The sequence below is a fragment of the Acinetobacter sp. SFD genome (assembly GCF_001647575.1).
In the GTDB taxonomy this organism is placed as follows: Bacteria; Pseudomonadota; Gammaproteobacteria; order Pseudomonadales; family Moraxellaceae; genus Acinetobacter; species Acinetobacter pecorum.
The window spans coordinates 1-57671 of sequence record NZ_LSZJ01000018.1 but is presented as its reverse complement, the minus strand read 5'-3'; the positions used below and the strand labels follow the sequence as shown (position 1 = coordinate 57671).

Annotated in this window: 61 protein-coding genes; 31 read left to right on the top strand and 30 right to left on the bottom strand. The window is 43.2% G+C overall.

Annotated features, from left to right (window positions below; translation table 11 throughout):
• Positions 1-101: 101 nt before the first annotated feature.
• The 12 genes from AY605_RS14635 to acnD all read right to left on the bottom strand — a co-directional run bounded on the left by AY605_RS14635 (position 102) and on the right by acnD (position 10297).
• A complete protein-coding gene (locus AY605_RS14635; RefSeq protein WP_064097104.1) occupies positions 102-548 on the bottom strand; it encodes an SRPBCC domain-containing protein in 447 nt (148 codons plus the stop codon).
• A 245-nt stretch (positions 549-793) separates the two neighbouring features.
• Positions 794-1183: a ribonuclease E inhibitor RraB gene (locus tag AY605_RS14630; RefSeq protein ID WP_064097103.1), complete on the bottom strand. Its 390-nt coding sequence runs from the start codon at positions 1181-1183 to the stop codon at positions 794-796.
• Positions 1184-1429: 246 nt separating this feature from the next.
• A complete protein-coding gene (locus tag AY605_RS14625) occupies positions 1430-2362 on the bottom strand; it encodes a DUF4041 domain-containing protein (RefSeq protein ID WP_064097102.1) in 933 nt (310 codons plus the stop codon).
• A 584-nt stretch (positions 2363-2946) separates the two neighbouring features.
• Positions 2947-3612 (bottom strand): pseudouridine synthase, encoded by a 666-nt coding sequence (locus AY605_RS14620; protein ID WP_064097129.1) that lies wholly within the window; start codon positions 3610-3612, stop codon positions 2947-2949.
• Between the two features lie 82 nt (positions 3613-3694).
• Positions 3695-4408, bottom strand: a complete 714-nt coding sequence (locus AY605_RS14615) for an SIMPL domain-containing protein (RefSeq protein WP_064097101.1) — start codon at positions 4406-4408, stop codon at positions 3695-3697.
• A 121-nt stretch (positions 4409-4529) separates the two neighbouring features.
• A complete protein-coding gene (locus AY605_RS14610; RefSeq protein WP_064097100.1) occupies positions 4530-4778 on the bottom strand; it encodes a DUF6868 family protein in 249 nt (82 codons plus the stop codon).
• Positions 4779-5304: 526 nt separating this feature from the next.
• Positions 5305-5568 (bottom strand): hypothetical protein, encoded by a 264-nt coding sequence (locus AY605_RS14605; protein ID WP_064097099.1) that lies wholly within the window; start codon positions 5566-5568, stop codon positions 5305-5307.
• Between the two features lie 111 nt (positions 5569-5679).
• Entirely contained in the window at positions 5680-5901 is a 222-nt protein-coding gene (locus AY605_RS14600; protein WP_064097128.1) for a hypothetical protein, read from the bottom strand.
• Positions 5902-6065: 164 nt separating this feature from the next.
• Complete coding sequence (locus tag AY605_RS14975) at positions 6066-6209, bottom strand: zinc ribbon-containing protein (protein WP_004645925.1); 144 nt, start codon at positions 6207-6209, stop codon at positions 6066-6068.
• 107 nt (positions 6210-6316) lie between these two features.
• Positions 6317-7285, bottom strand: coding sequence for a DUF4062 domain-containing protein (locus AY605_RS14595; RefSeq protein ID WP_064097098.1), 969 nt, complete (start codon positions 7283-7285; stop codon positions 6317-6319).
• Positions 7286-7313: 28 nt separating this feature from the next.
• Positions 7314-7535 (bottom strand): hypothetical protein, encoded by a 222-nt coding sequence (locus tag AY605_RS14590; RefSeq protein WP_064097097.1) that lies wholly within the window; start codon positions 7533-7535, stop codon positions 7314-7316.
• Between the two features lie 146 nt (positions 7536-7681).
• Entirely contained in the window at positions 7682-10297 is a 2616-nt protein-coding gene (gene acnD, locus AY605_RS14585; protein ID WP_064097096.1) for a Fe/S-dependent 2-methylisocitrate dehydratase AcnD, read from the bottom strand.
• A 505-nt stretch (positions 10298-10802) separates the two neighbouring features.
• Between acnD and AY605_RS14580 the strand changes: the two genes are divergently transcribed.
• Positions 10803-11528, top strand: a complete 726-nt coding sequence (locus AY605_RS14580) for a YgfZ/GcvT domain-containing protein (RefSeq protein ID WP_064097095.1) — start codon at positions 10803-10805, stop codon at positions 11526-11528.
• Between the two features lie 61 nt (positions 11529-11589).
• On the opposite strand, the gene AY605_RS14575 is transcribed toward AY605_RS14580, so the two are convergent.
• The gene (locus tag AY605_RS14575) at positions 11590-11835 is read right to left on the bottom strand and encodes a hypothetical protein (RefSeq protein ID WP_064097127.1); all 246 of its coding nucleotides are present in this window, start codon (positions 11833-11835) and stop codon (positions 11590-11592) included.
• Positions 11836-12101: 266 nt separating this feature from the next.
• Here AY605_RS14575 and AY605_RS14570 point away from each other — a divergent pair, with 266 nt between their 5' ends.
• Positions 12102-12899 (top strand): tetratricopeptide repeat protein, encoded by a 798-nt coding sequence (locus tag AY605_RS14570; protein ID WP_064097094.1) that lies wholly within the window; start codon positions 12102-12104, stop codon positions 12897-12899.
• Positions 12900-12979: 80 nt separating this feature from the next.
• Here the strand turns inward: AY605_RS14570 and AY605_RS14565 are convergent, their stop codons facing one another.
• The 3 genes from AY605_RS14565 to AY605_RS14555 form a co-directional block, all read right to left on the bottom strand.
• The gene (locus AY605_RS14565) at positions 12980-13906 is read right to left on the bottom strand and encodes an AEC family transporter (RefSeq protein WP_064097093.1); all 927 of its coding nucleotides are present in this window, start codon (positions 13904-13906) and stop codon (positions 12980-12982) included.
• A gap of 60 nt (positions 13907-13966) precedes the next feature.
• Positions 13967-15076 carry an NADH:flavin oxidoreductase/NADH oxidase gene (locus tag AY605_RS14560; protein ID WP_064097092.1) on the bottom strand — a complete coding sequence of 370 codons (1110 nt, stop codon included), beginning with the start codon at positions 15074-15076 and terminating at the stop codon, positions 13967-13969.
• A gap of 93 nt (positions 15077-15169) precedes the next feature.
• Positions 15170-16438, bottom strand: a complete 1269-nt coding sequence (locus tag AY605_RS14555) for a carbohydrate porin (protein ID WP_064097091.1) — start codon at positions 16436-16438, stop codon at positions 15170-15172.
• 406 nt (positions 16439-16844) lie between these two features.
• Here AY605_RS14555 and mutM point away from each other — a divergent pair, with 406 nt between their 5' ends.
• Positions 16845-17705: a bifunctional DNA-formamidopyrimidine glycosylase/DNA-(apurinic or apyrimidinic site) lyase gene (gene mutM, locus AY605_RS14550; RefSeq protein ID WP_064097090.1), complete on the top strand. Its 861-nt coding sequence runs from the start codon at positions 16845-16847 to the stop codon at positions 17703-17705.
• On the top strand, positions 17702-17986 hold the full coding sequence (locus tag AY605_RS14545; RefSeq protein WP_064097089.1) for a peptidylprolyl isomerase: 285 nt from the start codon (positions 17702-17704) through the stop codon (positions 17984-17986). The genes mutM and AY605_RS14545 overlap by 4 nt, the downstream gene beginning before the upstream one ends.
• Before the next feature lie 180 nt (positions 17987-18166).
• On the opposite strand, the gene mscL is transcribed toward AY605_RS14545, so the two are convergent.
• Both mscL and typA read right to left on the bottom strand, forming a co-directional pair.
• Complete coding sequence (gene mscL / locus AY605_RS14540; protein WP_064097088.1) at positions 18167-18610, bottom strand: large conductance mechanosensitive channel protein MscL; 444 nt, start codon at positions 18608-18610, stop codon at positions 18167-18169.
• Positions 18611-18789: 179 nt separating this feature from the next.
• Positions 18790-20628: a translational GTPase TypA gene (typA, locus tag AY605_RS14535; RefSeq protein ID WP_064097087.1), complete on the bottom strand. Its 1839-nt coding sequence runs from the start codon at positions 20626-20628 to the stop codon at positions 18790-18792.
• A gap of 174 nt (positions 20629-20802) precedes the next feature.
• On the opposite strand from typA, the gene AY605_RS14530 reads away from it, so the two are divergent.
• From AY605_RS14530 to AY605_RS14520, 3 genes are all read left to right on the top strand, one after another.
• Positions 20803-22173, top strand: coding sequence for a uracil-xanthine permease family protein (locus tag AY605_RS14530; protein ID WP_064097086.1), 1371 nt, complete (start codon positions 20803-20805; stop codon positions 22171-22173).
• A 66-nt stretch (positions 22174-22239) separates the two neighbouring features.
• Positions 22240-23274 (top strand): methyltransferase, encoded by a 1035-nt coding sequence (locus AY605_RS14525; protein ID WP_064097085.1) that lies wholly within the window; start codon positions 22240-22242, stop codon positions 23272-23274.
• A complete protein-coding gene (locus tag AY605_RS14520; protein WP_064097084.1) occupies positions 23274-24737 on the top strand; it encodes an amino acid permease in 1464 nt (487 codons plus the stop codon). The genes AY605_RS14525 and AY605_RS14520 overlap by 1 nt, the downstream gene beginning before the upstream one ends.
• 53 nt (positions 24738-24790) lie before the next feature.
• Here the strand turns inward: AY605_RS14520 and AY605_RS14515 are convergent, their stop codons facing one another.
• Both AY605_RS14515 and omp38 read right to left on the bottom strand, forming a co-directional pair.
• Positions 24791-25324, bottom strand: coding sequence for a hypothetical protein (locus AY605_RS14515; protein WP_064097126.1), 534 nt, complete (start codon positions 25322-25324; stop codon positions 24791-24793).
• Positions 25325-25427: 103 nt separating this feature from the next.
• On the bottom strand, positions 25428-26555 hold the full coding sequence (gene omp38 / locus AY605_RS14510; protein ID WP_064097083.1) for an outer membrane protein Omp38: 1128 nt from the start codon (positions 26553-26555) through the stop codon (positions 25428-25430).
• A gap of 376 nt (positions 26556-26931) precedes the next feature.
• On the opposite strand from omp38, the gene AY605_RS14505 reads away from it, so the two are divergent.
• The 3 genes from AY605_RS14505 (at position 26932) to AY605_RS14495 (ending at position 29350) form a co-directional block, all read left to right on the top strand.
• Positions 26932-27453, top strand: a complete 522-nt coding sequence (locus tag AY605_RS14505; RefSeq protein WP_064097082.1) for a GspH/FimT family pseudopilin — start codon at positions 26932-26934, stop codon at positions 27451-27453.
• A 112-nt stretch (positions 27454-27565) separates the two neighbouring features.
• Positions 27566-28741: a thiolase family protein gene (locus AY605_RS14500; protein WP_064097081.1), complete on the top strand. Its 1176-nt coding sequence runs from the start codon at positions 27566-27568 to the stop codon at positions 28739-28741.
• A 159-nt stretch (positions 28742-28900) separates the two neighbouring features.
• Positions 28901-29350 (top strand): VOC family protein, encoded by a 450-nt coding sequence (locus AY605_RS14495; protein WP_064097080.1) that lies wholly within the window; start codon positions 28901-28903, stop codon positions 29348-29350.
• A 64-nt stretch (positions 29351-29414) separates the two neighbouring features.
• Here AY605_RS14495 and AY605_RS14490 read toward each other — a convergent pair whose 3' ends face one another.
• The 3 genes from AY605_RS14490 to AY605_RS14480 form a co-directional block, all read right to left on the bottom strand.
• A complete protein-coding gene (locus AY605_RS14490; RefSeq protein ID WP_004645942.1) occupies positions 29415-29900 on the bottom strand; it encodes a DUF934 domain-containing protein in 486 nt (161 codons plus the stop codon).
• Positions 29893-31536, bottom strand: a complete 1644-nt coding sequence (locus tag AY605_RS14485; protein ID WP_064097079.1) for a nitrite/sulfite reductase — start codon at positions 31534-31536, stop codon at positions 29893-29895. The genes AY605_RS14490 and AY605_RS14485 overlap by 8 nt, the downstream gene beginning before the upstream one ends.
• A 254-nt stretch (positions 31537-31790) precedes the next feature.
• On the bottom strand, positions 31791-32912 hold the full coding sequence (locus AY605_RS14480; protein WP_064097125.1) for a CaiB/BaiF CoA transferase family protein: 1122 nt from the start codon (positions 32910-32912) through the stop codon (positions 31791-31793).
• 213 nt (positions 32913-33125) lie between these two features.
• On the opposite strand from AY605_RS14480, the gene AY605_RS14475 reads away from it, so the two are divergent.
• The 4 genes from AY605_RS14475 to AY605_RS14460 all read left to right on the top strand — a co-directional run bounded on the left by AY605_RS14475 (position 33126) and on the right by AY605_RS14460 (position 38194).
• On the top strand, positions 33126-34136 hold the full coding sequence (locus tag AY605_RS14475; RefSeq protein WP_064097078.1) for an AraC family transcriptional regulator: 1011 nt from the start codon (positions 33126-33128) through the stop codon (positions 34134-34136).
• A 195-nt stretch (positions 34137-34331) separates the two neighbouring features.
• Positions 34332-35537 carry an acetyl-CoA C-acetyltransferase gene (locus AY605_RS14470; protein WP_064097077.1) on the top strand — a complete coding sequence of 402 codons (1206 nt, stop codon included), beginning with the start codon at positions 34332-34334 and terminating at the stop codon, positions 35535-35537.
• A gap of 11 nt (positions 35538-35548) precedes the next feature.
• Positions 35549-37684 (top strand): 3-hydroxyacyl-CoA dehydrogenase NAD-binding domain-containing protein, encoded by a 2136-nt coding sequence (locus AY605_RS14465; protein ID WP_064097076.1) that lies wholly within the window; start codon positions 35549-35551, stop codon positions 37682-37684.
• Between the two features lie 162 nt (positions 37685-37846).
• Entirely contained in the window at positions 37847-38194 is a 348-nt protein-coding gene (locus tag AY605_RS14460; RefSeq protein WP_064097075.1) for a hypothetical protein, read from the top strand.
• A gap of 69 nt (positions 38195-38263) precedes the next feature.
• Here the strand turns inward: AY605_RS14460 and AY605_RS14455 are convergent, their stop codons facing one another.
• Positions 38264-38695 (bottom strand): GNAT family N-acetyltransferase, encoded by a 432-nt coding sequence (locus tag AY605_RS14455; RefSeq protein ID WP_064097074.1) that lies wholly within the window; start codon positions 38693-38695, stop codon positions 38264-38266.
• Positions 38689-39912 carry a class I SAM-dependent methyltransferase gene (locus AY605_RS14450; RefSeq protein ID WP_064097073.1) on the bottom strand — a complete coding sequence of 408 codons (1224 nt, stop codon included), beginning with the start codon at positions 39910-39912 and terminating at the stop codon, positions 38689-38691. Before AY605_RS14450 ends, AY605_RS14455 begins: the two co-directional genes overlap by 7 nt.
• Before the next feature lie 103 nt (positions 39913-40015).
• On the opposite strand from AY605_RS14450, the gene trhA reads away from it, so the two are divergent.
• From trhA to AY605_RS14435, 3 genes are all read left to right on the top strand, one after another.
• On the top strand, positions 40016-40660 hold the full coding sequence (gene trhA, locus AY605_RS14445) for a PAQR family membrane homeostasis protein TrhA (protein ID WP_081406389.1): 645 nt from the start codon (positions 40016-40018) through the stop codon (positions 40658-40660).
• 142 nt (positions 40661-40802) lie between these two features.
• Positions 40803-42110 (top strand): MFS transporter, encoded by a 1308-nt coding sequence (locus tag AY605_RS14440; protein WP_064097071.1) that lies wholly within the window; start codon positions 40803-40805, stop codon positions 42108-42110.
• A gap of 130 nt (positions 42111-42240) precedes the next feature.
• Complete coding sequence (locus tag AY605_RS14435) at positions 42241-42642, top strand: hypothetical protein (protein ID WP_064097070.1); 402 nt, start codon at positions 42241-42243, stop codon at positions 42640-42642.
• 24 nt (positions 42643-42666) lie between these two features.
• Here the strand turns inward: AY605_RS14435 and AY605_RS14430 are convergent, their stop codons facing one another.
• Entirely contained in the window at positions 42667-43677 is a 1011-nt protein-coding gene (locus AY605_RS14430) for a metallophosphoesterase (RefSeq protein ID WP_064097069.1), read from the bottom strand.
• 102 nt (positions 43678-43779) lie between these two features.
• Between AY605_RS14430 and AY605_RS14425 the strand changes: the two genes are divergently transcribed.
• On the top strand, positions 43780-45414 hold the full coding sequence (locus AY605_RS14425) for a phospholipase D family protein (RefSeq protein WP_081406388.1): 1635 nt from the start codon (positions 43780-43782) through the stop codon (positions 45412-45414).
• A gap of 36 nt (positions 45415-45450) precedes the next feature.
• On the opposite strand, the gene AY605_RS14420 is transcribed toward AY605_RS14425, so the two are convergent.
• Positions 45451-46260 (bottom strand): lysophospholipid acyltransferase family protein, encoded by an 810-nt coding sequence (locus AY605_RS14420; protein ID WP_064097068.1) that lies wholly within the window; start codon positions 46258-46260, stop codon positions 45451-45453.
• Between the two features lie 189 nt (positions 46261-46449).
• On the opposite strand from AY605_RS14420, the gene AY605_RS15355 reads away from it, so the two are divergent.
• The 8 genes from AY605_RS15355 to AY605_RS14385 all read left to right on the top strand — a co-directional run bounded on the left by AY605_RS15355 (position 46450) and on the right by AY605_RS14385 (position 51368).
• Complete coding sequence (locus AY605_RS15355) at positions 46450-46581, top strand: hypothetical protein (protein ID WP_265732888.1); 132 nt, start codon at positions 46450-46452, stop codon at positions 46579-46581.
• Positions 46582-46658: 77 nt separating this feature from the next.
• A complete protein-coding gene (hflX, locus tag AY605_RS14415; protein ID WP_064097067.1) occupies positions 46659-47999 on the top strand; it encodes a ribosome rescue GTPase HflX in 1341 nt (446 codons plus the stop codon).
• A gap of 34 nt (positions 48000-48033) precedes the next feature.
• On the top strand, positions 48034-48405 hold the full coding sequence (locus tag AY605_RS14410) for a hypothetical protein (RefSeq protein WP_064097123.1): 372 nt from the start codon (positions 48034-48036) through the stop codon (positions 48403-48405).
• A 9-nt stretch (positions 48406-48414) separates the two neighbouring features.
• Complete coding sequence (locus AY605_RS14405; RefSeq protein ID WP_064097066.1) at positions 48415-49089, top strand: LrgB family protein; 675 nt, start codon at positions 48415-48417, stop codon at positions 49087-49089.
• A gap of 86 nt (positions 49090-49175) precedes the next feature.
• The gene (locus AY605_RS14400) at positions 49176-49622 is read left to right on the top strand and encodes a DUF2147 domain-containing protein (RefSeq protein ID WP_064097065.1); all 447 of its coding nucleotides are present in this window, start codon (positions 49176-49178) and stop codon (positions 49620-49622) included.
• 198 nt (positions 49623-49820) lie between these two features.
• On the top strand, positions 49821-50270 hold the full coding sequence (locus tag AY605_RS14395; protein ID WP_064097064.1) for a DUF2147 domain-containing protein: 450 nt from the start codon (positions 49821-49823) through the stop codon (positions 50268-50270).
• A 61-nt stretch (positions 50271-50331) separates the two neighbouring features.
• On the top strand, positions 50332-50781 hold the full coding sequence (locus AY605_RS14390) for a DUF2147 domain-containing protein (protein WP_064097063.1): 450 nt from the start codon (positions 50332-50334) through the stop codon (positions 50779-50781).
• A gap of 140 nt (positions 50782-50921) precedes the next feature.
• The gene (locus tag AY605_RS14385) at positions 50922-51368 is read left to right on the top strand and encodes a DUF2147 domain-containing protein (RefSeq protein ID WP_064097062.1); all 447 of its coding nucleotides are present in this window, start codon (positions 50922-50924) and stop codon (positions 51366-51368) included.
• A gap of 53 nt (positions 51369-51421) precedes the next feature.
• Here the strand turns inward: AY605_RS14385 and AY605_RS14380 are convergent, their stop codons facing one another.
• The 3 genes from AY605_RS14380 to pdxA are packed head-to-tail and all read right to left on the bottom strand — an operon-like array spanning position 51422 to position 54088.
• Positions 51422-52267, bottom strand: a complete 846-nt coding sequence (locus tag AY605_RS14380; RefSeq protein ID WP_064097061.1) for a symmetrical bis(5'-nucleosyl)-tetraphosphatase — start codon at positions 52265-52267, stop codon at positions 51422-51424.
• A gap of 6 nt (positions 52268-52273) precedes the next feature.
• Positions 52274-53086 (bottom strand): 16S rRNA (adenine(1518)-N(6)/adenine(1519)-N(6))-dimethyltransferase RsmA, encoded by an 813-nt coding sequence (rsmA, locus tag AY605_RS14375; RefSeq protein WP_064097060.1) that lies wholly within the window; start codon positions 53084-53086, stop codon positions 52274-52276.
• A gap of 33 nt (positions 53087-53119) precedes the next feature.
• Positions 53120-54088, bottom strand: coding sequence for a 4-hydroxythreonine-4-phosphate dehydrogenase PdxA (gene pdxA, locus AY605_RS14370; RefSeq protein WP_064097059.1), 969 nt, complete (start codon positions 54086-54088; stop codon positions 53120-53122).
• 305 nt (positions 54089-54393) lie between these two features.
• On the opposite strand from pdxA, the gene rplM reads away from it, so the two are divergent.
• The 5 genes from rplM to AY605_RS14345 all read left to right on the top strand — a co-directional run bounded on the left by rplM (position 54394) and on the right by AY605_RS14345 (position 57313).
• Positions 54394-54822 (top strand): 50S ribosomal protein L13, encoded by a 429-nt coding sequence (gene rplM / locus AY605_RS14365; protein WP_004281682.1) that lies wholly within the window; start codon positions 54394-54396, stop codon positions 54820-54822.
• Between the two features lie 13 nt (positions 54823-54835).
• Complete coding sequence (rpsI, locus tag AY605_RS14360; protein ID WP_064097058.1) at positions 54836-55222, top strand: 30S ribosomal protein S9; 387 nt, start codon at positions 54836-54838, stop codon at positions 55220-55222.
• Positions 55223-55555: 333 nt separating this feature from the next.
• Positions 55556-56209, top strand: coding sequence for a glutathione S-transferase N-terminal domain-containing protein (locus AY605_RS14355; RefSeq protein WP_064097057.1), 654 nt, complete (start codon positions 55556-55558; stop codon positions 56207-56209).
• A gap of 9 nt (positions 56210-56218) precedes the next feature.
• Positions 56219-56647, top strand: a complete 429-nt coding sequence (locus AY605_RS14350; protein WP_064097056.1) for a ClpXP protease specificity-enhancing factor — start codon at positions 56219-56221, stop codon at positions 56645-56647.
• Positions 56648-56665: 18 nt separating this feature from the next.
• Positions 56666-57313, top strand: a complete 648-nt coding sequence (locus AY605_RS14345; RefSeq protein ID WP_064097055.1) for a hypothetical protein — start codon at positions 56666-56668, stop codon at positions 57311-57313.
• The last annotated feature ends 358 nt before the right edge of the window (positions 57314-57671 follow it).

The window sequence follows — 57671 nt, the reverse complement described above, 5'->3', positions numbered from 1 at the left end:
AATTAAATAAACAAACAAATAAGCGTACAGTATAGCATCTTTGCAGGCAGCGCTAATTACCAGAAAAGCTGGAATGCAACCAGCACCTGAGCTTGAAGAAATCAATGATCTGATATCTGTGGATTAACCAGTAAAGATAAGAGTTGCAGTGATTCCTGCCAGCTCAAATGACACACCGCCGGTGGTACCACATCCGGATAACCTACCTGAATAATATGTAAACTGGTGCCGATTGATACTTTTTCAAAGATGACGGTGACTTCTATTCCACCCTCTAGGTCCGGGGTAGAAAACTGATCGGTGTAACGCAATAACTGGTTAGGAACAACTTCATGATAAATGCCGTGAAAATGATGCTGGGTACCGGTAGAGAAATTGGTAAAAGTGGTTTTATAGCGGCCACCGGGTTTGATTTCCGCATGTTCAACCTTGGCAATGAAGCCATGCGGTGCCAACCATTTCGCCAATGCATCCGGATGCACAAAGGCACGATACACCCGCTCCGGTGGTGCACTGAACACACGATGCATTTTTAAGGTGTAACTCATTTGGTCCTGTCCTTTATTTATTCTTATTATTTTTATATTGAGGGATAGTCCCTGCATTTATAGTAAATGATCAGCTTGAGTTGAAAACTCATCTCGGTCATTTTATCCAGTTTTTATCTGGCCATATATAATGAGTATGTATCTATGTGCGAATTCAAGTTTTTTGCATAAAAATTGTATTGAACAGACAAAAAAAACCGGTAATCCCGGTTTTTTTTATTTAAATCATTTAAGTATAGGTTGGATCAGCTGCTGCGCAGGCTACTTTCTTCTTCATCCAGCTCATCGTCATAGACGTAGGCCATACAACCCCAGCCATCATATTCGCCCTGAAATTGTGCAGCGATTTTACTGAACCATTGCTCCAGATCCACAATATCTTCGTAAGCTGGCTCCATATACACATAAATCGTGATGATCCATTCCAAGGTATCGCTTTCTTCATCCTGAAACAGGCTGATTTTCTGTTCTTCTTTTAATAGATGCAGAGCACAACGATCCGCCTGTGCTTCATCAGCAAAGGCAATCGAAAATTCAATCTCATGTGCTTCCTGCAGATCGTCGCCATCCTGATGCATTTGCCACAGTACATTGCCATTTTCATCGTCAGGAAATTGATTGTAATCACGTGACATAGAAGTATCCTTATTATGATGCTGTTTTATTCTGCATTTAAGATTAGCTGATTTTTGTACAATTATCGAGAACAAGACAAAAAATATTATCTTTTAACCATAAATAAACACATGATTTTTATACATATAGAATGAATAACTGATCCACTCCTTCAAACTAAAAATCCTCAAAATATCAGGGTTTAAAGCAATATGTGGCCATCAGAATGTTCCAGAAAAATCGTTTAGACCTGTAGCCTTCATCATCTAGGCAATCTGTGGATGCGGGTGATTTTGTCGCAGTTGCAACAGCATTGCAGCAAACTTGAGCTCCTCTAAACGCAGGTTAAGATAGGACTCCTGAATCATGGCCTGACTCAGTGCCTGCCCAGTATAATTCAGTAATACATAATCATTCTTTAAGGCCTGCAGCATCTCGGCGAGATTGTCTGGGCTTAATTGGGAGAGGTATAAATCTGCTTTACTATTGAAAGCCAGACTGAGGATCTCTATCGTACTTCGACGGCGGTTATCATCGACATAATTACAGTTCGCCACCTGCTGTGTTTCTATGGCTTGCTGAATACTTTCACGGACATGACGCAGATGCCGAGCCGCATCTATTTCGCCATAATCCTCAAGCAACTGCTTTAAAAGGTGGGAAGCTGAAAACTGTAAACCAAAGCGCTTCTCCTGTATTTTATGCTCTAAAGCACTCAATACTTCCTGCAGGCGATGCTGCTGCCTGGCCTGTTCATAATAGCCTTGTAAACTTTCTCGGGCTTGCTGCTCAATCTCGGCTATGGCCTGCGCCTGAAACTGGACAAGATAGTCTTTGACTCTTGCAATATAAGCCTTCAGATCATCGATCATGATCGAGGCATCCAGCTTGGTCACCTCAACAAAGTTTTCGGCCTGCAAGGTCCGGTTAACAATGTATTGCTCGATATTCCAGATATCCTGATATTTTCTGTATTTATTCAGCGCAATGTTTAAACTGCCATTCTGTACCCGTAATTGGGTGATTTCATAATTCAATTCATCGACTTGAGTTTCATAATCTGTCAGCTTGCTACGTGAATGATCCAGATTCTCCTGTAAAAACTGGATATTGTTACGTAGTGAAGTCTGTCCCTTCAAACTCCATAACAAAGCAAATAGCAGAACACTCGCGAGAACGAAGAGAGCTATATTGAGCATCGTTCTTTCCTTTAACCCCGGGCATTGCCCTAAATTATTAATTTAAAAAAATTATTATAAAGTATTGGTTGATTTTGCATCATTTTTGGCAGGTAATCAAAGCCATTGGTCATCACTAAGTCATTCACTCATTTTATTTTTCTTTAATTATTATTAGGGATATGTCATGGACTAATAATTAGTCCAAACTACCTCCTTTCTAAAACAACTGAAATTTTTTTTATATCAAAGGATATATTCTTAAAGTTTAAAAATAATGATGGAAAAATTAACAACCAGTGAAATAAAGGCATCAGGCCTATAGCAGGAGATAAAAGAATAAAAATTCTCTAGGCTCATCATCAAGAGATAAACCGAACATTAAAAATTTATATGATTCATCATCAGCCAGAAAGGCAACTGATCAATACACGAATTTCACTGAAACAGGCTTGCCTAGATACTTTTTTGTAGCTGTTGCGGAAACAAATTCTCACATTTTTCTCTTCGGCCAACTCATGTTAATGGCATGATCATCATCATTTTTATGAGTTTAAAACCCGGATATATGACGAGATAACTATTTAATAAATCAATAAAATAAATCAGAATGGAATGTCTGCCTTGATTTCAACCGGAATACCACTCAAAGGCTGAGTAAAGGCCAAATAACTGGCATGCAGGGCCATACGATTTAAAGGACTGCGCTGAGGTTCGGGATGATAAATTTTATCACCAGTAATGGGATGTCCGATATGCAGCATATGCACTCGCAACTGATGGGAACGGCCAGTAATTGGGGTCAGTAGTACCCGGCTAATGTCTTGCTGGGGTAGATATTCCAAGACTTGATACAAGGTTTTGGCGGCCTTACCCAGTTCATAATGCACCATCTGACGCGGCCGGTTTTCCCAGTCGGTAATTAAGGGTACGTCGACGCTGCCCTCACCTTCAAGTTTACCTTGTACCAGTGCAACATAGTTTTTCAGTACGCTACGTGCCTGAAACATTTTACTCACCGCCACTTCTGCATCGCGGTGTTTGGCGAACATCAAAATACCAGAGGTGGCCATATCCAGACGATGGGTAATTTTGGCTTGCGGATATTTATCCAGCACACGTAAATAGGCACTGTCATGATGTTCAGGTAAACGCCCCGGAACCGACAATAATCCGGCCGGCTTTTCAATTACCACCAGATCATCATCTTCATAAACAATACGCAATGGTTCTTGCGGTGGACAATAGACAAAGTCATGGTTAATGGGCATTTTAGGTACAGCGTCGGGAATAATGCGCGCAAAATAACAAGCTGCTTTCAGGCTGTCAATTACAGTCCCTGACCAGCTCAGCTTAATCTGCCAGATAATAATCGACCGTTGAGACCACACGTACTTTCTTCAAATATGGCGTATTGCTGTCACGATCTTCAATACTAAACAGCCCCTGGTTGGCGGACTTGATTTTACCCAGACGACTTTTTGAATCTTCAGCGAATTTTTCTGCCACACTGCGGGCATTTTGTGTGGCTTGTTCAATCATCGCCGGTTTAATGTCATTCAGCTTGGTAAATAAATATTCTGTTCTTTGTCCAGAATCATCTCCCGCAAAGGCAATACCTTTTCTGCCCAAAGCCACCAGTCGAGTTTGTGCTACACGCACTTTATCTATTTTGTGGGTATAGACGGTGATGGTCTGGCTGGCAGTATAACGTAGCGCCACATTGGCATCACCACCATATTGCTGCGCGTATTTGTCGGTGATACTCGGGGACGCACTAGTAATTTCTTCCGCGCTAAACCCTTCATTTTTTAAAAAGGTCTGAATTTCCTGGGTATTGGTTTGCATGATATCGTACAGTTCGGCCAGATCCTGACTACCGGCATTAAAACGGATTGGCCATACCGCCACATTGGCTTTGACTTCGCGTTCTGCCAATCCTTTAACTGAAACTATGCGCTCATACTCTTTAATTTTCAGTGCACTATGACCCAGAATCCATCCTGCTATAATCATCCCCAAGCCGATCAAGGCACCTAAAATCAGTGCTGATTTGAATTGATTCATGCTTCAACTCCTTTGAAATATTATTAGTTTTTATTGATCCTGCCACGCAATACATTCACGATAAACTCATGCTGAACCAGTCTTATTCTTATCGTTCGAAGATTCAATCGCAGTTGAGTACCTAGCCTTGATTCATCAGATAAATTGCGACTAAGGGCGTCAAATTAAATAGCAGAATTCCAATTTTATAGAGTGCCATACCTGAATAATGAATCACATCGAAACTGGTATCTGACAGCCGAAACCATTTGCCATGCACTTGTCTTATCCAGCTTCGGGCAAATACAAACAGCATGAACCAGATCATGAGAATGACATAATTGATCAGTGTGCAAAACAGTAAAAACTGAAACCAGATATCGAGATTCATGCTGATTCCCCTGCGGGGCAACTCATGATTTTAAAATAACAGATCATCTTGAAAAATGAAGAATTGATTTGTATCTTATTGGAATGAAGATGAATTATAAGATAATGATTTATATATTTTAATTTTTATGATTTAAATTGAGCAGAGAATTTTTTAGGGTGTTAGGAAAACTCGCGATGGTTTACTTCAACTATCATTCTTGGTAAGACCTGATCTTATAGCCTATAAACTTTTGGTCTATAGCGTCCTAAGCCGAATCGAGACCTTTTGGGTTCGTACTGCACTCGCGTTTTGCGCCGCTCACAGCATGCTACTCTTTCCGATCCCATCACACCCTTGAGAGTTATATTAGGCAAAGATGGACGGAATTAATTTCCTATGTTTTTTTAATTTCGATTAAATCTGAAAATTTATTTCAATATCTACCCAAATAAAGAGAAATAAATTCTATTTTCATTTTTTTACGCTTTTTTATTCGATAAAAATGATCTTTGTTGCAATTTATATTCAGTAGAGAATTTCTATTTTATTGAAAGAAATTGCTCTGAATCCATTGTGCACTAAACCACCAGGCACTGATGGCTGACATCCCACAAAGGAGATTAGCCAAAACCTTGTTGAGTCTGGTCAGTTCAGAACTATAGATTTTCAGATTAAGCAGATAGGCGATCACACCATATAGTGAGCCAATCACCCCTCCGAAAAGAATCAAGATAAGCGGCCATGCGGAATAAAAATGGGCTTTTTGATCTAATTTTCCTGATTCTGGTGCATGCCCGTTAATGTCCATAGGTGACTGTCCTCTCTTTTATATGCACGGGTACTATTTCAAGGCAGCTATTTATTCTTTAAAAATATTTACCTTGATGGCACTATTAACAAAGCAAGAAGCAGACCAGTTTTAGCGTACAAACAGGTGACGAGTATGGTGATTAATATAGGCATTTAGTCCATCGCCATATTGAGCAAGCTGTTTCATGTTTTCGACATGCTGATAACCGGCACTGCTATAGCTATACGTATAGATTTTAGAGGTTTTCTTGAATTGCACACGAATAAATTCATTACCAATCTCATAGTTGGCAATACCTGAGTCGTGATTCAGATCAAGATAATGTTGCAATTGAGCTGCCTTAAACACTGTGAATCTAGAGTTTAAGATGAGGTTTTATTGATCAATTTTCAATCAAGTTTAAACTCTTAATAAAGATATATAGATAGCAAAAAGCCCTATTGAGTAATAGGGCTTTCATTCAAAACAGAGGGTAACTGTTTGAGTTTTTTTGCTTAGGCATTCTTATTGTTAAATTGATTGCCTTGGCATTTGGTACACGGTGGTAAACGATCAGTACCAATTTCTAAGTAGGTGCGGTGACCGCATTGAACACAAAAATAGAAGCCTGTTCCGGGTTTTTCGCCAGCAGTAACCATCTTTGTTCTCCATGGTTTTAGAAATGGTCTGTCTAGTATAACCCTCCAGTGATGAATGTCTATTGTCCATTTTTGTAAATGATGGTGGCATTTGGGCGAAGAATAATCTAGTTATTCTCCAAACCGATATCTTCTAAAACCTTCTTTTTTTCTATATAAGCTAAAAATTGAATGCCTTTTTTGGTAATCGCAAATCTACGATACTGTACACTTGCAACTTTTTCATTCTCAACTAGACCATGAATTTGTAATTTAGGACAAACATTAAAATATAAAAATGAATCTGTATCACTGATATTAATTCTATTTGTGACACCAGTAACTAATTTATCCTTACAATTATTAAATAATTCAAAAAGAGTCATTTCAAATTCTTTATCCTGAGCTGAAACAGAATCAGGAACTTTTACTTTAATATTATCTAAGACTCTAAATAATTCTTCAAAATCACTTGTGGAACTTGTGCTTTTCAAACTCCTTAGTTGACTATTTTCTTTTTCCAAATCTTTAATTTTTCTTCGTAAGTCATCTATTTCCGTAATCAATCCTTGAACATCCGGTATTTCATCTCCTGAAACCCATCCTGATAAATTATTCATTTGTGCTATTTCAGGTAGACTTTCCATTACAGTTAAACGGATATCTTTTAGATCGCTAAAAAAAGAACTCATGTTTTGTAAAACTTTTTCGCGAAAGAGTTTTAATTCAGCAGGTCTTTCTCTTTCTATAAAATCCAATCCATTAATCTTAATCTTTTGCTCAAGGGCATCATCTTCAATAACTACAGCAAATAAAGGTTTATTCGTCTGTACAGCATAATCATATTCTAGCTCTGTATAACTTATACCTTTACCAGAATCGATGCTGCCATAGCGACCACCAAGAATTAACATATAAACATCTGATTCATCAATCCAACGCTTGATGATCTCCCATTGGCTCTTATCCCCAGCTTTAAATAATTCCATTCCAGCAGGTATGTGGCCTGCTTTTAAAATTGAACTCACAGCGGCTTGTCGTTCATCTTTTAAGTCAATAAACGTAGATGAAATAAATACTTGTAATTTTTTATTCATATATTTCCCTTTCTAAATCTTCATCTTTCTATTTTACGTAAAGATTATTTGCATATAATTTAATATATGAATTAAGACCATCGCCAACTTGAGCCAATTTTTTCATGCGCTCCACTTTTTCAATGCCTGCACTACTATAGCTATAAGTATAAATTTTAAATGTCTTATTAAATTGGACTCTTATAAATGTATCCCCAAGTTCATATCCAACTACACCTGAATCTCCATCAATATCTGAATATTTTTGCATCACTCTAATCACCTATAAATAAAAAAACGCTCCAATCCACATTAGAGCGTTTTTTAAGCAATATCAACAACTTTAATCCACCCCTCCCTCCTTTAAAAAAGGAGGGAGTTCCCCCCTCTTTATCAAAGAGGGGTTAGCGGAGATTCTTAAACATTCCCTTCCAAAAAGTCCTGTGCAAAGCGCTGCAATACCCCACCCGCTTCATACACAGATACTTCTTCTTCGGTATCCAGACGACAGGTCACAGGCACTTCAATGGTCTGTTCCTTACCATCTTCCGTGGCACGTTCAATCACCAGAGTTAAAGTCGAACGTGGTGCAATATTCCCAATCACGCTATACAGTTCAGTACCATCCAGTTTTAATGTTTTACGGTCTGTACCCGGCTTAAACTCAAGCGGCAACACGCCCATACCGACCAGATTGGTACGGTGAATACGTTCAAAACCTTCAGCCACAATCGCTTCTACACCTGCCAGACGCACACCTTTCGCTGCCCAGTCACGGCTTGAACCCTGACCATAATCCTTACCGGCAATAATGATCAACGGCTGCTTGCGGTTCATGTAGGTTTCAATCGCCTCCCACATGCGCATCACTTCGCCTTCAGGCTCCACACGCGCTTTTGAACCCTGCTTGATGGTACCGTCAGAACGTACCACCATTTCGTTATACAGCTTCGGATTCGCCAAGGTTGCACGCTGTGCAGTCAGGTGATCACCCCGATGCGTTGCATAAGAGTTAAAGTCTTCCTCAGGTACACCCATTTTCCCCAGATATTCACCTGCTGCCGAGTCACGCACAATCGCATTTGATGGGGATAAATGATCGGTAGTGATGTTATCGCCAAGAATAGCCAATGGACGCATGTTGGTGAGGGTACGCGGTGCAGCCAGTGCACCTTCCCAATACGGCGGACGGCGAATATAGGTGCTTTGCGGACGCCAGTCATATAGCGGACTTGCTGCCTTTTTACGCTCACCCAGATCAAACATCGGAATATACACTTTCTTGAACTGTTCCGGTTTAACTGACTCTTTTACCAAGGCATCAATTTCCTCATCCGAAGGCCAGATATCTTTTAAGTAAATCGGATTACCGTCTTTGTCTGTGCCTAGGGCATCTTTTTCGATGTCAAAACGGATGGTTCCGGCAATCGCATAAGCGACTACTAGCGGTGGAGATGCCAGGAAAGCCTGTTTCGCATACGGATGGATACGGCCATCGAAATTACGGTTACCTGACAATACTGCGGTCGTGTATAGATCACGGTCAATAATTTCTTGCTGGATTTTTGGATCTAATGCACCAGACATACCGTTACAGGTGGTGCATGCATAAGCCACGATACCAAAACCAAGCTTTTCTAAATCTTTTAACACCCCGGCTTCTTCCAGGTACAGGGCAGCCGCTTTAGAACCTGGCGCGAAAGATGATTTTACCCAAGGTTTACGGGTCAGACCAAGTTCATTGGCTTTACGTGCCAGCAAACCGGCTGCTACGGTATTACGCGGGTTGGAGGTATTGGTACATGAGGTAATCGCCGCGATAATCACCGCACCATCCGGCATCAGACCTTCTGCTTCCTGTGCGCGAGCAGCTTCCAGATTACCGGCAATGCCTTTTTCTTTTAGGTCTGCCGTAGATACACGCGCATGCGGATTGGATGGGCCGGCAATGTTACGTGTTACGGTGGATAAATCGAAACGCAGCACACGCGGATATTCAGCCTGAGTCATCTCCGATGCCCAAAGTCCGATCTCTTTGGCATAAGTTTCAACCAGTTTCACCTGCTCAGGCTCACGGCCGGTCAAAGTCAGATAATCAATGGTGTTCTGGTCGATATAGAACATGGCTGCCGTTGCACCATATTCCGGGGTCATATTGGAAATCGTGGCACGATCACCGACTGACATGCTGTCTGCCCCTTCACCGAAGAATTCTAAATATGCGCCAACCACACGTTCCTTACGCAGGAATTCGGTTAAAGCGAGAACGATATCCGTTGCAGTAATGCCCGGCTGACGTTGCCCGACCAGCTCTACCCCAATGATATCTGGTAGACGCATCCACGAGGCACGGCCCAGCATCACATTTTCAGCTTCCAAACCACCGACACCAATCGAGATTACGCCCAAGGCATCGGTATGTGGTGTATGCGAATCTGTACCGATACAGGTATCAGGAAATGCCACACCATCACGATTCTGAATCACCGGTGACATTTTTTCCAGATTGATCTGGTGCATGATGCCGTTACCTGCCGGAATCACATCGACATTTTCAAATGCCGTTTTGGTCCATTCAATAAAATGGAAACGGTCTTCATTACGGCGGTCTTCAATGGCACGGTTTTTCTCAAAAGCATCCGGATCAAAACCGCCATACTCTACAGCTAAAGAGTGATCGACAATGAGCTGGGTCGGCACCACCGGATTGACTTTAGAAGGATCACCACCCTGGTCGGCAATGGCATCACGCAGGCCTGCAAGGTCAACCAGTGCAGTTTGACCCAAGATGTCATGACAGACCACACGTGCCGGATACCAGGGAAAATCATGGTCCTGTTTACGTTCGATGAGCTGACGTAAAGACTGTTCTAAAATGGCAGGATCACAACGACGGACCAGCTGTTCAGCCAGCACTTTGGAGGTATAGGGGAGTTTGGCATATGCGCCTGGCTGGATATCTTCAACGGCCTGACGCACGTCATAGTATTCTAACTGGGTGCCTTGTAGTGGTTTACGGTAGTTGTTATTCATAGCTTACCTGCCCTCATTCATTACTCTTTTTATTCATCAAATTTTCTTGATGACTTGTTTTTTAATCAAGGCATTGTACGCTGTCGAAAGTCCATTTCCCAAATCTTATAATTTTCAAAGCTTTAAATATGAAATATAGCCTTTTTACAGTAATTTACGCTTCACACTTTAGAATTTTGACTCTAAATTGTGATTTTTCTTAAAAATTGACCTGAATTTTTCTCATTCTTTAGTATGAGAAATTAATGAAAGCATAAAAAACCATCAAATTTCAGGCAGAATCTTTGTTCTATCCCCGCCCCCAAAAATTAGCGCTTGAGAAAAACAGTAAGTATTTTTGAAGGTAAGCTCATTGTCATTGATCTGCATTAGAAACATATCATCTCTACCTCCCAATTACCCCAAAAACCTCTTGATTTAGATTGTGGGCTTTTTTGTTTGCCTCTGTCTGATGCATGCTGCACAATAACTGCATTGATTTATAGTATTCAAACTGGGGCTTATTATGGCAACGTCTCCTGCTTTCACATTGTTTAGTCTAAATGGTGTCGATGCACAAAAATTCCTTCAAGGTCAGGTGACTTTGAATACTGAAACTTTGGCAGAAAACCAGACCCGCTATACTGCGATCTGTAGCCTGAAAGGACGGATTCAATTTGGCTTATGGCTTAAAAAGATCAGTCCGGAAAGCTTTGAAATCGTAAGCACTGAAGATCAGGCAACAGAACTGGCGAATCACATTAAGAAGTTTGGTGCTTTTTCAAAAATGAAACTGGAACTGGTCGGTCCGGTATATCCGGTCATCAATGGTATTTATACTGACTTCGTTGCGACTGAAACCAATGTCACCCTGTGGGAGCAGCAAGCCATTGAATCAGGTCAGGCCTGGATTCAGGCAGCTACCGCCAATCTGTTTCAACCTCAGGAATTGCGTTTGCATCAACGCGAAGGCATTCACTATGACAAAGGCTGCTATCTGGGTCAGGAAGTGATTGCGCGCTTATGGTTTAAAGCCAAGCCAAAACACTGGTTACATCTGGTTCAAGGTACAGGTGCCACACCTGCTGTGGCAACAAAACTGAATAATGATGTAGAAGTCATCAATAGCATCACGACTGATGCCGGTTATAAAGCGCTGGTGGTCGCAAAGCCTGAGGCATTAACCGAATTGGGCCTAGAAGTGCTGGAGCTTCCGGAAGCATTGAGTGGGGATGTCGCGCGTCCGCAATAATTCAGGTTCCGCCCATAAAAAAAGCCAAGATGAGATTCTTGGCTTTTTTTATTTTGGAATTTTAGAAACCGTGGAACAGTTTGTTCATGTCTTTCACGACATAGTCTTTAAAATGATAGGCTCGCGCATGTTTGGCATCAAACTTTGCCGTGAGTTCACCTTTTTGAAAGATATATACCCGGTCTTCCTGGCTAATCAAAAACTCTGCCCCAAGTTTCATCAATAACGCATCAATCTTGTCCTCATCGGCAATCGAGTCATCTGCGTTGATTCTGTCATAGTGACGTCTAATAGTTTTGACAAACATGCTGAAATCCTGGGAGTCTGATGCAAAGCGAGATTTAATCAGAGAAAATAGCTGAATTAAAGTAATCCTTTCAATATCTTTGGAATTGAGCGAAAACCTGTCCCTATCATGCATCGATTAAACCAGTGAATTATGTCCTGATGATTTGTATTTAGTGACAAATTACATATTTACAAAGCATAAAATCCTTTTATGATGATGTAAGTAAAAATGATTAAAACCGCACCAAGGAATAGGGTGCCAGCAATAATAAGGTTATAGGAACCATGAAAAAGTTAATCCTCGCGGTAGTTCTCGCAGCTTCTGCATCATTCGCTCTGGCAAATACCGCACAAGATCAAATCGATCCGCAATTTGAAAAAATTGAAGCTATGGTGAAAGCCAATAATTTTAAAGGCGCCTATGAAGCTTTAAGCAAGCTAGCCAGCCAAGGCAATGCCCAGGCTTTATATAACTTAGGTTATTTAACCCAGACTGGCCAAGGTACCGTCAAAGACGAGAAAAAAGCCATTCAACTCTATGAGCAGTCTGCCAGCAAAGGCTATCCGGTAGCCAATTATGTATTGGGTAAAAACTATGCAGCTGGCACACTCGGTCTCAAACAGGATTTGACCAAAGCCAAACAGCATCTGGAACGTGCCTCGGCAGCCAATTTTGAAGATGCCAGCGTAGATCTGGCGGTACTGCTATTTTCTGAAAATACGCCAGCCTCCAATAAAGCCGGTCTGCAAAAACTGCAACCGCTAATCAGCAAAGGCAATATGCAGGCCATTCATGCAAAAGCCTTATATGACATCAGCAGCGGTTTCAAAAACAAAGATGAAAAACCGATTCAGCAAGGCCTAAGCAGCATTCAGGAACTGGCAAAAAAAGGCTATATTCCGGCGCTGATGGCAGTAGGGAATATGTTTGCCAATGGCAGTATTGTTCCGCAAAACCTGCCAGAAGCGAAAAAAATCTTTGCTGCACTGGCGCAGCAAAATATTCCGCAGGCGAAAGAATCTTTGGCAGCAGTAGACAAAATGCTGGCTGAGCAGAAAAAAGCACCTGCGAAAAAAAGTTAAGTTGAATCAATAAATTTAAATAAAAAAGCCCCACACATCGGGGGCTTTTTTTAATGACAGAGCATTCATCTTCTAAAAGATTATCCCCACCATAAAGCAATCAAACCACTGGTCACCATAAAACCGGCAATAGTACTCATCAACAATGGGGTTAAGGCTCGATCATTCAGCCCATACGCCTGCCCCAACATGCCAAAAATCGTGGGCATTGGCAAAGCTGCAATCAATGTACCGGCACGAACCATTTCCTGATTTAAGTCCGTCAACTGGCTTAGCCCCAGATACATCAAGAGTGGCATGATAATATTGCTGGAAAATACCAGATAAAAACTTTGCAGGTTGACATATCTCAGGCTCATTCCCACGATACCACCGCCAATTGCGAACAGGGCCAGCGGTGAGGCAGTCTGACCAATCAAGGCAAACATCTGATCGAGATAGACCGGAATTCTAATCTGGAATACAGCACAGGCCATCCCGAGCATCACCCCCATAAACAGGGGATTTTTTAGCAAGGTGAGCAATGCACTTTTTAAAATGGAACCTGGATTCGCCTGATGTTGTGTCCCCATTGCCGCGAGTACCAGCACCAGCGGAATCAGCAATACACTTTCAATGATCACCACCAGAGAGGTATAGGTCATTGCCTGCTGTCCCATCAATAAACTCAGCACAGCCGTACCAATCAGACCGGTATTTGACATTGCGGCACCTAGAGACAGGACAGCACTTTGCGAATGCGTATTCTGAAAATACTGGCGCATGATCCAGAAGCCACTGCCATAGAGCACTAAGGTCACGCTGCTATACACTGCAAAGTATTCAAAATACCAGATTTCATGCAGGTCTTTGGAGGCAAGGGATTGAAAGAACAGCAAGGGTAAGGCCACTTTAATGACAAAAGCACCGACCGTACCTACCTGTTCCTTGCTTAATACTTGACTCTTTACAGTCAGATAACCCAGTGCCAATAATAAAAATATGGGCACAATGACCGCAAAAATCATAATGCACTATCCTCTTGCCAGCGATTTCCTATTATAAGAATTTCTGACACTAAAGCAGTGTTAAAAAGGCTCAAATAAATGATTCAACCCATGCGGGGCACTGCGCAGATATTGCGGTGAAATCTTGATTTTCTCTTCAAGCGCTGCGGCTGCATGCCAAGGCCAATGTGGATCGTACAGAATGGCACGGGCAATGGCGATGGCATCGGCCTGGCCTTTTTGCAGAATATCTTCTGCCTGCTCTGCTTCAGTGATCAATCCCACAGCAATCACAGGAATACTCACCACTTTCTTGATCGCATCTGCAAAAGGCACCTGATAATTCGGTTTCACATCAATGTGCTGTTTGACATGCAGACCGGCACTGGAAATATGAATATAGGCAGCCCCAGCAGCTTCCAGTGCTTTAGACAATTCAATTGAAGAATCAATGGTCCAGCTGTCTGGCTGATCCATCCAGTCGCTGGCCGAAATACGTACCCCGATCGGATAGCCTTCCGGAACTGCGGCCATCATGGCTTGCAATACTTCCAGTGTCAGACGAATCCGGTTTTCCAGTGAACCACCATACTGATCATCGCGTTTATTTGAAAGCGGTGACATAAACTGATGCAATAAATAACCATGTGCTGCATGCAACTCAATCATGTCAAAGCCGGCATCCACTGCACGTTCGGCACTTTTTGCAAAGTCAGCAATGACTTGCTCAATTTCTGAATGGCTTAGGGCTTTGGGTGGATGTTCGTCTGCCTGAAACGGCAGATTGCTTGCAGAAACGGTTTGCCAGCCATGGAGCTGATCTGGCGCGATCTGCCCTTTTCCTGACCAGGGTTTATCTGTAGAAGCCTTACGTCCGGCATGTGCGAGCTGAATCGCAAATGGCATTGGCGATATAGATTTGACCTTGGCCAGTAATGCTTTTATTTGGGCAGCTTGCTGATCATTCCATAAGCCTAAGTCGGCATAACTGATCCGGCCTTCTGGCTGTACCGCAGTCGCTTCCACAATACACAGACCCGCACCAGAGAGCGCATAACTTGCCCATTGCTGCTCATGCCAATAGGTGATTTCACCCTGATCTGTGGCTGAATATTGACACATCGGTGCAATAATAATCTTATTGCTGAGTGATAATGAACCAAACTGTAGCGGTTGAAATAATAATGTCACGTGGCATTCCCTCTTTCTTCATGTCAAGTATGATCGGGCAATAAAAAACAGGCTTTAATAAGCCTGTTTAGTTATAACGTGAAGCATCACTTTTTAGAAGATCAGGCGACTGGTTAAACCGAGCACGAGCGCATTATTTACGTTATTGCTTGACCCTGGATTCACCACATATTGCAGGTTTGGACGTAACATCAGCCACTTTGTTGCATTATAGCTATAGTTGAGTTCGATATTGTATTCTGCATCTGCATTCAAAGCTGGACGCGAATCTGCGAAGCGATGATTGACATGCACACGGTTAACCGCCAAGCCCAAAATATCGTTTGGCTGGCTGTCCGCAAGACCGATATATTTCACTCCGAGCTGTTGTGAATTATCGACCTTGTTGGTATCGCGGTCATGCCAGGTAAAGTTGGCAAATGAATGCAGACCCTGGCGGCCCTGACCTGTAGACGTTATCTGTTGTTCCACTGCTAACCAGCCTGCAAAGGTACGGTTTTTGGCATCTGCAGGATGGGCAATATCTTTCTGGTTGGCAACCTCATCAGCAGTATTGTACATCCCGCCAATACGGTAACTGCCTGGCAAGCCATTCACCAATGATTTCGGTGTCCATACGATTTCTGCAGGAATGGTGACGCCATCGGCATGGTCGGTATCCAGACTCCAGCCTTGACCTTCTTTGGCACCATTACCATTGTCTGGATTAAACTCGTAGACACCAACTTGTATCATAAGTTCAGGGGCCACTTGCTGCTTCACCTGTGCACCCCATTGTGCAACTGGCGTATTCATCCAGATATTGCCCTGCCATTTGCCCATTTGCGCTGCACAGAATGCCGTACTGGCAAAATCACAGGCCATGACATTAAAATCCATGCCCAGTCCAAGACGGCCTGCCTTAATACTGAGCCCCTGGTCTTTAAAATTCTTTTCAATAGACAGCTCGCTCAGGCGGCTATCCTGATTACCGCGTCCAAAAGTGCCTTGTACATTCGCCAACTGTGGGGCATTAGGATCCTGCAGATCATGAATAGAGGTACTTTGCCCCTGACGTGCAGTCATCGCGGCACGTATAGTGATACCTTCCCATCCTGCCAGTTTTTCCATGTCCAGTTGAGTACCCAGCCATAATTGGGCAGAAGTTAATGGATCTGCACCCTCATTACGGCCACCATCAGCAATATATGCCGTATCGGTTAACAGATTGGCTTCAAACTTGATCCCCTGTTGAGCCAGTTTTGTACGTTGACCATTCCAGTCCCCCAGTAAATACTGACCTTGTGGGTCAAATGCAGTTTCCGCTTGTGCGGTTGTCATGGCAGCCAACAAAGGCAATAGTGCTAGACCTAAATATTTCATGTAAAACCCGAACATAAGGAGAAAAACAAGCAAGGTTTTAAAAATTGCTTTCAGGCACATGAAGTTACATAAATTTTCATATAAATTCTCAGCATTTTTTTTATTATTGATTAAACTTTTAGTTATGCTTTAAATATAAAAATATAATTTTTATTTTAATATTTTAATATTTTAAATTATTTATCTATTTTTCAAATTCTTATAATTTAACCAATTTTCTCGTTAGGTTTATTCAACTAAAATTCTGCTAGAGAGACCTAAAAATAAAGTTCATTTTTCAAATAAAATACAGCTTAAATAAATATGGGGTATCCAGTCATTTTCCAATTATTTCCTTTAGATTAATGCTTGCAATCCTGGCCGATTCACCCAATATTAGCTGCATCTCCCTCGCCAGCGATGTGTTATGCCTGAATTACCAGAAGTTGAAACCACTAAAATCAGTTTATTACCCTTATTGGAACAACGCGTGAAACGTGTTGAAGTGCGCCAGTCAAGTTTACGCTGGCCTATTCCGGAAAATATAGACAGGCTGGTGGGACAGAAATTGCTCAAGCTTAGTCGCCGTTCCAAATATATTCTGGCAGAGTTTGAACATGAGACGATGCTCTGGCATTTGGGCATGTCTGGGAGTTTCCGTCTATGCGAGAGCACGGAAGAATTACGCAAACATGACCATCTGATTATCCAGTTTGAAGATATCGAACTGCGTTATCACGACCCGCGCCGTTTTGGCTGTATTCTTTGGCTAGATGCCCAATCCCAAAGCAAACTGATTGATACCTTGGGACCAGAACCCTTAAGTGAGAGCTTTAATGCCGAGTATTTGTTTGAAAAACTGAAGAATAAAAATGTTGGCACCAAAGTTGCAATTATGGATAACCATGTGGTGGTGGGCGTAGGCAATATTTATGCGACTGAGAGTCTGTTTAATCTGGGTATTCACCCTGCACAACCAGCCTCGACTTTAAGTTTAATGCAGGTTGAAAAGTTGGTGCTGGAAATTAAACGTATCTTGAAGCAGGCGATTGATCTGGGTGGTTCAACCTTAAGAGACTACACCAATGCCATGGGCGAAAATGGCTATTTCCAGCAAACCTTGCTGGCTTATGGCCGCGCTGGTGAAATGTGCGTGAACTGTGAAACTACGCTTGAAAATATTAAATTGGGGCAACGGGCTTCTGTTTTTTGTCCTGAATGCCAACCTTTGAAAAAGCTCCAGCTCCCTGTCAAAAAAATGGCAACTGTACGAGGGAAAAAGTCATGAAAACAGCCATTGTGCGTCATATTCTGGTCAAAGACAAAGAAACTGCAGAACAGCTTAAAAAGAAGATTTTAAGTGGTGCAGATTTTAATAAAATTGCCAAACAGTATTCGACCTGTAATTCTGCCAAACGTGGTGGTGAGCTGGGTGAAATCAAAAAAGGTCAGTTGGTTCCAGTGATTGATAAACTGGTTTTTACTGCAGCAGAACGGGTATTGCATGGCCCGGTCAAAAGCCAGTTTGGTTTCCATTTAGTCGAAATTAAGTTTCGGGCAGATTTCTAAATATTTTTCCTTTCTTCCTTTTGGAGGTGAGGAATATAGTCAGCAGCAAGGCTAACGAGATATTTAAATAAATTAGATTATATTTAAGCTCTCCTCTTGCAAAACAATGTGTCTCATCTCTTGGCCGCAGAGGAAAATTAAAAAACGGCGCAATAGGCGCCGTTTTTTAATCCCTGGAACTTAAGCTTCAGGATCAGGACGTTTTTTTAACTCGTCACGAATTTCACGTAACAATGCGACATCTTCCGGAGTCTCTTCCGTAGTAGGTTCTGCTTCCTGCTTACGGCGCAACTTGTTCATCGCTTTAACTAACAGGAATACCACCCAAGCCAATAACAAGAAATTGATCAGAATAGTCAAAAAGTTACCATAAGCAAAAACGTTTAGGCCAGCCGCTTGGGCCTGAGCGAGAGTCGTGACATTATTCGGATTATCCCCCAGTACCAGGAACCAGTTGGAATAGTCAACATCTCCGCCTAAAATCCAGCTGATTACCGGCATAACAATGTCTTTGACCATCGAGTCGATGATTTTATTGAATGCACCGCCAATGATGACACCAATCGCCAGATCCATCACGTTGCCTTTGATGGCGAACTCTTTAAATTCTTGAATAATACTCATGTCTGCTCCCATATTTTATTTTCAAGTTTTGGGCTAAATTATACCTGACTAGAAACTTCTAATTTTGACTTAGTTTAATACGATTTAATAAATTACGATGTGAGCATAGCGTAAATATAAAAAAACCGTAATCTTCGAAAAGATTACGGTTTTTAGTAAGCGGGCCAATAATCTACAGATTATTTACCAGAACGGTTACGTTTACGTTCGTTTTCAGTCAAGAAACGCTTACGGATACGGATTGACTTCGGTGTTACTTCTACTAACTCATCATCTTCAATGAATTCAAGCGCTTGTTCAAGCGTATATTCAATTGCAGGAACAAGTGTTAACGCTTCATCTGTACCAGATGCACGTACGTTCGTTAACTGTTTCGCTTTAGTCGGGTTAACTGTCATGTCGTCTGAACGAGAGTTAATACCGATGATCATACCTTCGTAAACTTCTAACTGAGGTTTAGCGAATAGACGACCGCGGTCTTGAAGCGTAAACAATGCATAGCCCAAGCAAGTACCTTGAACCATAGAAATCAATACACCGTTTTGACGTTTCGCAACAGTACCTTGTTTCATTGGACCGTAATGCGAGAAGCTTGATGTCATGATCCCTGTACCAGAAGTCATGGTCAGGAATTCAGAACGGAAACCAATCAAGCCACGTGAAGGAACAGTTGCTTCAATACGGATACGGCCTTTACCGTCAACTTCCATATTGGTCATTTCACCTTTACGGAAACCCATTTGTTCCATTACAGCACCTTGATGCTGTTCTTCAACGTCAAACGTTACGTTCTCGTATGGCTCTTGTTTTTCACCATCAATTTCTTTGATGATTACTTGCGGACGGGATACACCCATCTCGAAGCCTTCACGGCGCATGTTTTCAATCAGAACTGAAAGGTGAAGTTCACCACGGCCTGACACTTTAAAACGGTCCGGACTGTCAGTATCTTCAACGCGAAGTGCTACGTTGTGAATCAATTCGCGGTCTAGACGTTCACGGATATTACGTGAAGTCACGAATTTACCTTCTTTACCAGCAAACGGTGAGTTGTTTACCTGGAAGGTCATCGATACTGTAGGTTCATCTACAGATAATGGAGGTAAAGCTTCAACATTTTTCGGATCACAAATAGTGTCAGAAATGTTGAGTGCATCGATACCCGTTACACAAACGATATCGCCTGCAGAAGCTTCTTCAACGTCAACGCGATCTAGACCATGATAACCCATGATTTTTAAGATACGGCCGTTACGTGTTTTGCCATCTTTATCGACTACAGTGACTTGCGTATTCAATTTTACTGAACCACGTTGAATACGACCAATACCGATAACACCAACGAAGCTGTTATAGTCAAGTGAAGACACTTGCATTTGGAATGGACCATCAACGTCAACTTTTGGTGGTTCAACGATATCTACAATCGTTTGGAACAACGGAGTCATGTCTTCAGCAAGTTCTTCTGGAGAAGGACCAGCAACACCACGAAGGCCTGAAGCATAAACAACCGGGAAGTCTAACTGTTCGTCAGAAGCACCCAAGTTATCAAACAAATCAAATACTTGGTCAATTACCCAGTCTGGACGCGCGCTTGGCTTGTCAACTTTGTTAATAATTACGATTGGTTTTAAACCACGTGCGAATGCTTTTTGCGTTACGAAACGTGTTTGTGGCATCGGGCCTTCTTGTGAATCTACAAGAAGAAGTACGCAGTCAACCATCGACATTACACGTTCAACTTCACCACCGAAGTCGGCGTGTCCCGGGGTGTCCACGATGTTAATGCGGTATTCAGTATTGGTACGTTCATCTAACCATTTGATTGCAGTATTTTTTGCAAGAATGGTAATACCACGTTCACTTTCAATAGCACCGGAATCCATGACACGCTCGATCTCACCCGCGCGATCACCGAGAGCACCTGATTGTTGCAAAAGTTTGTCTACAAGAGTGGTTTTACCATGATCGACGTGCGCAATAATGGCGATGTTACGGAGAGTTTTAATATCTGACATGTAAATTCAATGCGTGTGTAATTTGAGGGCAAATTATACAGAAAAATACAAAACTTTTATAGTCACTGTAGCCCTACTCCTCAACTTTTTTTGTCTGGTCGAGGCTTTTTTGATTTTGTAAAGACGTGTAACTCGATTAGAATAGCGCCATCCAGCCTTATTTTGCATTGACACATGTCTGATTTTAATCAATCTCCTCCTTCTAAAGATCAACTTGACCTGGTATATGGTCTGGATGATCGTCCAAAACCCCTGATTGCTTTTCTAGCTGCTTTCCAGCATTTATTAGCGATTATTGTCCCGATTGTGACCCCTGGCCTACTGATTTGTCTGGCGCTTGGTGTTTCCAAAGAAGACACCAACATGATTTTATCCATGTCTCTGGTGATCTCGGGTATCGCGACTTTTTTACAGTCTAAAAAAGTAGGGCCATTTGGTGCCGGTCTGCTAATCGTTCAGGGAACCAGTTTCAACTTCATCGGTCCAATTATTGGTATTGGGTCAGCTATGGTGGCTGCGGGTACACCTGTAGAAGCAGTAATGGCGTCTATCTTTGGTGTAGTGATTGCAGGTGCATTCATTGAAATGGGCGTGTCACAAATTCTGCCTTGGATCAAAAAACTGATTACCCCTTTGGTCACCGGAATTGTCGTACTTCTGATTGGCTTGACCCTGATTAAAGAAGGTTTAATCAGCATGGGCGGTGGTTATCAGGCCATGAGCGATAAAACTTTTGCCAATGCCGACAACCTGATCATGTCTTGTACCGTCCTGGCGCTGATTATTATTCTGAACCGTATCCGGATTACCTGGGTAAAAAGTTCTGCCATTTTGATCGCTCTGGTTTGTGGTTATATCCTGGCGGGCTTTATGGGCCATCTGGATTTTTCCGGCTTAAAAGATGCACCTCTGGTACAGATTCCGACTCCCATGCATTTCGGTTTAAGCTTCTCCTGGAGCCTGTTTATTCCGATGGCATTTATTTACCTGGTGACCTCTTTGGAAGCGATTGGTGATATCACTGCGACTTCAAAGCTTTCCAATCAACCAGTCGATGGTCCAAAATGGATGCAGCGCATTAAAGGCGGTGTACTGGTCAATGGCGCAAATTCATTCCTTGCCGGTATTTTTAATACCTTCCCAAGTTCAGTATTTGCACAAAATAATGGTGTAATCCAGTTGACGGGCGTAGCAAGTCGTTATGTCGGCATCTGGATTGCGGCTTTGCTGGTTATTCTTGGTTTGTTGCCTGCAGTTGCTGGTATTATTCAGGCCGTTCCGCAAGCGGTACTGGGCGGCGCAGTCATGGTCATGTTTGGCGCAGTCGCAGCCTCTGGTATTAACATTCTGGCTGGTGTACATCTGGACCGTCGCGCCCTGCTGATTATTGCGATTTCACTGGCACTGGGTTTAGGTGTTGCACAAGTTCCACAAATTCTTGAGCATCTTCCTGAGTTATTCCGTAATATCTTTAGCTCAGGCGTTGCCACTGGTGGTATCGCTGCCCTTATTCTGAATGTGGTACTTCCTGAAACAAAGAAGTAATTTCATGTCCAAAGAACACTGTCTAGGTCAGGCTTAGGCAGTGTTCTTTATATTGGAGAGATACCTATGGATCCTAAAAGCGAAGTTTTATTAAGACAATATGATTTTTTGTCGGGTCGCATCTTACTGATTAATGCACCGACAGATAATCTGCTCGCTGAATTCGATGCCTCTATCAATCCGGCTGTCTGGACATGGAATTTTAATGATTTTCAATATTTCCAGTCACAACAAGCAGATGTGCATTTTGGTGCAGAAATGCCTGAAGCTGAATTTGATCAGGCAGTTATTTTTGTACCCAAGTCTAAAGAACTGTTGAATTATTTACTGCACACTGTGGCAGCGCAGCTTAAACCGGGCAGCAGTATTTTCCTGGTCGGTGAAAAGAAAGGCGGGATAGAACGCGCAGCCAAACAGTTGCAGCCTTTTGGTAAAACTCTCAAACTTGACAGCGCACGTCATTGCCAGCTTTGGCAATTGGTTCTAGACCATACGGTCGAGAAAAAAGCACTTGCAGACTGGGCACAGCGTTATACCGTATCGACACCAAATGATGACTTGATTATTTGTGCACTTCCAGGCGTCTTTAGTCAAAACCGTTTGGATGTAGGAACTGCTACGCTATTACCTTATTTGTCACAAGTCACATCAGGTAAAATTGCCGACTTTGGGTGTGGTGCGGGGGTGATTAGCGCGTATCTGGCAAAGTTGAATCCGAAAAACCGGATTTTTGCCATGGATGTTGATGCCTTTGCACTGGCTTCTACACAAATGACATTTGAAGAAAACCAGCTTACCCCTGAACAGATTGAAATCAAAGCAGTTACAGGCATTGAGGATGCACCCTTGTTCCTGCATGCCATTGTCAGTAATCCGCCTTTTCATATGGGAATCGAGACCGATTACACGGCAAGTGAAACCTTATGTAAAACCTCGCGTCGTCATTTAAAATCAGGCGGCGAGCTTTGGATCGTGGCCAACCGTTTCTTGAACTATCCTACCCTGATTGAACAAAACTTTGGTCGCTGCACAGTGAAAGCGGATCAACAAGGCTTTAAAGTGCTCTTCGCCAGCACTCAAAAAAATGTTAAGGAATCATGATGAGCGAAACGCAAAATACGATGCAGCTGCAGCGTAAGCTGGGTGCTCGTCATCTGAATATGATCGCCATTGGCGGATCCATTGGTACAGGTTTATTTTTGGCCTCAGGTGCGACCATTGCCAATGCTGGACCAGGTGGTGCATTGCTTGCATATGTACTGATTGGGATCATGATTTATTTCCTGATGACCAGCTTGGGTGAGCTTGCCACGCACAATCCGACTTCAGGTGCATTTTTCACTTACGGCACCAAATATGTCGAAGGTGGTTTTGGTTTCGCTCTAGGCTGGAATTACTGGTACAACTGGGCCATTACCGTGGCTTTTGAGCTGGTTGCCGTTCAGTTCATTATGAAATTCTGGTTTCCCGATATACCGGGCGTGTACTGGAGCGCAATTTTCCTTGCCATTATTTTTGGGATTAATGCCCTGACAGTAAAAGGCTTTGGCGAATCTGAATTTTTCTTTTCGCTGATTAAAGTCCTTGCGATCATTGCCTTTATTATCATCGGAATCTGGATGATCGTGAAGATCATGCTGACTCCGGGTGTAGAAGCATTTGCCAACTGGAGCATTGGCGATGCACCTTTTGTCGGTGGTTTTCAGGCATTAATTGGTGTGGCGATGATTGCCGGATTCTCCTTCCAGGGTACCGAAATGGTCGGTGTCGCGGCAGGTGAATCGAAAGATCCAAAGAAAACCATTCCGGTAGCCATTAAACAGATATTCTGGCGTATCCTGTTGTTTTATATCGTGTGTATTTTCATTATCGGCACATTGATTGCCTATAATGACCCACGTTTATTACAGGCAGCTGCAACCGACGATATTGCGCTTTCTCCATTTACCTTATTGTATGAAAAAGCTGGTTTTGCCTTTGCTGCCAGCATCATGAATGCGGTGATCTTGACCGCCATTCTATCTGCAGGTAACTCGGGCATGTATTCATCTACCCGTATGCTGTTTGATATGGCGCGTAAAGGTAGTGCACCTAAAATGTTTGCGCGTCTGGACCCGCGTGGTGTGCCGATGAATGCACTCTATGCCACGACTGCAATCGCTGCTCTATGCTTTCTGACCACTTTCTTTGGTGAGCAGGAAGTCTTTAACTGGCTGCTGAACATGTCAGGAATGTGCGGCTTTATCGTCTGGCTTGGTATTGCCATTTCCCATTACCGCTTCCGTAAAGGTTATCTGGCACAAGGATATAAACTCGAAGATCTGGCTTATCGTGCCAAATTCTTTCCTTTTGCTCCCTGGTTTGCATTTATCCTGTGTACGATTGTCGTTCTGGGTCAGAACTATCAGGATGTTTTGGCCGGTCACTGGATGGGCGTATTATCGACCTATATCAGTATTCCGCTATTCCTGGCCATCTGGTTTGGCTACAAATGGAAGAAAAAAACCAAACTGGTGTCTTATCAGGAGATGGACGTTCAGCCCATGAAGCTCGATCAGGAATAACCCAGTCAATAATGAAAAAGCAGTCTCAGGACTGCTTTTTTAATCTCTCTATTTTAGCTATTTCGCATTACAAAGTTACGATCATCAACCACAATCGCTTGCTGACAGATTCCATCTACCCGACGTTGCTGCTCAAACACATGCGCCGGCATGGCCTCAAAGCTATCAAAGAAACTGATTTCCTGCTCATCGATAGAATAAATTAACGAGTGATTCCCTATCCCCTCTAAAGTGTCATAGAACACAATCACAAAACGACCTTCACCTGCCTTTTTTTGAATTTCTGCATATGAAAGAGGAGATTCATAAACAGGTAATTTGAGTTCTTGGGCCTTTTGATAAAATTCTACTTCAACAGGCTGTTTATCCGGATCAACTTCTGTAAAAAATTCAGCATCCAGCCCCAAGGTTTTGAGCGCAACTGCGAGCGCAATAGTTGAAGTTCCCATCTCATCATCGTGCCGTGTCAATTGTACCAGATCAGGAATATGTAGATCGATACCATAATGATGAAAGATCATCCAAATTGCATAAATACCACTATTGGCTTCCAGACTCAGCAAGTCTTGAGGAAGTTCTATGCTCATGCCTTTACTCAAAATCATTTTAGAGCAGCAAGTGTATGCAAAAAACAGCCATAAAAAAAGCGACTCCTTAGAGTCGCTTTTTCAGTCTGTGTTCAATAACGAATTATTGAGCAGCTGGAGCTTGTTGTTGCATAACCGGTTCAGCTAGAACAGTACGGCTACCAGTAATTGTCGCGAATACACGACGGTTCATAGCACGACCTTCTTTAGTAGTGTTATCAGCAATCGGTTGATCCCAAGCGAAACCTTGAGTAGACAAACGAGATGCATCTACGTTGTATTCGTTCACAAGTGAAGACTTAACAGAGTTAGCACGAGCTAGAGACAAACGTTCGTTCAATGCACGTGGACCAGTGTTATCAGTGTGACCTTCGATGCGAGCAGTAGCGTTTGGATATTCAACTAGCTTCTCAGCAACTTTCGCGATTTCTGGTTTGTACTGATCTTTGATGTTTGACTTGTTAGTATCAAAGAATACACGAAGTTCCATGTTCAGGTCTTCAGTCAACTCTTGTGGAGCTGGAGCAACTGGCTCAACTGGAGCAACTTCAACTACTGGAGCAGCTGGCTTCAGGTGACCACCTAGAACTACGTTAAGACCAGCAAGTGCTGTATAGTTCCAGAACTCGTGATCAAAGTTATACGTAGCACGAGCTTCAGTACGTAGTGATAACGCGTCATTTAACTGCCAGAAAGCACCGATACCTGTATTTGCTAAAGTACCTTCTGAAGTATTACCACGGTCACGACGTACTGGAGCTGTTGGGCTGTTAAGACGAGTTAAACCATCAAATTTATATTTGTAGTGACCCGCACCCGCCAATAGGTAAGGCTTAACTTTGCTGTCATAGTTACCAGTGATTAAATCAGAAGTAACATAGAAGTTACCGTTGATTTGAGTTTGCTTATACTCAGCGCCTGGTTCAACTTGTGATGGACGACCATCAGTAATGTAACGAAGTGATTGGTTAACATCACCTTTTACCTGGTTATATTCAGCCTCGAAACCTAACCATGGAGTTAGTTCTACACCAAGTGCTGCACCAACGAACAAGTCGTTTTGCATTTCGCCTTGACCGAGTTGTGCAGATAACAAGTGGGACTGACCATTGTTATGCTTGGTGTCTTGCCAAGTATAACCCAGCATTAATGGAGTAACAGTTACGCCTGCGTTTGCAGCAGCAAAAGGTGCAACTACAAGCATAGCTAAAGCAATACGACTCATTTTCATGGATTTATCCTCCAGAGATAACAATTGTTGTTCAAGCTCAAGCCTTATAAATAGGCCATCCTGAGATAGGCTTTTTATTACCCCAGTATTATTCTTAAGCTATTCACATGGCATCATACAAACACTTTATTATTTTTCCAAGTGCTTGATTAATCTAATCAAGTAAATTATTGACAAAATTACTTACAATTTCCGTTGTAATTCGGTAACTTTTTACTCAATTTTTTATTCTGAATGACCTATTGTGATTGCCAATTATTTTTAACAGCTTTCTTTAAACTTAAGTAAGCAATGAATTACACGCTCAATAAAGCATAAAAAACATATAATTAATAGCACCCTTATAAGAAAAATAATATATAAATCAGGTAACTCTATGTATAAAAAAATAACAAGAGCGTTTACTATTGTTGAGTTAATTATCTGTATTGCAATGATTGCAATTCTCGCAAGTATCGCACTTCCCTACTATCACGAGTACCGAGCCAGACAGGAAGCTCAAAACATACCGATCAAGTTATCTACAATTAATCGTTATGCACGCAGTCAGGCTGCAATTTTGCGACAGAATGTAGTGATCTGCCCAAGCCAGGATTCTCTCACTTGCCAAGCCAATCAATGGAACAAGACTATGCTGGTTTTCATTGATAAAAATAAAAACAGGCAAGTGGATACAGGTGAGACCATTTTACATATTGATGTAGTTAATCTCAAATACGGTAACCTGAGTTGGCGAGGAGCTTTGAGCTTACCAAGTGTCACTTATCAGGCACAAACAGGTCTGCCTATTGGTTCAAATGGCAGTTTCTACTACTGTTCTGCCCAGTTTTCTAGCCAACAGCGTATTGTACTTAGCAAAATGGGGCATATCCGGAGGGAAAGTCTTCCCTCATGTTAATAGAACTATCCAGTTTATGCTTCGGTACGATTAAAGCTTCAATCGTCAGTTTTTTTCAATATACTGCTTAAGTTCAAGATAAAACGATCAAAACTGATAGGGAGATACAACAATGACTGACATCGTAATTGTAAATGGTGCACGTACAGCCATGGGTGGCTTTCAGGGCAGTCTGGCCAGTGTAACTGCACCGGAACTGGGTGCTGTCACTATTAAGGAAGCAATTGCCCGTGCGGGTCTGCAACCAACGGATATTGAAGAAGTCATTATGGGTTGTGTACTCCCTGCAGGCTTAAAGCAGGGTCCTGCACGTCAAGCGATGCGTCAAGCTGGTCTTCCAGATTCTACTGGTGCGGTAACCATTAATAAATTATGTGGTTCAGGCATGAAAGCCGTCATGCAAGCGGCTGACATGATTAAAGCTGGTTCTGCAAATATCGTGGTTGCCGGCGGTATGGAATCCATGACCAATGCGCCTTATGTATTGCCAAAAGCACGGGGTGGTTTCCGTATGGGCCATGGTGAAATCAAGGATCATATGTTCCTGGATGGCTTGGAAGATGCTGAAACAGGTCGTTTGATGGGTTCATTTGCCCAAGATATGGCAAATACCAGAGGTTATACCCGCGAGCAGATGGATGATTTTGCGATTCGCTCATTAAAGCGTGCGCAAACTGCGGTCAATGAAGGCTACTTTGCTGATGAAATCGTGCCTGTAACAGTTAAAACCCGTAAAGGTGATGTGGTCGTTGATAAAGACGAACAGCCGTTCAATGCTAACATCGATAAAATTCCAACTTTGCGTCCTGCTTTCGCTAAAGACGGTACGATTACGGCGGCTAATGCTAGCTCGATTTCAGATGGTGCATCAGCTTTAGTAATTACCTCGGCTGACAATGCAGCAGCAAAAGGGTTGAATCCTTTAGCCAAAATTGTTGCTTATGCTTCGAATTCGCAACATCCATCTGAGTTTACTATTGCTCCAGTCGGTGCAATCCAGAAAGTGCTGGATAAAACCGGATGGGCCGCTTCTGATGTCGACCTTTGGGAAATCAATGAAGCCTTTGCCATGGTGACCATGTGCCCAATGGATGAGTTCAAGCTAGGCCCTGAAAAAGTCAACATCAACGGTGGTGCATGTGCTCTCGGCCATCCTGTGGGTTCTACCGGTTCACGTATTATCCTGACTTTGATTCATGCACTAAAACGTACGGGCGGCAAGAAAGGGATTGCAGCCCTGTGTATCGGTGGTGGTGAAGCGACTGCTGTGGCGATTGAATTACTGTAACCTCTTCCCTCATCCCATCCCTCTCCCATAGGAAGAGGGAGTTAAAAATCCTCCTGATCTGGAGGATTTTTTTCGCTTACATCTTGATAAAGCGTGTTCGCGCAAAATACCGCAAAGTGGCGTAGATTAAAGCAAGCACAATAAAAAGGGAGTTCTCCCATGCAGCTAAATCATTACCTCAATTTCCAAGGTCAGGCTGAAGCAGCCTTTAACTTTTATAAATCAGTTTTTGGAGGCGAATTTTCAAGTCTGAGTCGTTATGGTGAAATGCCAGCCGAAGAAGGTGTCACACTGCCGGAAGCGGATAAAAATAAAATCCTGCATATCTCACTTCCCATTAACGAATTTACAGAACTGATGGCATCTGATACGAATGATCAATTTTGCGCGCAAACCAATACCGTGTTCACGCAAGGTAATAACCACTATATTTCCATTAACTTAGACGCCAGCGAACAAGCTGAAGCACAACGACTCTTTAATACTTTATCGGTGAATGGTCAAATTGAGATGCCGCTTGAAAAGACCTTTTGGGGCGCACTTTATGCGGCCTTTAGCGATCAGTTTGGAATTCACTGGATGATCAACTGTCAACTTGAAGAAAGTTGAGAATTTTAATCAAGACATAAAAAAGCCGGACTCAATCCGGCTTTTTACAGCAGCATAATTTAAATTATGCACCTGTTTGATAATGTGCCTGTGCAACCGCAGTCGATGCCTGATACGGATTTTTGAAATCATTCAAACCGGCAGCTGCTTCCTGAATATCCTTACCTTCTTTAATCACGAAAGTGTCGAAACCGGAACGCTTCATGTAGTTCAACACATCTTTGAATACATCCCCAGTAGCACGCAGTTCGCCCTGGAAACCCTGACGGCGCAGAAGTGCTGCAAATGAATAACCACGACCATCATTAAAACCGGCAAACTCAATGAAGATGGCATCTAGCTGGTCCAGTGGAAATTCGTGGTTTTCAGGAGAAGCGTCTACAGTTAAGTACAATGCTTTTTTACCTGATACATTGCCAATCTGGTCTAACTGGTCCACAGTCAGAACCACATCACCCTGTGGCAAAACACCATCTTCACCAATCAATTGATAGGTATTGTCTGCAATCGTGCCATCTTTAGAGAGCACTTGAAGTGCGGTATTAAGCATATGCACGCTCCTTGAATGGTTGAATGCCGACACGGCGATAAGTATCAATAAACTCTTCACCATCCTGACGCAGGTCAAGATAAGTATTCAGAATTTCTTCTACAATATCCGGCACGACTTCGGCTGCAAATGATGGGCCAAGAATATCACCAATTGAAGCATCATGATCGGCATTTCCACCAAGCGTAATCTGGTAGAATTCTGCACCTTTTTTATCTACACCTAGAATACCAATATTACCAACGTGGTGATGACCACAGGCATTCATACAACCTGAAATATTCAGATCCAGTTTGCCTAAATTGTAAATTGTATCCAGATCATCAAAACGGCGTGAAATCGCTTCCGAAATTGGAATAGATTTGGCATTGGCCAATGAACAGAAGTCACCGCCCGGGCAGCAAATGATGTCAGTCAAGAAACCGATATGCGCACGTGCCAAGTTGTTTTGGTCAAGGGTTTGCCATACAGCGAACAAATCTTTTTGCGGTACATCAACAAGCGCAATATTTTGCTCATGCGTGGTACGCAGCTCACCGAAAGTGTACTTGTCTGCAAGGTCTGCAATCAGGTTCATTTCTTCAGTGCTCACATCACCCGGTGCAATTCCGGCACGTTTCAGTGAAATCGTCACAATACGATACCCTTTCACTTTATGGGCATTGGTATTGATGTTGAACCACTGTTTGAATTTCGGATATTGCGCGAACAATTCAGTGAAATCTTCATCTGCATAATCTTGGTAATCGAATGGCGTGAAGTTCTCATCCATTTTTGCCAAGGTGTCTGCATCAATTTTCAGTGTTTTAACCGTATGCGCAAATTCAGCTTCAACTTTCTCGGCAAATACTGCTGGTGTTAAGGCTTTTACCAGAATCTTGATACGCGCTTTATATTTGTTGTCGCGACGGCCATGCAAGTTATACACACGAAGTACTGCTTCCAGATAAGCAATCAGGTCTTCACGCGGCAAGAACTCACGGATAAAGCTACCAATGATTGGGGTGCGACCCAAACCACCACCGACTTTAATCTTGTAACCGATTTCGCCTGCTTCATTACGCACGATATATACACCAATATCGTGGAATGCAGTGGCTGCACGGTCAATCTCTTCCAGCGCAGAGACTGCAATCTTGAATTTACGTGGCAAGAAAGCAAATTCCGGGTGGAAAGTTGACCATTGACGGATCAATTCACAGGTCGGACGCGGATCGGCAATTTCACCGGCAACCACCCCTGCATACTGGTCCGTCGTAGTATTACGGATACAGTTCCCTGAAGTCTGGATCGCATGCATTTGCACGGTCGCCAGTTCAGCCAGCATATCCGGCACATTTTCCAGTGCAGGCCAGTTAAACTGGATATTTTGGCGGGTCGAAATATGCGCGTAGCCACGGTCATATTCTTTTGCCAAATCAGCCACTTTACGAAGTTGTTTTGAATTCATCAAACCATATGGCACGGCAATACGTAACATTGGCGCATAACGCTGTACGTACAAACCATTTTGCAGACGAAGCGGACGATACTCATCTTCAGTGAGTTTACCGGCTAAATAACGTTCCGTCTGGTCTCGGAACTGTGCAACACGTTCATTAATCAGTTGCTGATCAAAATCAGTATATAAATACATGGCGTACAGCTAGTAGTTTCTATTATATCGCCGGCAAGGATAGCGAGATTGAACCTATCAATAAAATGCTTTTTATACATATTTCATAGCGGTTTTATTGATAAGCCTGACAAACTTTCACGGATCTCTGTATTTACAGCATTGGATTAAATTTAAAGTAATAATGATGAAAATCTTCAATCATTATTACTTATTTTCATATAGAAATATTTCTCTCTACTTTCGTTATCTACTCTATTAACACGTTAAAAATATTACCACTTTTGACTTTCTCCCAATTGCTGTCCTACAAATTCATAGCGTATCGTTGAGCGTGAGAATTTAATCGGACAAGCCAGTTGTGCTTCAGTTTGTTGACTCTGGGCTTTAAGTGGCACCTGTACCACCCAGCCTCGCTGCTGAGCCAGATCAGAATGTAACGCTTCTTCAAGTTTAAGTACTGGTTCGACGCAGACATCCAGCGCGGCAAACTGTGTTTGCCATTCAGATAAAGGCTTGGTCTTGATTGTATTTTGAATCGCCTGCTTCACCTCAGTACGATCTTCTTCAGCAAAAGAATTGCCCTTTTCCAGAATAATTGGCAGCTCTAAGGCCTGTGCCAGCCCCTGCATAAATTGTGGTTCCAGACTGCCAATTGACAGATAACGTCCATCCTGGGTTTCATAATAGTCGTAAAAAGTCCCGCCATTCAGATACCCCGATTCCGGCCGCTGATGCTGATTGCCAGCCAGACTGGCAGAAGCTGCCAGATTATTCATTGTCACCACGCAATCGGTCATGGATATATCAATATATTGTCCTTTGCCACTTTGCTGACGTTCAATTACGGCAGCCAAAATTGCAATTACGGCATGCATGGAACCACCTGCAACATCGGCGACCTGAATTCCCAAGGCTGGTGGACCATTTTCAATCCGGCCACTGTGTCCGGCAATGCCAGATAAAGCCAGATAATTAATGTCGTGCCCTGCCTTATCTTTATATGTGCCAGTTTGGCCATAACCGGTAATGGAACAGTAAATCAGTTTCGGGTTAATTTCGCTTAAGGTTTGATAGTCTAGCCCTAGGCGTTGCATCACACCGGGGCGAAATTGCTCAATCACAATGTCATAATCTGCAATCCTGGCTTTGACCAGTTCGATATTTGCAGGATCTTTCAGATCCAGAGCAACCGATTGCTTGTTACGGTTCAGATAACTCTGTGAGGTGGCCTGCCCATTGGCAAAAGGTGGCATTAACCGTAGCAGGTCCGGTCGGGTTGGTGATTCAATATGCACAACTTCTGCACCTAAATCAGCAAGATATAAAGTGGCAAACGGGCCGGGTAAAAGTGTAGAAAAGTCTAGGATTTTCAATCCTTTTAATGCATATGACATTGGAGTATTTGCTCTACTTCTATTGCTTTTTTTAGCATCATAAGAATATAAATGCACAAAAACAATGTCATGTTCAGCCATTTACCTTGATAGTTTCGGCAATCTAATATGTAAGAAAATGGCAAAGGTATTCTTGTAAATTGCCATTGCTTTATTATTTTTTGTCATTTAGGTCAATTATTAGTGAACATTAAAGAGACTGAAGGATTAAACATGAGTCGTGATACGATCAGTATCCATTTCGTCAACGCAGCTCTATCTGGCGTTAAACGTCTGGGCATGGATGTCGATACTTTATTGTCTCACGTCGGGATTGAAGCAGAACTGCTGCATCAGCCCAAAGCGCGTATTTCACCTGAACAATATACCCGCTTTATAAAAATGTTGTGGATGGTGACTCAGGACGAGCATGTCGGTTTTGATAAACAGCAACGCCGTCTGGGTACATTTGCGATCATGTGCCAGCTGATTATTCATGCCAAAACCCTCGGTGATGCACTGGAACTTTCTTCCCAGTTCTACAAACTCTTCGGTGATGACTGGTCGGTGACCCTGGAACGTGACAAGCACGAAGCACGTCTGGTTCCGTTGATTCCAAATGCAATGGATCCGGATCATTTTATTACCGAAAGTATGCTAATGATCTGGCATGGTCTGGCTTCCTGGCTTATTGAGCGTCGTGTACCACTGGAACGCGTACACTTTAGCTATCCACGTCCAGCCCATGCTGATGAATATGATGCTTTATTCTTTGCACCAGTGATGCAGTTTGACATGCCACGCACTGAAATTACCTTTGCTGCAGACTATCTGGACCTGCCCGTTCGCCAGAATGAAGAAACTCTGGAAGAGTTTTTGAAAGCAGCACCGGCCCAACTGCTGGTGAAATTCAAAAATACCAATTCACTGACCTCCAGAATCCGTGATGTGCTGAAGAGCCAGATTGGTGAAGAAATGCCAACCTTGAATGATGTGGCATCGATGTTATATCTATCACCGCAAACCTTGCGTCGCCGTCTGGCAGCCGAAGGCAAAAGCTATCAAGGTGTGAAAGATGCCTTGCGCCGTGATGCCGCAATTCACCTGTTACTTAACCCTGATCTTACCCTTGAAGATGTCGCGCAACAGGTCGGTTTCAGTGAAACCAGTACCTTCCACCGTGCTTTCAAAAAATGGACAGGTGTGACTCCGGGTCTGTATCGTCAATTACACGGTTATCATTAAGCTGATACTCCCGAACCGATAAAAATTAAAATCGTTTCTCTCCGCCTAAGCTCCCTAGCTTAGGCTTTTTTTATAGTTAAAATTGGCTAAATCGCTCAAATGATCTGGCCCGTTCTCGTCATTGCACTTCAAAAATTAAGTATTACACTCGAGTCATTAGAATAAATTTCATCAAATCAATAAAAGGGACAAGCTATGAGCGAGGCATATATTATTGACGCCATTCGTACCCCACGCGGAAAAGGCAAAAAAGATGGATCTTTATATCAGGTAAAACCCATTTCCTTACTGACTGGCTTACTCAACGAACTTCAGGCGCGTCATCAGTTTGATACCGCAAAAGTGGATGATATCGTGCTCGGCTGTGTCACCCCCATTGGTGATCAGGGTGCCGATATTGCCAAAACGGCTGCCATCGCTGCCGGCTGGGACAATGATGTAGCGGGTGTGCAAATTAACCGTTTTTGTGCTTCCGGTCTGGAAGCTGTCAATCTGGCCGCACAAAAAGTCCGTTCAGGCTGGGAAGATCTGGTTGTTGCAGGTGGAGTCGAATCCATGTCCCGCGTGCCGATGGGTTCAGACGGCGGTCCTTGGGCACTGGACCCTGAAACCAATATGGCCTGTGACTTTATTCCACAAGGTATTGGTGCAGATTTGATTGCTACCATTGACGGTTATAGCCGTGCAGATGTAGATCAGTTTGCCGAACAATCACAAAAGAAAGCAGCTGCCGCTCAAGCCAATGGTTATTTCAACGCCTCTGTTATCCCGGTAAAAGACAAAGCTGGTGTAGTAATTCTGGACAAAGACGAATTTATCAAACCGACAACGACTGCAGAAGGCTTGGGCAAACTCAATCCAAGTTTCGCCACTATGGGACAAATGGGCTTTGATGCGATTGCCCTGCAAAAATATCCTGAAGTGGGTGCTGTCCATCATGTGCATCATGCCGGGAATTCTTCAGGCATTGTCGATGGTGCGGCTGTGGTTTTGATCGCATCGGAACAAGCAGTAAAAGAACAAGGTCTGAAGCCACGTGCCAAAGTACTGGCGACGGCACTGGTCGGTGCAGATCCAACCATTATGCTGACCGGCCCTGCCCCGGCTGCTCGTAAGGCCTTGGCGAAAGCCGGTTTAACAATTGATGATATTGACCTGTTTGAAGTCAATGAAGCTTTTGCTGCCGTGGTGATGCGCTTTATCAATGAGATGAAGGTTGATCCTGCCAAGGTGAATGTTAACGGCGGTGCAATTGCCATGGGACATCCACTCGGTGCGACTGGTGCGATGATTTTAGGGACATTACTGGACGAGCTAGAACGCCAGGGCAAAAAGCGGGGTCTGGCTACACTTTGTGTGGGTGGCGGTATGGGCATCGCAACCATTATTGAACTGGTATAAGGAGAAAAATAATGAGCGCAATTCAATATCAAAAAAATGAAGATAATATTGTTATTTTAACGTTTGATTCTCCAAACCAGTCTGCCAATACCATGAATGCCGACTTTCGCACGGCACTGGATGAAGTCGTTGCCCAGTTACAAGCAGATGAAGATATTGCCGGGATTATTTTCCGTTCAGCGAAAAAAACTTTCTTTGCTGGTGGTGATCTGGACGAACTGATTCAAGCCACTCCTGAACATGCAACTGAATTCTTCAATATGATTGAAGAGATGAAAGCCAAACTACGCTATATCGAAACTCTCGGTATTCCTGTTGTTGCTGCATTGAATGGTACGGCGCTTGGCGGTGGCTGGGAAATTGCCTTGTGTGCCCATCATCGTATTGCCCTGAATGACCCTAAAAGCAAATTTGGCCTGCCTGAAGTCACACTGGGTTTATTACCAGGTGGCGGTGGTATCGTCCGTAGCGTCCGCCTGCTCGGTCTGCAAAATTCCCTTCCTTTATTGATGGAAGGCAAACAGTTTGGAGTCGATAAAGCCAGATCTTTAGGCTTGATTCATGAGGTCGCAGACAGTACCGATGAATTGCTGGAAAAGGCCATTGCCTGGATCAAAGCCAATCCAAAATCTCAGCAGCCATTCGATGTAAAAGGCTATAAAATTCCAGGTGGTAGCCCTTCGACACCAGCAGTTGCCCAGATGCTGGCTATTGCTCCGGCGATGCTGCGCGATAAAACCAAAGGCTGCTACCCTGCACCTGAAGCGATCATGTCGGCTGCGGTAGAAGGTGCACAGGTCGATGTCGATACAGCCCTGACCATTGAATCACGTTACTTTACTTATCTTGCCATCGGTCAAATTTCTAAAAATATGATTAGCACCTTCTGGCATGGCCTGAATACGATCAAGTCCGGTGCCAGTCGCCCTCAAGGTATTGAAAGATGGAAAGCCACGAAAGTCGGTATTCTAGGTGCGGGCATGATGGGGGCTGGGATCGCCTACGCGACTGCCAGCACAGGCATTCCTGTGGTATTAAAAGATATTTCAATCGAAGCGGCTGAAAAAGGCAAAGCCTATAGCCAGAAACTGCTGGATAAAAAAGTCGCTCAAGGGCGTTTATCAGCCGAGAAACGAGATCAGGTTTTAAGCCTGATTCAAACAACTGCATCTAATGCAGATCTAGCCGGTTGCGACCTGATCATTGAAGCAGTTTTTGAAAATCCCGCGCTCAAGGCTCAAGTCACGCAAGAGGCAGAGCAATATCTTGCCAGCAACGGCGTAATGGCTTCGAATACCTCGACCCTGCCGATCACAGAATTAGCCCAGGCTTCAAAAAATGATCAGAACTTTATCGGCCTGCATTTCTTCAGTCCGGTCGATAAAATGCAGCTGGTGGAAATTATCAAAGGTAAAAATACCTCGGCAGAAACGCTGGCCAAAGCTTTCGATTTCGTGCAGCAAATTGGCAAATTACCGGTTGTGGTAAATGACAGCCGTGGCTTCTTTACCAGCCGCGTGTTTGGTACCTTTGTACAGGAAGGTTTATGCCTGCTGGCAGAAGGTGTACACCCGGCGCGAATTGAAATGGCTGCACTCAAAGCCGGTATGCCGGTGGGTCCGTTGGCGATTCAGGATGAGGTGTCCTTGACCCTGTCTGAACATGTGGCCAATGAAAGATATAAAGCCTTGCAGGCACAGGGACAGTCAATTTCTCGTTCACCTGCGGATGACGTGATTCACAGCATGATTCACGAATTTAACCGTAAAGGTAAGGCTGCAGGCGCAGGTTTTTATGATTATCCGGCTGATGCCAAAAAGCAGCTCTGGTCTGGTCTCAGCCACTGGAAAAAAGACAACGATATTTCTGAACAGGAAATGATTGACCGCTTCCTGTTTGTACAGGCACTGGATACCGTACGCTGTCTGGAAGAAGGTGTCCTTGAATCTGTAGTCGATGCCAATGTGGGTTCTATTTTTGGTATTGGCTTTGCTGCCTGGACGGGCGGTGCTGTACAATTCTTGAATCAGTATGGACTGGCCAAAGCTGTGACCCGTGCCAAAGTACTTGAAAATAAGTATGGCGAACGCTTCAAAGCTCCGCAACTCCTCAAAGATCGCGCAGCACATGCCCAGCCGATTCAATAGTGTGGCCACTTAAATAAAAAAGAGGAACGTGTTTCCTCTTTTTTATCTTTCAGATTTGCTTCAAGCACGGAACAGAGTTATGTGATGACAGATTTTGATCTGCTTTTTGATTAATTTATGTTATAAAGTTACATAAGTTTGGTATCCACGTGGGTAAGACCTATGACTGATCACAGTTCACCTGAAAAATCTCCTTGGGGTTGGAAAGCACTTATTATCTTCTGTATTTTAGGTGGATTATTCATGCTTATTTTTTGGCTTGCAGTAAGTAATGAACCGGATTATATGCCAAGCCAGCAAAATAAACAGAACACCCAGCAACACGCTTTTAAAAATGCACCAACGATGTCTCCAGAAGCGCTTGCCAAAGCTCAGGCAGATCGTGAAGCACGTGAAGCTGCCAATGTGGCTCCTACAGATACGACAGCCACTGAGCATCATATGTCAGCTGAAGAACATGCCAACATGGATAATGCCGAGCACAGCTCAAATCCAGCACATGGCCACTGATCCAGATTCAGTCTATGCATAAAAAAGCGAGGTCAATGCCTCGCTTTTTTATATTTGAATGGCTGAAAATTAAAGCTTTAAATACATATCAATATGGGGAATGCTACAATCCAGATATTCCTCGCCCTGAGCTTCGAACCCGAGCGCTTGATAGAAGCCAATGGCATGCACTTGCGAAGACAGCTTGACCAACTCGCGCTGCTCGGCACGCGCATAGTCAATCACGGCCTGCATCAGGCGCTGCCCGATCTTCAAACCACGATGTGACTTTAAAACTGCAATGCGACCTACACTGTTATTTGTCAGCAATCTTGCAGTGGCTATCGCCTGATCCTGCTGAAAAACAATGAAATGTACAGCAACCGCATCTTCAGCATCCCATTCATCTTCAGCTGCAATATACTGTTCTTGAATAAATACGGCTTCACGAATCACTTTGGCATACACTCCCAAATCTTTCCAGCTGCCGGACACTATTTTCAATTCTGGATTATTTAGCATTTAGAACCAATTCCCTGCTGATCCCATTGATCATTGAGCAACAATTCCAGTGAATGTTTCTGGATTCCATACATCTCTTTTAAGGCCTGAATTTCTGCCAGAACCGCCTGATCAGGTTGTTGATAGTCTTTGCGTTTTGTTGCCAGAATCATTTTATTTTTACTGGTATGTTCTAGCGCCACAAATTCAAAAACTTTGGTTTCATAACCATAAGCTTTGAGCAATAAAGCACGAATGGTATCAGTCAGCATTTCGGCCTGCTGTCCCGCATGAATACCGAATTGCAACATCGGACTCAGGACTTTCGGTGCTTGTAACTGTGGACGTAACTCCTTATGACAACATGGCGCACACATGATTATCTGTGCATTCAGGCGAATGCCACTATGAATCGCAAAATCTGTTGCTACATCACAGGCATGCAAGGCAATCATTACATCCAGTCTTTCTGGCGCATAAGTACGCACATCCCCCTGGAAAAAGTCCAGTTGATCAAAACCAGATTGCTGCGCGACATTCTGGCAGAACTCGACCATTTTTGGATTAAGCTCTACCCCCGTGACATACGGCGTTTGACCATGTTTTTGCATATAGTCATATAAAGCACAGGTCAGATAGCCTTTGCCCGAACCAAAATCTACCACGCGCAGGCCTTCAGCCTGTGGCTTGATCTGCGTCAGCGCGCCTGAGAAAATTTCCACAAACTTGTTAATCTGTTTCCATTTGCGCGCCATGCTCGGAATGATTTGCCCTTTTTGATCGGTAATGCCAAGATGCTGGAGAAAAATACTGTCCTGATCCACAAACCGCTGTTTCATCCGGTCATGACTTTGTTCAGCGGGCTTTGCCTGAGTAGCAGATCCTGTATGTTTGTTGCGTGTCAACATGGCTTTTTTCTTGTTTTTTTTCAGCTGTAATTCTTCATCTACTGTCATCAGATTGGCCTGCTTGCAACATGCTAGCAATGTAGTCACCTGCGATAACGCTTCTTCCAAAGGATAGTTTTTAGTGACATCCTGCGTCTTGTAGCGATACAGGCAGCTCAATACCCGTTGTTCATTTAATGTAATGACTCGCCAGGTCATTTTCTCTAAATCCTGCAGCTCACCCTTATACTGGCTTAAGATCAGACGATCAAACTGATTCCTTTCAACAGTTTGCTGAAATGTATCCAGGAATTGCTGTTCCTGGTCCGAGAGAGTTGCCAATGTTGACATAGATAAAACCTGAAATGAATTGCATATTAAGTTTAAATCTTCTTAACCTAAAAGCAAAATTGAATTACTATACAAGTGTATATTTGAAGAAAGAATGACAATGATGCAGAATGCTCCACTGGTTCCAGATTATGATCAGAATGAGGAACGGATTAACTATGTCAGTCATGGTATAGGTGCCGGACTCTCCGTTGTTGCCGGTATTCTTTTAATTATTAAAGGTTCTTATCTAAGTACCGGACAATGGATTGGGCTTTGGGTCTATGCGCTCAGCATGATTTTGCTGTTTTCTGCTTCCATGCTTTACCATATGGCCACCACAGCAGACCGTCGTTATTTTTACAAAAAAGTCGATCATACCGCGATTTATTATTTGATTGCCGGAACCTATACCCCGTTTCTGTCAATCGCCATTCCCACCCCTAAAGCCCATTATTTATTGATTGCGCTGTGGGTGATTGCCATCCTTGGTACACTTTTCAAGTTCGTTTTCATTCATCGTTTCCAGAAACTTTCTTTGGCTGCTTATCTGGCCATGGGCTGGCTGGCACTGCTGGTCATGGATGATATGCAGCAATATCTAAGTGCTCAATCTTTAACCTTTCTCATCATTGGCGGATTGGCTTATACCGTGGGTGCATTGTTTTACGCTTTAAAAAGAGTAAGATATACCCACGCTATCTGGCACATATTTGTATTGATAGGCGCAGGATCACATTTTCTGGCTATCTATCTTTACGTGATTTAATCATCTCCTTTTTCATTTCAGTGACCCTGAGCGAGTTTAAGCGAGAAGATTGCAGTTGTTTTTTTAAAAAATTACGCCTTTTTTAAAAAGATTACGCTTTTAAAACTAAGTTTTTTTATTTTTAGTAAGTGTAAGGTTTTCCATGGCGTCGTCTAATTCTGCTGCTCAGCCAGCACAAAATTCAAAATTTCGCGTTTTAACAGCGAGCTTGGTAGGTACCACAATCGAGTTCTTCGATTTTTATATTTATGCCACCGCTGCTGTTATTATTTTCCCGTATCTGTTCTTCCCTGCAAGTACAGATCCGATGACCGCAACCATTCAGTCTCTTGCGACTTTTGCCATTGCCTTTATTGCCCGCCCGATTGGTGCTGCATTATTTGGTCATTTAGGTGACCGGATCGGACGAAAAGCGACATTGGTCGCGGCTTTGCTGACCATGGGAATTTCAACCGTTGCGATTGGCCTGCTGCCAACTTATGCACAAATCGGGATTGCTGCGCCACTCCTGCTTGCACTGTGCCGTTTAGGTCAGGGCTTGGGTCTGGGTGGTGAATGGTCAGGTGCGGTACTGCTTGCGACCGAAAATGCGCCTGAAGGTAAACGTGCCTGGTATGGCATGTTCCCGCAACTGGGTGCCCCAATCGGCTTTATTCTGGCGACAGGTTCCTTCCTGACGCTTGGCGCTTTCATGTCTGAAGCTGACTTTATGGCGTGGGGCTGGCGTATTCCGTTTATCTCAAGTGCCTTGTTGGTAATTATGGGTTTATGGATCCGTTTAAAATTGCATGAGACCCCTGCTTTCCAGAAAGTACTGGATAAACAAAAAGAAGTGAATGTTCCTTTTGTTCAGGTATTCAAAAAGCATTCCCGCATGCTGGTTCTGGGTACGATTGCTGCAATCTGCACCTTTGTCGTGTTCTACCTGACTACGGTATTTGCGCTGCAATGGGGAACCAAACAACTTGGTTATTCTCGTGAAGAATTCCTGCAATTGCAGTTAGTTGCAACCCTGTGTTTTGCTGCATTCATCCCGCTTTCAGCAGTTTTGGCAGAGAAATTTGGCCGTAAGACTACTTCGATTGCGGTATGTGTCGTTTCTGCGATCTTCGGTATTTTCTTTGCAGATATGCTTGAATCTGGCAGTACCCTGGTGGTGTTCCTGTTTTTGTGTATTGGTCTGTCAATCATGGGCTTAACCTATGGGCCTATCGGTACCGTATTATCTGAAATCTTCCCGACTTCAGTCCGCTATACCGGTTCTGCATTGACTTTTAACCTGGCAGGTATCTTCGGTGCATCATTTGCTCCGTTAATCGCCACCAAACTGGCGACTACTTATGGTTTGTCTGCAGTCGGTTACTACCTGACCGCAGCATCGATCCTGTCCCTAGTCGCGTTTCTGATGATTCGTGAAACCAAGAATGATGATGTAAATAACCAGATCTAAGATTTTAGATGGATGAAAAGCCAGCATTCGATGCTGGCTTTTTTATGATTTCACAACAAAACTCTGCTACTTATCTCGTTAAATTTGCTCAACAATCAAATGGACTCAATTCAAAAAATGAGGCACGGGTATGCAAGATTTCATCGAATCCTTATCACAGGAACAGCTGGTCAATATCATTATTTTACTGGAAGATGATAAGAAAAAAGAAGCTGTTGGCTATATCACCGGGAATACCCCTTTAGATGAAGTTCAGGCGCTGCAAGTAATTGAAGAGATTGTGCGTGAACACGACATCGTCATGAAACATGAAAGTACCGGCCCACGTTTTAGTGATGATGCTGATGATATTGACCTGGTCACGCCTCCCTTGGAAATTCCCAATCATCCTAGTTTGAGTGCACCTACAGAAGCTGAAATCACTGCACAACAATTACGTGAAAATGTACCGCCCCGAAAAATCGAAAAGAAAATCTGGATAATAGCAACAGTCGCTGTCATCTTGCTGATTCTGATCTGGCTGATCAGTTAATCCTGCACAGAAGGCGAACTGACTTTAAATCAGTTCGATAATATCAATGGTAGGTGGTACCCGGAAGCGAAAAGGTACACCAACCAGCCCCGTTCCAACTGTCACGAACACATCTGCATGTTCATGACGGTACATGCCTTTCTTATGTCCTAAAATGGACACTCTTTTCATCACATAATCGGTCAGCCAAGGCAGCTCCACCTGCCCGCCATGGGTATGCCCGGACAGCATCAAAGGACGCGTTGGCAGTTTTGGAACCATATCGACCGTATCCGGGTTATGCGAAAGAATGATCCAGGGCTTGTCCTGAGGGAGATCAGGCAAACTGCGCATATCAGCTTTTCCAGCCCAGAGGTCGCCTACGCCCAAGAGACGGAACTCATCAAATTCGACAATTTGACCTTCAATATCCATGACCTGATTGACTTGCAGTGCATAATGCAACAATTCCTGAATCGGGGGGCCAGGATATTGCTCGTCATGGTTACCATTGACTGAATAGACCGGAGCGTGAATCTCTTTTAAAACTGCCAGCTCTTGAGCCAGTTTATTTTCCGGTTCGTAGGTCCAGTCGCCGGCGACCACCACCAAATCAGGCTGAATATGATTTAATTTATGTACAATTTGTCGTAACTGCCGTTCATGCCCTGAAAACAGACCGATATGCAAGTCTGCAATCAGGGCGATTTTGACCGGTTTCTGTAAACGTTTATCCGCATTGATCTGATATTGTGTCGTTTTCACTTGAATTAGATGCGGCTCAATAAAGCGTGCATAACTTAAAACCGCACTGAGTAGAAATACAAAAACAGCTTCATGTAGCGAATAATGACCCGTCCATCCAGCAAAAATACTGAAGAACACCAATGGGATTAATAAATAGGAAAGATAAAAAGCCAGTAAATGACAGAATGCTTTAAATGGGTGAATGGTCTCGGTGCGGGTTTGACTCGACCAAGCCTGATACACAGCCCAGATGGCGAGAATGGCCATGCCGAGATAACAATAAAAAAGTACGGAATTTGAATCCCACATATATTCGCCTTGTTTCAGTCAAGCAGTATATCACTGGCTTTATATTTATCTTTTCATAGCTGGCAATTATACTCAATTCTAATTTTTCATTCTGCGACTTATATGGCCAATGCTTCCAGCGATCAAATCTATCTTCAATCCTCAGGTTTTATCCGCACCCATCGTTATAAAGCCGGCATTTTACTAAGCTGTAGTCTAGTACTGGGACTTCCTGCATGTAGCACCTTACCCAAGCAAACTGAACAGCCAAGCCAGATGGCATTTGAAACTGATACCTCGCAAACCAGTCTGGCTCAAATTATTGAACCTTTACGTGAACAGAATATCGGTCTGACCGGTTATCGCGTGCTTTATGATCCATTGGAAGCACTGGCTGCACGTATGCAGCTGATCCATAAAGCAGAACGCAGTCTGGATCTGCAATATTACATCTGGGATAACGACCGCATTGGCGCCCTCGCCCTGCATGCCATTATTCAGGCAGCGGACCGTGGTGTAAAAGTACGCCTGTTGATGGATGATAACAATGCCAAGAAAATGGAAGGGATTTATCTGGCCTTGAACCAGCATCAGAATATCGATGTGAAACTGTACAACCCTTATCGTTTCCGTAAATATCGCGCCATGGACATGGTGCTGGATTTAAAGCGAATCAATCGCCGCATGCATAATAAAAGCTTTATTGCTGACAACCAGATTGCACTGATTGGTGGGCGTAATATGAGCAACCAGTATTATAATGTCAGTGAAAACTATCAGTTCTCGGATGTCGATGTCATGCTGGTCGGTGCGGCTTCGGATGAAATCATCCATTCCTTCGATGAATACTGGAATGATGATTATGCTTATCCGGTACAAGAAATTGTCAATCCGCACCATCACGGGTTACGTTTCCCGAGCCTGAGGCAACAGCTTGAAGCCCATAGTCAGGATCCAGCCACAAAGAATTATCTGGATCTGGCAAATCGTTCTCTGGCCTTTGATCAATGGTTAGAACAGAAGATTCAGCTAGACTGGGTTGAAGCAGAAGTCGTCAAAGATCCACCCAGTAAAATCAAGGCCAAAGCCAAAACTGAAGAACATCTCAATTTCCAGTTATTACAGCATCTGGAAAAGCCTGAACAGAGTGTAGACATTGTCTCTGCCTATTTCGTGCCGGAAAAAACCGGTGCAGACCGTCTGAAAAAACTGGTGAATGAGAATATCAAGGTTCGGGTATTAACCAACTCATTTAAAGCCAATGACGTTTCTGTAGTACATGCCTTTTATGCCAAATATCGAAAGGACCTGCTGGAAAATGATGTACAGCTATATGAATTTCTGGCTGCCCCAGATTCACACAACTTAAACGTCAATACAGAAGAGATTGCCAAAAAAGCAAAAGTTAGCCTGAAAGGCCTGAGTCGCTCCAGTCTGCATGCCAAACTGATGGCACTAGACCAAAAACAGGTTTTCATCGGCTCATTTAACTTTGATCCGCGTTCAGCTTATCTGAATACTGAAATTGGTGTGTTGCTAAACAGCCCTGCTCTGGCAAAAGCCGTACACGAAACCATGGATCAGAATTTGAGTAAATATGCCTATAAACTGGTCTTGGACGCGAACCAGAACATTAACTGGAAAATCAGGAAAGCCAATGGCGAAATAAAAACCTTTAGCAAAGAACCAGGAATAAAATGGTATCAGAAAACCGGATTAAAACTGTTGTCGTGGTTGCCAATTGAAGGCTTTATGTAAGACTGATGCATAAATTTTATTTCTAAAAAACTCCGTTTACCGAGGCTTTTTTAATACTCGGGATTGCAACTCATGTAAGCCTTCCTGCATTTTTTCCTGTACCTCACGAGTCAGACTGTCTACCGTATGCCCCTCGGAAGAAATTGCAGGCAAAGCCATTAAATGTGCAGTAACTTCTGGCATTTCCAGTACTTTTTTGACATGGGCAGCAAAACTCAGATCATTGACATACGGCGCGACCAGATCCAGTTCACCCTGCTGATTCACATAACAGATCAAACAGATTTGCACTGGACGGTTAGCTTCAATCGCAGCCCCTAGAATCCGGCCATGAACTTTTTTAATAAAACGGCCATCTGAAGTCGTGGCTTCAGGAAAAAACAGCACCGGAATATCCTGCTTGAGAAAATCAGTAATTTGTTCACGAATTCTGACAGAATCTCCAGAACCACGTTTAATAAACAAGGTACCGCCGCCTTTGGCCAATTTTCCGAAAACAGGCCAGTTTTCAATCTCGGCCTTGGCCAGGAAAAATACGCGTGCTCCTGATCCCAGCACTGCAATGTCTAGCCAAGAGATATGATTGCTTACCCATAAAGCGGGTTCACGTGGAATCTCCCCATGCACCTGCACTTTAATATTAAAAACCTGACACAGTTGGCGGCAAAAATATTGCACATAACGGGTATTGGAGGGATTATTCGGATTTTTATATAAGCCATGACGAAAAACCAGATAAAATCCGTTACTAATGGCTGCCAGCAAGGCACCAATTTTTCTTGTATAGAGGAAGAATTTTGTCAAGCCACGTATGTCGGATGTTTGATCTTGTACAGTCGGGTTCATAAAACGTCACTAAAATCCTAAGCTAGATACAGGGAATATCCACGAATTAAACTCATTCTATACTGTTCATTCGCAACTTGCATTGATAATAAAAATCGGCCAATAACATCTATATCTACAATTTTAATTGGATTAAAAAATCATTCAAAATAAAACTATTGAAATATTAGATTGAAAAGGATCGCAGCCATGCCAGATCGAACACAGCCCGCGAGAGAAACACTTCAGCCTTTACAAGTGCTCAAATATATTTTGGGTGGCACCCTTATCTATGCCGTAGTACTGGTAACACTTGCACAACTATTTATTAGCGCACTTTAAACCTAAGCCGCACTAATTCAGTATCTGTATAGTCCGTTTTCTACTACACTTAAGTTTTTAAGTGGAGATCGGCCTGAGTGGAATATTTACAACAACATCGAGGGAAAGAGCGCGTCATTCTGGTGAGTGTCAGCGTACAAATGCTGGATGACCTTGATGCTGAAGAATTTCGTTTGCTGGCCCAGTCTGCAGATGCCGAAATTCTGGAACATATTCATGCTCAGCGGGTTAAACCTGATGCCAAATTTTTTATCGGCTCCGGCAAGGCAGAAGAAATTGCCGAACGTGTAAAAGAACTGGATGCCAATCTGGTCATTTTTGATCATGCCTTAACCCCTGCGCAAGCCCGGAACCTGGAACAGGTGATCAAATGCCGCGTGGTAGATCGTACTGAACTGATTCTGGATATTTTTGCCCAGCGCGCCCGTACCTACGAAGGCAAGCTGCAAGTTGAACTGGCACAATTACAGCATTTATCTTCGCGCTTGATTCGTAGTCGTGGCAATCTCGACAGCCAGAAAGGCGGGATCGGTTTGCGTGGTCCGGGTGAAACCCTGCTGGAAACAGATCGGCGCTTGCTACGTATCCGTATGGGGCAACTCAAGGCACGTATTGATAAAGTCCGCCAGACCCGGATGCAAGGTCGTGTAGCCCGTCAAAAAGCAGCTGTTCCAACAGTATCTTTAGTCGGCTATACCAATGCCGGCAAGTCGACCCTGTTTAATTTACTCGCCAATAGCGATGTTTATGCAGCCGATCAGCTGTTTGCCACTTTGGACCCTACCTTACGGCGTCTGGAATGGGATGGTATCGGCAATCTGGTATTGGCCGATACGGTCGGTTTTGTCCGTAATCTTTCCCATTCACTGGTGGAATCCTTTAAGGCAACGCTGGAAGAAACCGTTGAAGCCACACTGTTACTGCATGTGATTGATTCAAGTAGCCCAGATATGCTAGAACAGATTGAAGCCGTTGAAAAAGTGCTGAAAGAAATTGGGGCCGATGTTCCCATCCTTCAGGTTTACAATAAAATTGACTGTAGCGGTGAAGAAGCCAAAATTATTTATCGACGTCCGGGTGAACCGGAACGGGTCTATGTCTCGGCACATACTGGCGAAGGTATCGACCTGCTGCGTAAAGCGGTACATGAATCCTTGATGGGGCAACTGCAGTCCTTCGATTTAATTCTTAAACCCGCCTATGGCAAGCTGCGCAACCAGCTGTACAGCTTGAATGTGATTCAGTCTGAACATTATGATGATGAAGGCCAACTGCATCTGCACATTCGAATTGCACCACAAAAACTGGAACAATTGATTAAACAGGCGCATTTACCTTTAGACGAAATTTTGGGAAAACAGGCGCAGCAGTTTCAACGTCCACTGGAAGCGTTTGAAATCCAGTCAAAGATCGAGTAAAACTTGATAAGTAAACTTATTAATGATCAAAGTAATGAACTGGATAAAACAAATTGACTGGCCAGCATGGATCGGCACCCTGTTACTTATTGTTATCTTTCGGGAAGCTTCGGTCTGGTTAATGACCCAGCTGAATCATCCTGAACTGGGTAATCTGGTCGGGTTATTAAGCCTATTAATTGCACTTTTTACTTGGCGCTATTTCGGCAAACTCCCCGCTCGCCTGGTGGATACCAATAACAAACTGATGAAGGAAAGTGCCTTTGCTTTCCTTCCCGTCAGTGCAGGTGCCCTAATGATGCTGGTACATATGGGCCAGAAAATTCCGGCTTTTCTGTTCATCATGTTTTTTAGCACCCTAATTCCTTTATGGGTGTATGCCAAAATGGCCAAGCGCTGGTTATAGGAGTTCCGCATGTTATCTATTTTGTATGGCTTCGCGGTCACACTCATCGCCTATCTGATTGCCAAACCCTGTAACCGGATCATTCCGCAAATTCCCGTCATCGTATTTAGCATGTTTTTTGTGCTGGCACTTTTATTTGCACTCGGAATTCCCTATGAAAATTACATGGATGAAGTAAATCCACTTTTCAACCATTTACTCGGCTATGTAACAGTCGCATTGGCTATTCCTCTGGCTGCCATGCGCTATGATGATTTGCCGCTCAAAGCCATTATCGGCATTTTGGTCTTTGCCAGTATCAGTGCGGTTGCCTTACCGATGGGTCTGGCTTATCTGCTACATATGGCTTCTGCCGACATTCTGGCTTTTGCTACTCGTGCCGTCACTACACCAATTGCAATTAATATTGCCACCCTGCTGGATGCACCGATCAGTATGGTTATTCTGATTGTGATTCTCTCCGGTGTAATTGGTGCGGCTTTTTCTCCGTTTATTCTGAGACATATTAATGATGAACGTGCATCCGGACTCGCCTTGGGACTGGCAGCACATGCCATCGGCACAGCTCAGGCCTGGCAGCGTGGCAGTGTTGCGGGACGTTATGCTGCTTTTGGCATGGCGGTAAATGCAGTCTTTACTGCAATCTGGTTGCCAACTTTTATACTGTATCTGCAAAAAATGTGACTAGTGAATCAAATTAATTGTTTGTTTTATGTGGTAATCGTTCTTACTATAGAGTAAGAACACTAATCTCACCTAGGAACAGATATATGAAAAAGGTTCAATTCTTTTCAACTTTACTTTTAGCCTCTTTCAGCCATCTGGCTTTGGCCTCTGACCTTTCAGGGACATGGCGAAGCATTGATGACAAGACCGGCTCGTCTAAAGCATTCCTGGAGATTCGTGAGACATCGGAAGGCGTCTATACGGCTAAAATTACCAAAATCACTCCGCGCCCTGGTTATACAGCAAAAGAAACCTGTGTTTCCTGTCCCGCTCCATATACCAATAAGCCAATTCTAGGACTGGATGTACTGACAGGCCTGAAATACACAGGCAATAACAGTTTCAGTCAGGGCAAACTTCTCGACCCATTATCAGGCAACATTTACAATACCAAAGCGAAATTGAGTGCCAATGGAAAACGTCTGACATTGCGTGGCTATGTAGGGGTTTCAGCACTGGGCCGTAGTCAGACCTGGATCAAATATGAATAAGTCAGGTTTAATCACATAAAATGTGATTAATTTATGCTTTAGTAGATAGAAGCTTGCATTTTTATACATTAAGTTGTATGAATATTAGACACATGCTTTTTCATGCAATAAAGATTATGAAAATGTATTCGGGTAATGTGCAGCAACGTTCACCACATGGAATTGGGTGAACGTTAATTAAAAAAATAAGGATATAACATGCATAAAATTGCAGCTTTAACTATTATTTCAGCTTCTTTATTTACTGGCTCTATGGCGTTTGCTCAGGAACTGTCTGGCCTATGGCAACAGATTGATGATAAAACTGGCTCACCTAAAGCATTGATTGAAATGAAAACTGAAGCAGATGGTTCCTATACAGGAACGATTACTAAAGTCACACCCCGCCAGGGTTATACACCACGGGAAAAATGCATCAAATGTCCGGCACCTTATACAGATAAACCGATTTTGGGTTTAGATGTCATTAAAGGATTGAAGCCCACCACCAAAAATAACTTTGCACATGGCCAGGTACTCGATCCACTCACCGGCAAAATTTATGATTTAAAGGGGCGGATTTCCGCCAATGGGAAACGACTGACCTTACGTGGATATATTGGGATATCTGCTATCGGGCGTACACAAACTTGGATCCGTCAGGATTAATAAAATAGCACTTCGGTGTTGGGGATCTTTTATTTCATCCATAAAAAAAGAGATAAATATAATGAAACAATTTAAATTAGTATTAATGTTCTTCGTGACAATGATGAGCGGGATGATTTATGCACAGGATTTAACTGGCACCTGGCAGCAAATTGATGACAAAACCGGCTCACCAAAAGCGATTATTGAAATTCGTCAAAATGACAATGGGAGTTTTGCTGGAAAAATTGTCAAAGTGACTCCACGTCCAGGCTATACACCTCAGAAAACCTGCAATAAATGTCCGGCCCCTTATACCAATCAACCTATTTTAGGCATGGACGTTTTGACTGGTTTAAAAAATGTGGAAGGCACCAATAACTACGAGAAAGGTAGAGTGATTGATCCACTATCAGGTAAAATTTATGATGCCAAGGTACGCTTGAGTGCGAATGGCAAACGTTTAACCTTGCGTGGTTATGTTGGGGTTTCCGCTTTAGGCCGTAGCCAGACCTGGATCCGTCAGGACTAATAAATTCTGAGTATACAAAAGCTGCCGAATTGGCAGCTTTTTAGTGCATTCATTCTAGATTTTTTCAAATAATTATTGACTATTTTAGTAAGATTTCTAACATGAGCGGCGCTGATAAAAATTCTGTGGAATAAGCCTCTATGTTTAGAAAAATATTGCTTGTCATACTGCTAGCAGCATGTATGACCAACCTTTGGGCAAAAGATATTACCGGGATCTGGCAACAGATTGATGACAAAAGTGGGGCAGCAAAAGCCATCATTGTCATTTTCAAAGAGGACAACAACACCTATTCAGGCAAAATCGTAAAGATCACTCCTCGCCCGGGTTATACGCCACGTGAAAAATGCAATAATTGCCCCGCGCCCTATACCAATCAGCCTATTCTGGGAATGACCATTATCAGGGGCCTAAAACCTGTAGAAGGCACCAATAACTATGAAAAAGGTAAAGTTATTGATCCCTTGGCAGGTAAAATTTATGATGCAAAAATGCGTCTGAACAACACGGGGAAACGCTTAACTTTACGTGCCAGTATTGGTGTTTCTGTATTGGGCCGAAACCAGACCTGGATTCGGGCAGACTAAATTTAAAATTAAAAAAGCCACGTGTAATCACGTGGCTTTTTTAATAGCTTTACTTACATCACCGGATTGTTAACTGCAAACATCTGCTGGTCTTCCAGACGAAATGCCATCAGCTGATTGCCCCAAACACAGCCACCATCGACATTCTGAATCCTGTCTGAAATGGTTTTACCATTTAAGGCTGCCCAGTGACCAAACAGGATCTGATTACTTTTCGCAGCCTGAGACTCAAAATCAAACCAGGGTTTAAAGCCTTCCGGCATCGGATCATCCAGCCCATCTTTAAAACTGTATTCCAGACGTCCTTCTGTATCGGTTAAACGCATTCGGGTGAGATAGTTTACGATACAGCGAATACGTTCTTGACCTTGCAGTTGATCTGACCAAAGTGCCGGCTCTTTCCCAAACATCTCTTTGAGAAAATTATCCAGCACATCAAAGTCATCATGAGCAATAATTGCTTCTACTTCCTGTGCCAGCTGTGCAGTTTTTTCTGCACTCCAGAGACTCGGAATCCCGGCATGGGTCAGAATAGTCTGCTCATTGGGAAATAAACAAAGTGGCTGTTTACGTAGCCAGTCAATCAGTTCATCGCTGTCGATCGCATCAATGACATCCTGAACATTGTCTTTTGCTTTTACTGGCTTGATGCCGCGGGCATAGGCCAGCAACGTTAAATCATGATTTCCCAAGACAGTTGCAGCCGCACCCTGCTCAGCCAGTTTCTTGATAAACCGCAGTGCGCCAATTGAGTTTTCACCCCGTGCCACCAAATCTCCGGCAAACCAGATAAAATCCTGATCTGCATCAAACTTGATTTCTTTAAGCAAAGCTTTCAAAGCCTCAAAACAGCCTTGAACATCACCAATCACATAATTATATCGAGCAGTACGGTTCATCGTAATTTAAGCCACCATTTGATCTGAAAGTGCAACAAACTGTTCAAGGGTCAGGGTTTCTGGACGCGCCATCGGGTCAACACCCGCTTTTTCAAAACCATCTTCGACCAGCATACCCTTCAAGCTGTTACGCAAGGTTTTACGACGCTGGGTAAAGACATGAGATACCAGACGTGCCAGCGCTTTTTCATTCTTCGCCACAATCGGTTTAACTTTATAAGGCTCTAAACGGAATACCGCTGAAGTTACTTTTGGAGGCGGATTAAAAGAGCCTGGTGGTACTTCGAACAGGAAAGTCGGTTTACAGAAATATTGAATCATCACCGACAGACGGCCATATTCTTTGGTATTCGGTGATGCGGTAATGCGATCCACGACTTCTTTTTGCAGCATGAAATGCATGTCTTGCACTTTGTCACCAAATTCCAGGAGATGGAATAACAGTGGCGTTGAAATATTATAGGGCAAGTTACCAACGACACGTAATGGACGACCTTCCTGAAACAATTGAGAATAATCATATCTCAAGGCATCGGCTTCAATAATGGTTAAACGTTCGGGATGCGGTACACGGCCCGGCAGACCAGCAGCCAGATCACGATCCAGCTCAAGTACAGTTAAGGCATCACATTCACCAATTAAAGGTGAAGTCAAAGCGGCCAGACCCGGGCCAATTTCCAGAATGTTCTGACCTGGACGCGGATTGACTGAGCGTACAATTTTGGCAATGACACGCTGGTCATGTAAAAAGTTTTGACCAAATCTTTTTCGAGCCTGATGCCCTTCATCTTTTGGGTTTAAGGCATTAATTTGATACATAAAAACATTTCCAACGTGAGTGATGAACAATAATCAGTGGCGCGCCAGATCGAGGGCTAAATCGACAGCAACGTGCAGGCTGGAACTTTTCGCAAGTCCCGTCCCCGCAAGGGAGAGTGCTGTGCCATGATCAACAGAAGTTCGAATAAACGGTAAGCCGAGGGTAATATTAATGGCTTCACCAAAACCCTGTGATTTTAACACAGGTAAACCCTGATCATGATACATCGCCAGAACAGCATCGGCATCTTTTAGGTTTTCCGGGGTAAACAAAGTATCAGCAGGTAGGCTTAAACTCATGTTGATACCTTGAGCACGATAGCTTTCGAGTACCGGATTGATCACTTCAATTTCTTCCATCCCCAAGTAACCACCCTCACCCGCATGCGGATTTAAACCGCAAACCAGTATCTTCGGCTGTTCAATCTTGAATTTGGATTTCAGGTCGTGAATCAGAATATCAATCACCTGATGCAAGCGTTCAGGCGTAATCGCATCTGCCACGGCACGAAGCGGAAGATGGGTAGTAGCCAAAGCCACACGTAAGGTTTTGGTGGCCAGCATCATCACCACACGCGGGACACCAGCAAATTCCTGATAATATTCGGTATGGCCACTAAAAGAAATGCCTGCTTCATTAATTACAGATTTTTGTACAGGCGCAGTCGCGACGCCGACACTTTTGCCTGACATTGCATAGTCTGCAGATCGACGAAGTTGCTCCAGTACATAAGCAGCATTGTTCGGATTCAATTCACCCAATACCACCTCTTGCTGCAAAGGTACATGCTCTACAAAAAGCTCACCGATACCTGAAGATGCATCCTGCCCGTGATATGGAATCAGCTCAACCGACAATTTAAGTGTCTGAGCACGTTGCTTGAGCATATCCATATCCGCCAATACCACAATTGGGCGCTCATCAACACGCTCTGCAAGACTCAGGCTAATATCAGGACCAATTCCGGCAGGTTCCCCAGTGGTGACATATAAAGGCAGCATCATCTTCTCAATTTGGCAAAGCTGGAAAATATTATAACCCGATCACGTCTACGCTGTAGTGATCATTGCAAAGAGTACTTATAAATCAATATTTTGATACGATTGAAACTATGGTTACAAATATAGTTGCAGTTTTTGCAGCATATAATAGCTTAGGTCTTTCTTTCACCAGGGAGATTAGATAAAATACAGCGCTTGAAATTTTAATTTTCATTTGTGATTCTTCACGTATTCGTTTAGAATCGCGTCTCCTTTAGTTTGGACAGATTCCATAGTCCAAACCAACTATAATAGGTAGTGGTTTAATGAAAACTCTCAGCGCTAAGCCAGCTGAAGTTCAACACGACTGGTACGTTGTTGATGCTTCTGGCAAAACTTTAGGTCGCCTTGCGACTGAAATCGCTCGTCGTTTACGCGGTAAGCATAAAACTTCTTATACTCCTCACGTTGACACTGGCGACTACATCGTAGTTATCAATGCTGAAGAAATCACTGTGACTGGTAAAAAGTCACAAGATAAGAAATACTATCGCCACACTGGTTTCCCTGGTGGTATCCGTGAGACTAACTTTGAAAAGTTAATCGCTCACAAACCAGAAGCAGTTCTAGAAAAAGCTGTTAAAGGTATGTTACCTAAAGGTCCTCTTGGTTATGCAATGATCAAGAAAATGAAAGTGTATGCAGGTACTGAGCATCCACACGCTGCTCAACAGCCACAAGTTTTGGACATCTAAGGGATAACAGCACATGGCTACTAATTATGGTACAGGTCGCCGTAAGACCGCAACTGCACGTGTTTTCCTATCAGCTGGTACTGGTAAACTCGTAATTAACAACCGCACTCTTGAACAGTATTTCGGTCGTGAAACTGCTCGTATGGTTGTTAACCAACCACTTGAGCTTCTTGAAGCGACTAACAAATATGACCTTTACATCACTGTTGCTGGTGGTGGTATCGGTGGTCAAGCAGGCGCTATCCGTCACGGTATTACTCGTGCACTGATCGCTTCTGACGAAACTTTAAAACCTGCTCTTCGTCAAGCTGGTTTCGTTACTCGTGATGCTCGTGAAGTTGAACGTAAGAAACTTGGTTTACGTAAAGCTCGTAAACGTCCTCAATTCTCTAAACGTTAATTCGTTTACCGAATCGGACAAAAAACCCTGGATTTTCCAGGGTTTTTTTATGGGTATATTAGTCGAGTAGATGGAAAGATTTTCTCTTTATTGTTCATGCACATCTTTACCCCATACCCCTTCATGGCACCAGAATGACTTCATCAAATAATAATTTGCAATCCCAATACAGATAAACAGCAAAATGATAGGAAGCTTGATCAGCATTTTATTTTCCTCCAGTTGTTTTTCTTATAATCTACCCCGACTCAAAAGGAGTGACTTTTGATGATTAGTGCTTTTTGGGTTGAATTTTAGTATCCTAGTCTATTCATTAGAAGCTTATCAGGATTTATGTCAGTCGAAAGCGCGCCTCTTCAAGGAATTACTCTCTACAGTCATGCCGATGACTTTCGTTCCCATTGGATTCGCTACGTACTTGCCGAAAAACAGATTAAATATAACCTGATTTTGGTAGATACTGATGATGAGGATTTGGCCAGTCTCAATCCTTATAATCAATTGCCGATGCTGATTGAAAATGAGCTCAAATTATTCAATACGCCGATTATTTCTGAATATATAGATGATCGTTATCGCCAGAATAAACTCTATGCCGATGCTCCAATGCCACGTGCAGAACAACGCCAATATATCTGGCGCTTTGAAAATGACTGGTTGAAACTGGCTGATATCATGCTATGTCATCCTGATACCCTGGATAAGAAAGCCAAAGTTAAGGCACAGATACAGTTACAGGACATTCTGATTTCACTTATGCCCTTATTCCAGCATTTTCCCTATTTTATGTCTGAACAATTTAGTATCCTAGATTGCATGCTGGCACCAATTTTTATCCGTCTGAAACACATGGGTGTCGAATTACCACAGCAGCAATGCCGTCCATTTCACCTGTATTGCCAGCGAATATTCAGTCGTCCTGCTTTTGTAAAATCCATGACATTGCAGGAAAAGAACCGTTATTCAGCGCAACTCAAGCATCTGTAGAGAAACCTCATGTCCGAACAAGAATTCAACCTTAGCCCTACCCGTCCCTATATGGCACGTGCAATCTATGAGTGGGTTTGCGACAACAATATGACGCCTTACCTGCTGGTGGATGCTACACGTCCAAATACAATGGTTCCGGAGCAGTTTGTTAAAGATGGACAAATTGTTCTGAATATCGTACCCCATGCCGTCCATGCGCTGCATATAAGCAATGATGCGATTAGCTTCTCGGCCCGCTTTGGTGGTGTATCTCGGGATATCTATGTACCTATAGAAGCAGTACTGGGTATTTATGCACGTGAAAATGGACAAGGTTTATTCTTTGATCCAAGTGAATATGAGCATACACAAAATGATGAAGATGCTTTAAAATCAAGCACTGAAGAACCAGCTGAACCGCCAAAGAAAAAAACAACTTTAAGACTATTAGATTAAAAATAATGGAGTAAGTGAATGGCTTTTGATTTAGTACAATATTTTGTTGAACAGATAGAAACTCAAAAGCCTGAGCTTCTAAAAGAGTATACAAAAGAAGAAAGGCGAAAATATATCTGCGAAATCAACGCCTTAACTTTAGGTAAACTTATTACTGAGTGGCGTCACAATCCGCAAAAAATTTATAATGAAATCAAACATCCAGATGAATTATATATACTGGAAATTGCCCGCCACCTGACGACCCAAGTTGAAAACAAGTCAGCCTTGTCACGACCGCAACTTGAGCAGGTCACCTCAGAAATCTTTCATTTCCAGCTCAATGAGTTGAAACAGTTACATGATACCGGCAATCATAATCTGAATAGTATTCAAGAACTTCTTAAAGGACAAATTGAACATTTATCCGGTCAAGCAGATGACTGGGTTTGGACAACAAATAAGCTAATAGAACTGAAAGGCTCTAAACCAATTGTACAAGAAGAGCTATCATTGGAAGCATCAATGAAGGAGTTTAATCAAATGGTAAGCCAGAATCAGCAGCATCAAGATGTCGAAGATGTTATTCTTGTAGAAACCCCAACATGGGCAAAGATTGTTGAACCAATCGTAGCCATTGCAATTCTCTGGGTGTTGATTGCAGCCGTTATGCGTGTATTTGGCTAAAATAGCCAGCAGTAAAAAACCAGCGAATTGCTGGTTTTTTATTTCCCTGCATTTCAATAGCGGCATCTATACTTTGTAGGCTTGGTAGGCTCTTATAAGCCAGATTATTTCGACTTAGGACCAGCCCCGTAATCATGTGCCCAAAGCCGATGTTATCGGGCTTTGAAATCACGCTCTCTCCCCTTAGATTATTCCTTTCAGGAAGCTCTAGCCGCTCCAATACCTTTTATACATCTAAAAAGTGACTAAGCTTTTTACCTAAACTTTAGGCCTAAAAAAACACCCCCGGCCTTTAGACCGGGGGTGTTTCGAATAATGAGCTGGCGATGACTTACTCTCACATGGGTAATCCCACACT

Coding starts and splice junctions, on each gene's coding strand:
- AY605_RS14450 (WP_064097073.1), bottom strand. CDS start 39,912: ATGTCAACATTGGCAACTCTCTCGGACCAGGAACAGCAATTCCTGGAT.
- AY605_RS14405 (WP_064097066.1), top strand. CDS start 48,415: ATGTTATCTATTTTGTATGGCTTCGCGGTCACACTCATCGCCTATCTG.
- AY605_RS14525 (WP_064097085.1), top strand. CDS start 22,240: ATGGATCCTAAAAGCGAAGTTTTATTAAGACAATATGATTTTTTGTCG.
- AY605_RS14610 (WP_064097100.1), bottom strand. CDS start 4,778: ATGAATCTCGATATCTGGTTTCAGTTTTTACTGTTTTGCACACTGATC.
- AY605_RS14385 (WP_064097062.1), top strand. CDS start 50,922: ATGTTTAGAAAAATATTGCTTGTCATACTGCTAGCAGCATGTATGACC.
- AY605_RS14495 (WP_064097080.1), top strand. CDS start 28,901: ATGCAGCTAAATCATTACCTCAATTTCCAAGGTCAGGCTGAAGCAGCC.
- AY605_RS14605 (WP_064097099.1), bottom strand. CDS start 5,568: ATGGACATTAACGGGCATGCACCAGAATCAGGAAAATTAGATCAAAAA.
- AY605_RS14470 (WP_064097077.1), top strand. CDS start 34,332: ATGAGCGAGGCATATATTATTGACGCCATTCGTACCCCACGCGGAAAA.
- AY605_RS14455 (WP_064097074.1), bottom strand. CDS start 38,695: ATGCTAAATAATCCAGAATTGAAAATAGTGTCCGGCAGCTGGAAAGAT.
- AY605_RS14545 (WP_064097089.1), top strand. CDS start 17,702: ATGAAAACAGCCATTGTGCGTCATATTCTGGTCAAAGACAAAGAAACT.
- AY605_RS14615 (WP_064097101.1), bottom strand. CDS start 4,408: ATGAATCAATTCAAATCAGCACTGATTTTAGGTGCCTTGATCGGCTTG.
- AY605_RS14620 (WP_064097129.1), bottom strand. CDS start 3,612: ATGCCCATTAACCATGACTTTGTCTATTGTCCACCGCAAGAACCATTG.
- AY605_RS14480 (WP_064097125.1), bottom strand. CDS start 32,912: ATGTCATATGCATTAAAAGGATTGAAAATCCTAGACTTTTCTACACTT.
- trhA (WP_081406389.1), top strand. CDS start 40,016: ATGCAGAATGCTCCACTGGTTCCAGATTATGATCAGAATGAGGAACGG.
- AY605_RS14380 (WP_064097061.1), bottom strand. CDS start 52,267: ATGAACCGTACTGCTCGATATAATTATGTGATTGGTGATGTTCAAGGC.
- AY605_RS14500 (WP_064097081.1), top strand. CDS start 27,566: ATGACTGACATCGTAATTGTAAATGGTGCACGTACAGCCATGGGTGGC.
- AY605_RS14475 (WP_064097078.1), top strand. CDS start 33,126: ATGAGTCGTGATACGATCAGTATCCATTTCGTCAACGCAGCTCTATCT.
- AY605_RS15355 (WP_265732888.1), top strand. CDS start 46,450: ATGCCAGATCGAACACAGCCCGCGAGAGAAACACTTCAGCCTTTACAA.
- AY605_RS14490 (WP_004645942.1), bottom strand. CDS start 29,900: ATGCTTAATACCGCACTTCAAGTGCTCTCTAAAGATGGCACGATTGCA.
- rpsI (WP_064097058.1), top strand. CDS start 54,836: ATGGCTACTAATTATGGTACAGGTCGCCGTAAGACCGCAACTGCACGT.
- pdxA (WP_064097059.1), bottom strand. CDS start 54,088: ATGCTGCCTTTATATGTCACCACTGGGGAACCTGCCGGAATTGGTCCT.
- rplM (WP_004281682.1), top strand. CDS start 54,394: ATGAAAACTCTCAGCGCTAAGCCAGCTGAAGTTCAACACGACTGGTAC.
- AY605_RS14425 (WP_081406388.1), top strand. CDS start 43,780: ATGGCCAATGCTTCCAGCGATCAAATCTATCTTCAATCCTCAGGTTTT.
- AY605_RS14555 (WP_064097091.1), bottom strand. CDS start 16,438: ATGAAATATTTAGGTCTAGCACTATTGCCTTTGTTGGCTGCCATGACA.
- AY605_RS14465 (WP_064097076.1), top strand. CDS start 35,549: ATGAGCGCAATTCAATATCAAAAAAATGAAGATAATATTGTTATTTTA.
- AY605_RS14420 (WP_064097068.1), bottom strand. CDS start 46,260: ATGAACCCGACTGTACAAGATCAAACATCCGACATACGTGGCTTGACA.
- AY605_RS14485 (WP_064097079.1), bottom strand. CDS start 31,536: ATGTATTTATATACTGATTTTGATCAGCAACTGATTAATGAACGTGTT.
- AY605_RS14400 (WP_064097065.1), top strand. CDS start 49,176: ATGAAAAAGGTTCAATTCTTTTCAACTTTACTTTTAGCCTCTTTCAGC.
- acnD (WP_064097096.1), bottom strand. CDS start 10,297: ATGAATAACAACTACCGTAAACCACTACAAGGCACCCAGTTAGAATAC.
- typA (WP_064097087.1), bottom strand. CDS start 20,628: ATGTCAGATATTAAAACTCTCCGTAACATCGCCATTATTGCGCACGTC.
- AY605_RS14515 (WP_064097126.1), bottom strand. CDS start 25,324: ATGAGCATAGAACTTCCTCAAGACTTGCTGAGTCTGGAAGCCAATAGT.
- AY605_RS14520 (WP_064097084.1), top strand. CDS start 23,274: ATGAGCGAAACGCAAAATACGATGCAGCTGCAGCGTAAGCTGGGTGCT.
- AY605_RS14355 (WP_064097057.1), top strand. CDS start 55,556: ATGTCAGTCGAAAGCGCGCCTCTTCAAGGAATTACTCTCTACAGTCAT.
- AY605_RS14590 (WP_064097097.1), bottom strand. CDS start 7,535: ATGCAAAAATATTCAGATATTGATGGAGATTCAGGTGTAGTTGGATAT.
- AY605_RS14350 (WP_064097056.1), top strand. CDS start 56,219: ATGTCCGAACAAGAATTCAACCTTAGCCCTACCCGTCCCTATATGGCA.
- AY605_RS14440 (WP_064097071.1), top strand. CDS start 40,803: ATGGCGTCGTCTAATTCTGCTGCTCAGCCAGCACAAAATTCAAAATTT.
- AY605_RS14390 (WP_064097063.1), top strand. CDS start 50,332: ATGAAACAATTTAAATTAGTATTAATGTTCTTCGTGACAATGATGAGC.
- AY605_RS14530 (WP_064097086.1), top strand. CDS start 20,803: ATGTCTGATTTTAATCAATCTCCTCCTTCTAAAGATCAACTTGACCTG.
- rsmA (WP_064097060.1), bottom strand. CDS start 53,086: ATGTATCAAATTAATGCCTTAAACCCAAAAGATGAAGGGCATCAGGCT.
- AY605_RS14570 (WP_064097094.1), top strand. CDS start 12,102: ATGAAAAAGTTAATCCTCGCGGTAGTTCTCGCAGCTTCTGCATCATTC.
- AY605_RS14635 (WP_064097104.1), bottom strand. CDS start 548: ATGAGTTACACCTTAAAAATGCATCGTGTGTTCAGTGCACCACCGGAG.
- AY605_RS14460 (WP_064097075.1), top strand. CDS start 37,847: ATGACTGATCACAGTTCACCTGAAAAATCTCCTTGGGGTTGGAAAGCA.
- AY605_RS14410 (WP_064097123.1), top strand. CDS start 48,034: ATGAACTGGATAAAACAAATTGACTGGCCAGCATGGATCGGCACCCTG.
- AY605_RS14395 (WP_064097064.1), top strand. CDS start 49,821: ATGCATAAAATTGCAGCTTTAACTATTATTTCAGCTTCTTTATTTACT.
- mutM (WP_064097090.1), top strand. CDS start 16,845: ATGCCTGAATTACCAGAAGTTGAAACCACTAAAATCAGTTTATTACCC.
- AY605_RS14575 (WP_064097127.1), bottom strand. CDS start 11,835: ATGTTTGTCAAAACTATTAGACGTCACTATGACAGAATCAACGCAGAT.
- mscL (WP_064097088.1), bottom strand. CDS start 18,610: ATGAGTATTATTCAAGAATTTAAAGAGTTCGCCATCAAAGGCAACGTG.
- AY605_RS14595 (WP_064097098.1), bottom strand. CDS start 7,285: ATGAATAAAAAATTACAAGTATTTATTTCATCTACGTTTATTGACTTA.
- AY605_RS14975 (WP_004645925.1), bottom strand. CDS start 6,209: ATGGTTACTGCTGGCGAAAAACCCGGAACAGGCTTCTATTTTTGTGTT.
- AY605_RS14345 (WP_064097055.1), top strand. CDS start 56,666: ATGGCTTTTGATTTAGTACAATATTTTGTTGAACAGATAGAAACTCAA.
- AY605_RS14435 (WP_064097070.1), top strand. CDS start 42,241: ATGCAAGATTTCATCGAATCCTTATCACAGGAACAGCTGGTCAATATC.
- AY605_RS14580 (WP_064097095.1), top strand. CDS start 10,803: ATGGCAACGTCTCCTGCTTTCACATTGTTTAGTCTAAATGGTGTCGAT.
- AY605_RS14565 (WP_064097093.1), bottom strand. CDS start 13,906: ATGATTTTTGCGGTCATTGTGCCCATATTTTTATTATTGGCACTGGGT.
- AY605_RS14505 (WP_064097082.1), top strand. CDS start 26,932: ATGTATAAAAAAATAACAAGAGCGTTTACTATTGTTGAGTTAATTATC.
- AY605_RS14430 (WP_064097069.1), bottom strand. CDS start 43,677: ATGTGGGATTCAAATTCCGTACTTTTTTATTGTTATCTCGGCATGGCC.
- AY605_RS14630 (WP_064097103.1), bottom strand. CDS start 1,183: ATGTCACGTGATTACAATCAATTTCCTGACGATGAAAATGGCAATGTA.
- omp38 (WP_064097083.1), bottom strand. CDS start 26,555: ATGAAAATGAGTCGTATTGCTTTAGCTATGCTTGTAGTTGCACCTTTT.
- AY605_RS14625 (WP_064097102.1), bottom strand. CDS start 2,362: ATGCTCAATATAGCTCTCTTCGTTCTCGCGAGTGTTCTGCTATTTGCT.